The 55,819-nt window shown below is 69.0% G+C and carries 59 protein-coding genes and 2 pseudogenes (2 of these 61 running past the window's edge); 44 read left to right on the top strand and 17 right to left on the bottom strand.

Annotation, left to right across the window (positions count from 1 at the left end; genetic code table 11):
* Both uraD and H074_RS25340 read right to left on the bottom strand, forming a co-directional pair.
* Window positions 1-299 carry the 5' portion of a 2-oxo-4-hydroxy-4-carboxy-5-ureidoimidazoline decarboxylase gene (gene uraD, locus H074_RS25345; protein WP_039923353.1) on the bottom strand. Its footprint begins 193 nt before the window's first position, so 299 of the gene's 492 nt are visible here — the first part of the coding sequence; its start codon is at window positions 297-299; the stop codon falls past the left edge of the window.
* A gap of 58 nt (window positions 300-357) precedes the next feature.
* Window positions 358-834, bottom strand: a complete 477-nt coding sequence (locus H074_RS25340; protein ID WP_007032919.1) for a helix-turn-helix domain-containing protein — start codon at window positions 832-834, stop codon at window positions 358-360.
* Window positions 835-940: 106 nt separating this feature from the next.
* Here H074_RS25340 and allB point away from each other — a divergent pair, with 106 nt between their 5' ends.
* Window positions 941-2,269 (top strand): allantoinase AllB, encoded by a 1,329-nt coding sequence (allB, locus tag H074_RS25335; RefSeq protein ID WP_007032918.1) that lies wholly within the window; start codon window positions 941-943, stop codon window positions 2,267-2,269.
* A 1-nt stretch (window position 2,270) separates the two neighbouring features.
* The gene (alc, locus tag H074_RS25330) at window positions 2,271-3,287 is read left to right on the top strand and encodes an allantoicase (RefSeq protein WP_039923351.1); all 1,017 of its coding nucleotides are present in this window, start codon (window positions 2,271-2,273) and stop codon (window positions 3,285-3,287) included.
* Here the strand turns inward: alc and H074_RS41125 are convergent.
* From H074_RS41125 to H074_RS41305, 7 genes and pseudogenes are all read right to left on the bottom strand, one after another.
* The gene (locus H074_RS41125; RefSeq protein WP_007032916.1) at window positions 3,278-3,454 is read right to left on the bottom strand and encodes a hypothetical protein; all 177 of its coding nucleotides are present in this window, start codon (window positions 3,452-3,454) and stop codon (window positions 3,278-3,280) included. The genes alc and H074_RS41125 overlap by 10 nt on opposite strands.
* Window positions 3,455-3,531: 77 nt before the next feature.
* A pseudogene (locus H074_RS25325) lies at window positions 3,532-3,690 on the bottom strand (PLP-dependent transferase); the annotation flags it as partial.
* Between the two features lie 27 nt (window positions 3,691-3,717).
* Window positions 3,718-4,899: a hypothetical protein gene (locus tag H074_RS25320; RefSeq protein WP_007032914.1), complete on the bottom strand. Its 1,182-nt coding sequence runs from the start codon at window positions 4,897-4,899 to the stop codon at window positions 3,718-3,720.
* A gap of 24 nt (window positions 4,900-4,923) precedes the next feature.
* Complete coding sequence (locus tag H074_RS25315; protein WP_007032913.1) at window positions 4,924-6,294, bottom strand: hypothetical protein; 1,371 nt, start codon at window positions 6,292-6,294, stop codon at window positions 4,924-4,926.
* Window positions 6,291-6,755: a hypothetical protein gene (locus H074_RS25310; RefSeq protein WP_007032912.1), complete on the bottom strand. Its 465-nt coding sequence runs from the start codon at window positions 6,753-6,755 to the stop codon at window positions 6,291-6,293. Before H074_RS25310 ends, H074_RS25315 begins: the two co-directional genes overlap by 4 nt.
* Window positions 6,752-8,095, bottom strand: a complete 1,344-nt coding sequence (locus tag H074_RS25305; RefSeq protein ID WP_007032911.1) for a hypothetical protein — start codon at window positions 8,093-8,095, stop codon at window positions 6,752-6,754. The genes H074_RS25310 and H074_RS25305 overlap by 4 nt, the downstream gene beginning before the upstream one ends.
* Entirely contained in the window at window positions 8,079-8,888 is an 810-nt protein-coding gene (locus tag H074_RS41305) for a hypothetical protein (RefSeq protein ID WP_007032910.1), read from the bottom strand. The genes H074_RS25305 and H074_RS41305 overlap by 17 nt, the downstream gene beginning before the upstream one ends.
* 348 nt (window positions 8,889-9,236) lie before the next feature.
* On the opposite strand from H074_RS41305, the gene H074_RS25295 reads away from it, so the two are divergent.
* On the top strand, window positions 9,237-9,536 hold the full coding sequence (locus tag H074_RS25295; RefSeq protein WP_007032909.1) for a helix-turn-helix domain-containing protein: 300 nt from the start codon (window positions 9,237-9,239) through the stop codon (window positions 9,534-9,536).
* A 310-nt stretch (window positions 9,537-9,846) separates the two neighbouring features.
* Here H074_RS25295 and H074_RS25290 read toward each other — a convergent pair whose 3' ends face one another.
* Complete coding sequence (locus H074_RS25290) at window positions 9,847-10,464, bottom strand: (2Fe-2S)-binding protein (protein WP_007032908.1); 618 nt, start codon at window positions 10,462-10,464, stop codon at window positions 9,847-9,849.
* Window positions 10,464-11,324 carry a putative RNA methyltransferase gene (locus H074_RS25285; RefSeq protein ID WP_007032907.1) on the bottom strand — a complete coding sequence of 287 codons (861 nt, stop codon included), beginning with the start codon at window positions 11,322-11,324 and terminating at the stop codon, window positions 10,464-10,466. Before H074_RS25285 ends, H074_RS25290 begins: the two co-directional genes overlap by 1 nt.
* 175 nt (window positions 11,325-11,499) lie before the next feature.
* Between H074_RS25285 and H074_RS25280 the strand changes: the two genes are divergently transcribed.
* From H074_RS25280 to H074_RS25170, 23 genes are all read left to right on the top strand, one after another.
* A complete protein-coding gene (locus H074_RS25280; protein ID WP_051072000.1) occupies window positions 11,500-12,894 on the top strand; it encodes an ammonium transporter in 1,395 nt (464 codons plus the stop codon).
* Window positions 12,891-13,229, top strand: a complete 339-nt coding sequence (locus tag H074_RS25275; protein WP_007032905.1) for a P-II family nitrogen regulator — start codon at window positions 12,891-12,893, stop codon at window positions 13,227-13,229. Before H074_RS25280 ends, H074_RS25275 begins: the two co-directional genes overlap by 4 nt.
* A 9-nt stretch (window positions 13,230-13,238) precedes the next feature.
* Window positions 13,239-15,554 (top strand): [protein-PII] uridylyltransferase, encoded by a 2,316-nt coding sequence (locus tag H074_RS25270; protein WP_007032904.1) that lies wholly within the window; start codon window positions 13,239-13,241, stop codon window positions 15,552-15,554.
* A gap of 99 nt (window positions 15,555-15,653) precedes the next feature.
* A complete protein-coding gene (locus tag H074_RS25265; RefSeq protein WP_007032903.1) occupies window positions 15,654-16,046 on the top strand; it encodes a hypothetical protein in 393 nt (130 codons plus the stop codon).
* A 48-nt stretch (window positions 16,047-16,094) separates the two neighbouring features.
* Window positions 16,095-16,955, top strand: a complete 861-nt coding sequence (gene ku / locus H074_RS25260; RefSeq protein ID WP_007032902.1) for a non-homologous end joining protein Ku — start codon at window positions 16,095-16,097, stop codon at window positions 16,953-16,955.
* Window positions 16,956-17,218: 263 nt separating this feature from the next.
* The gene (locus tag H074_RS25255) at window positions 17,219-18,964 is read left to right on the top strand and encodes a pentapeptide repeat-containing protein (protein WP_007032901.1); all 1,746 of its coding nucleotides are present in this window, start codon (window positions 17,219-17,221) and stop codon (window positions 18,962-18,964) included.
* Window positions 18,965-19,042: 78 nt separating this feature from the next.
* On the top strand, window positions 19,043-20,578 hold the full coding sequence (ffh, locus tag H074_RS25250; protein ID WP_007032900.1) for a signal recognition particle protein: 1,536 nt from the start codon (window positions 19,043-19,045) through the stop codon (window positions 20,576-20,578).
* Between the two features lie 3 nt (window positions 20,579-20,581).
* The gene (locus H074_RS25245; protein ID WP_007032899.1) at window positions 20,582-21,655 is read left to right on the top strand and encodes an amidohydrolase family protein; all 1,074 of its coding nucleotides are present in this window, start codon (window positions 20,582-20,584) and stop codon (window positions 21,653-21,655) included.
* 50 nt (window positions 21,656-21,705) lie between these two features.
* Window positions 21,706-22,455 carry a CPBP family intramembrane glutamic endopeptidase gene (locus tag H074_RS25240; RefSeq protein ID WP_007032898.1) on the top strand — a complete coding sequence of 250 codons (750 nt, stop codon included), beginning with the start codon at window positions 21,706-21,708 and terminating at the stop codon, window positions 22,453-22,455.
* A gap of 57 nt (window positions 22,456-22,512) precedes the next feature.
* The gene (locus H074_RS25235; RefSeq protein ID WP_039923345.1) at window positions 22,513-23,319 is read left to right on the top strand and encodes a CPBP family intramembrane glutamic endopeptidase; all 807 of its coding nucleotides are present in this window, start codon (window positions 22,513-22,515) and stop codon (window positions 23,317-23,319) included.
* A gap of 157 nt (window positions 23,320-23,476) precedes the next feature.
* A complete protein-coding gene (gene rpsP / locus H074_RS25230; RefSeq protein ID WP_005154724.1) occupies window positions 23,477-23,923 on the top strand; it encodes a 30S ribosomal protein S16 in 447 nt (148 codons plus the stop codon).
* A complete protein-coding gene (locus tag H074_RS25225; RefSeq protein WP_003103110.1) occupies window positions 23,920-24,159 on the top strand; it encodes an RNA-binding protein in 240 nt (79 codons plus the stop codon). The genes rpsP and H074_RS25225 overlap by 4 nt, the downstream gene beginning before the upstream one ends.
* A gap of 24 nt (window positions 24,160-24,183) precedes the next feature.
* Entirely contained in the window at window positions 24,184-24,696 is a 513-nt protein-coding gene (gene rimM / locus H074_RS25220; protein ID WP_007032896.1) for a ribosome maturation factor RimM, read from the top strand.
* Window positions 24,696-25,460: a tRNA (guanosine(37)-N1)-methyltransferase TrmD gene (trmD, locus tag H074_RS25215; protein WP_007032895.1), complete on the top strand. Its 765-nt coding sequence runs from the start codon at window positions 24,696-24,698 to the stop codon at window positions 25,458-25,460. Before rimM ends, trmD begins: the two co-directional genes overlap by 1 nt.
* A 182-nt stretch (window positions 25,461-25,642) precedes the next feature.
* Complete coding sequence (gene rplS / locus H074_RS25210) at window positions 25,643-26,011, top strand: 50S ribosomal protein L19 (protein WP_005154717.1); 369 nt, start codon at window positions 25,643-25,645, stop codon at window positions 26,009-26,011.
* Window positions 26,012-26,042: 31 nt separating this feature from the next.
* Window positions 26,043-26,972 (top strand): signal peptidase I, encoded by a 930-nt coding sequence (gene lepB / locus H074_RS25205; RefSeq protein WP_007032894.1) that lies wholly within the window; start codon window positions 26,043-26,045, stop codon window positions 26,970-26,972.
* Between the two features lie 58 nt (window positions 26,973-27,030).
* A complete protein-coding gene (locus tag H074_RS25200; RefSeq protein ID WP_007032893.1) occupies window positions 27,031-27,810 on the top strand; it encodes a ribonuclease HII in 780 nt (259 codons plus the stop codon).
* Window positions 27,807-28,130, top strand: coding sequence for a DUF2469 domain-containing protein (locus H074_RS25195; RefSeq protein WP_003096226.1), 324 nt, complete (start codon window positions 27,807-27,809; stop codon window positions 28,128-28,130). The genes H074_RS25200 and H074_RS25195 overlap by 4 nt, the downstream gene beginning before the upstream one ends.
* 243 nt (window positions 28,131-28,373) lie before the next feature.
* Window positions 28,374-28,760, top strand: a complete 387-nt coding sequence (locus H074_RS25190) for a YraN family protein (RefSeq protein WP_007032892.1) — start codon at window positions 28,374-28,376, stop codon at window positions 28,758-28,760.
* A complete protein-coding gene (locus tag H074_RS25185) occupies window positions 28,761-30,272 on the top strand; it encodes a YifB family Mg chelatase-like AAA ATPase (protein ID WP_007032891.1) in 1,512 nt (503 codons plus the stop codon).
* The gene (dprA, locus tag H074_RS25180; RefSeq protein WP_007032890.1) at window positions 30,269-31,408 is read left to right on the top strand and encodes a DNA-processing protein DprA; all 1,140 of its coding nucleotides are present in this window, start codon (window positions 30,269-30,271) and stop codon (window positions 31,406-31,408) included. The genes H074_RS25185 and dprA overlap by 4 nt, the downstream gene beginning before the upstream one ends.
* A 105-nt stretch (window positions 31,409-31,513) precedes the next feature.
* Window positions 31,514-32,509 carry a tyrosine recombinase XerC gene (locus H074_RS25175; RefSeq protein ID WP_051072004.1) on the top strand — a complete coding sequence of 332 codons (996 nt, stop codon included), beginning with the start codon at window positions 31,514-31,516 and terminating at the stop codon, window positions 32,507-32,509.
* Window positions 32,510-32,616: 107 nt separating this feature from the next.
* Entirely contained in the window at window positions 32,617-33,465 is an 849-nt protein-coding gene (locus H074_RS25170; protein WP_085941013.1) for a FliA/WhiG family RNA polymerase sigma factor, read from the top strand.
* Between the two features lie 345 nt (window positions 33,466-33,810).
* On the opposite strand, the gene H074_RS25165 is transcribed toward H074_RS25170, so the two are convergent.
* The gene (locus tag H074_RS25165) at window positions 33,811-34,416 is read right to left on the bottom strand and encodes a M23 family metallopeptidase (protein ID WP_007032887.1); all 606 of its coding nucleotides are present in this window, start codon (window positions 34,414-34,416) and stop codon (window positions 33,811-33,813) included.
* Window positions 34,417-34,798: 382 nt separating this feature from the next.
* Between H074_RS25165 and rpsB the strand changes: the two genes are divergently transcribed.
* The 6 genes from rpsB (at window position 34,799) to H074_RS25135 (ending at window position 40,524) form a co-directional block, all read left to right on the top strand.
* Window positions 34,799-35,671, top strand: a complete 873-nt coding sequence (rpsB, locus tag H074_RS25160) for a 30S ribosomal protein S2 (RefSeq protein WP_007032886.1) — start codon at window positions 34,799-34,801, stop codon at window positions 35,669-35,671.
* Window positions 35,672-35,763: 92 nt separating this feature from the next.
* Window positions 35,764-36,588, top strand: a complete 825-nt coding sequence (tsf, locus tag H074_RS25155) for a translation elongation factor Ts (protein WP_007032885.1) — start codon at window positions 35,764-35,766, stop codon at window positions 36,586-36,588.
* Between the two features lie 93 nt (window positions 36,589-36,681).
* Window positions 36,682-37,425 carry a UMP kinase gene (gene pyrH / locus H074_RS25150; RefSeq protein ID WP_007032884.1) on the top strand — a complete coding sequence of 248 codons (744 nt, stop codon included), beginning with the start codon at window positions 36,682-36,684 and terminating at the stop codon, window positions 37,423-37,425.
* Between the two features lie 51 nt (window positions 37,426-37,476).
* Window positions 37,477-38,034: a ribosome recycling factor gene (gene frr / locus H074_RS25145; RefSeq protein ID WP_007032883.1), complete on the top strand. Its 558-nt coding sequence runs from the start codon at window positions 37,477-37,479 to the stop codon at window positions 38,032-38,034.
* A complete protein-coding gene (locus H074_RS25140) occupies window positions 38,034-38,930 on the top strand; it encodes a phosphatidate cytidylyltransferase (RefSeq protein WP_007032882.1) in 897 nt (298 codons plus the stop codon). The genes frr and H074_RS25140 overlap by 1 nt, the downstream gene beginning before the upstream one ends.
* An 82-nt stretch (window positions 38,931-39,012) precedes the next feature.
* A complete protein-coding gene (locus H074_RS25135; RefSeq protein WP_007032881.1) occupies window positions 39,013-40,524 on the top strand; it encodes a carboxylesterase/lipase family protein in 1,512 nt (503 codons plus the stop codon).
* Between the two features lie 40 nt (window positions 40,525-40,564).
* Here H074_RS25135 and H074_RS25130 read toward each other — a convergent pair whose 3' ends face one another.
* Window positions 40,565-41,410: a VOC family protein gene (locus tag H074_RS25130; protein ID WP_007032880.1), complete on the bottom strand. Its 846-nt coding sequence runs from the start codon at window positions 41,408-41,410 to the stop codon at window positions 40,565-40,567.
* Between the two features lie 116 nt (window positions 41,411-41,526).
* Here H074_RS25130 and H074_RS25125 point away from each other — a divergent pair, with 116 nt between their 5' ends.
* Window positions 41,527-42,378 (top strand): class I SAM-dependent methyltransferase, encoded by an 852-nt coding sequence (locus H074_RS25125; RefSeq protein WP_039923342.1) that lies wholly within the window; start codon window positions 41,527-41,529, stop codon window positions 42,376-42,378.
* On the opposite strand, the gene H074_RS25120 is transcribed toward H074_RS25125, so the two are convergent.
* Entirely contained in the window at window positions 42,312-42,935 is a 624-nt protein-coding gene (locus tag H074_RS25120) for a PadR family transcriptional regulator (protein WP_007032878.1), read from the bottom strand. The two genes, H074_RS25125 and H074_RS25120, sit on opposite strands and share 67 nt — an antisense overlap.
* A gap of 176 nt (window positions 42,936-43,111) precedes the next feature.
* Between H074_RS25120 and rlmN the strand changes: the two genes are divergently transcribed.
* Together rlmN and H074_RS25110 are read left to right on the top strand one after the other, a co-directional pair.
* Complete coding sequence (gene rlmN, locus H074_RS25115; RefSeq protein ID WP_007032877.1) at window positions 43,112-44,218, top strand: dual-specificity RNA methyltransferase RlmN; 1,107 nt, start codon at window positions 43,112-43,114, stop codon at window positions 44,216-44,218.
* Window positions 44,219-44,250: 32 nt separating this feature from the next.
* Window positions 44,251-44,556 carry a hypothetical protein gene (locus H074_RS25110; protein ID WP_007032876.1) on the top strand — a complete coding sequence of 102 codons (306 nt, stop codon included), beginning with the start codon at window positions 44,251-44,253 and terminating at the stop codon, window positions 44,554-44,556.
* A gap of 32 nt (window positions 44,557-44,588) precedes the next feature.
* On the opposite strand, the pseudogene H074_RS41670 reads toward H074_RS25110, so the two are convergent.
* Window positions 44,589-44,708 (bottom strand): annotated as a pseudogene (locus H074_RS41670) (dihydrofolate reductase family protein); the annotation flags it as partial.
* A gap of 129 nt (window positions 44,709-44,837) precedes the next feature.
* Here H074_RS41670 and H074_RS25105 point away from each other — a divergent pair.
* Together H074_RS25105 and H074_RS25100 are read left to right on the top strand one after the other, a co-directional pair.
* The gene (locus H074_RS25105) at window positions 44,838-45,248 is read left to right on the top strand and encodes a hypothetical protein (RefSeq protein WP_007032875.1); all 411 of its coding nucleotides are present in this window, start codon (window positions 44,838-44,840) and stop codon (window positions 45,246-45,248) included.
* A 116-nt stretch (window positions 45,249-45,364) separates the two neighbouring features.
* Window positions 45,365-46,180, top strand: coding sequence for a DUF1206 domain-containing protein (locus tag H074_RS25100; RefSeq protein WP_007032874.1), 816 nt, complete (start codon window positions 45,365-45,367; stop codon window positions 46,178-46,180).
* Window positions 46,181-46,367: 187 nt separating this feature from the next.
* Here H074_RS25100 and H074_RS25095 read toward each other — a convergent pair whose 3' ends face one another.
* Window positions 46,368-47,141 carry an AraC family transcriptional regulator gene (locus H074_RS25095; RefSeq protein ID WP_007032873.1) on the bottom strand — a complete coding sequence of 258 codons (774 nt, stop codon included), beginning with the start codon at window positions 47,139-47,141 and terminating at the stop codon, window positions 46,368-46,370.
* Window positions 47,142-47,231: 90 nt separating this feature from the next.
* On the opposite strand from H074_RS25095, the gene H074_RS25090 reads away from it, so the two are divergent.
* The 4 genes from H074_RS25090 to H074_RS25075 all read left to right on the top strand — a co-directional run bounded on the left by H074_RS25090 (window position 47,232) and on the right by H074_RS25075 (window position 52,280).
* On the top strand, window positions 47,232-48,035 hold the full coding sequence (locus tag H074_RS25090) for a sulfite exporter TauE/SafE family protein (protein WP_007032872.1): 804 nt from the start codon (window positions 47,232-47,234) through the stop codon (window positions 48,033-48,035).
* 128 nt (window positions 48,036-48,163) lie between these two features.
* On the top strand, window positions 48,164-50,149 hold the full coding sequence (locus H074_RS25085) for a WD40/YVTN/BNR-like repeat-containing protein (protein ID WP_007032871.1): 1,986 nt from the start codon (window positions 48,164-48,166) through the stop codon (window positions 50,147-50,149).
* An 81-nt stretch (window positions 50,150-50,230) separates the two neighbouring features.
* Entirely contained in the window at window positions 50,231-51,412 is a 1,182-nt protein-coding gene (locus H074_RS25080; protein ID WP_007032870.1) for a cysteine desulfurase-like protein, read from the top strand.
* 313 nt (window positions 51,413-51,725) lie between these two features.
* On the top strand, window positions 51,726-52,280 hold the full coding sequence (locus tag H074_RS25075) for a cysteine hydrolase family protein (RefSeq protein WP_007032869.1): 555 nt from the start codon (window positions 51,726-51,728) through the stop codon (window positions 52,278-52,280).
* A 6-nt stretch (window positions 52,281-52,286) separates the two neighbouring features.
* Here H074_RS25075 and H074_RS25070 read toward each other — a convergent pair whose 3' ends face one another.
* Entirely contained in the window at window positions 52,287-53,720 is a 1,434-nt protein-coding gene (locus tag H074_RS25070) for a PP2C family protein-serine/threonine phosphatase (protein ID WP_007032868.1), read from the bottom strand.
* A 131-nt stretch (window positions 53,721-53,851) separates the two neighbouring features.
* Between H074_RS25070 and H074_RS40775 the strand changes: the two genes are divergently transcribed.
* The 3 genes from H074_RS40775 to H074_RS25060 all read left to right on the top strand — a co-directional run.
* Window positions 53,852-54,001 (top strand): hypothetical protein, encoded by a 150-nt coding sequence (locus H074_RS40775; RefSeq protein WP_161630696.1) that lies wholly within the window; start codon window positions 53,852-53,854, stop codon window positions 53,999-54,001.
* Window positions 54,002-54,183: 182 nt separating this feature from the next.
* Entirely contained in the window at window positions 54,184-55,008 is an 825-nt protein-coding gene (locus H074_RS25065) for a GAF and ANTAR domain-containing protein (RefSeq protein WP_235096869.1), read from the top strand.
* A 28-nt stretch (window positions 55,009-55,036) separates the two neighbouring features.
* Window positions 55,037-55,819: the 5' portion of an alpha/beta fold hydrolase gene (locus H074_RS25060; protein WP_007032866.1), read on the top strand. Its footprint extends 81 nt past the window's final position; the window shows 783 of its 864 coding nt (coding positions 1-783); the start codon lies at window positions 55,037-55,039; its stop codon lies beyond the right edge, outside the window.

Genomic DNA, 55,819 nt, shown 5'->3' with positions numbered 1-55,819 from the left:
GCGAACTCACGCGCCGCGTCACCGTCCACACCGGACTGTTCCGAGCGCGACCAGCCCGCTTCGGTGCTCTCGCCACCGGCTTTCTCCCCGATCCGGGGATGGGCGGCCATGGCGCGCCGGACCTCTTCGGGGCGCAAGGGGGTGAGCGCCTCGGACGCGGCGAGCAGCGCGGCGAGGTCGGAGTACGGGCGCCTGGCCAGCAGGGTTTCCACCCAGCGCGGGACGTCGAGGCAGGCTGTCAGCGCCGGCCGGACATCGTGAGCGGGAGCCTGGTTGAACTCTCGAATGGTGAGTGGCACGGGAACCGACGGTACGGCGGCGCTTCCGCCGTCGTCAACATTTTGTTGAAATCACTCTTCAGTCTTGGTCGCGGTTGAGGTAGTTGTAGACCGTGAACCTCGTGACCCCCAGTGCCTCGGCGACGGTCGACACCGACTTGCGGAGGCCGAACGCGCCGCGTTCCTTGAGCAGCCGCACCGCGCGCTGCTTGGCGGCGCGGTCGAGGGTGTCGAGTTTGCCGCCGAGTTCGCGTTCGACGTCGCCGATGAGCCGGGCGAGGGCGCTGTGCAATTCGACGGCGGGTTCGGCGGTGTCGTCGCCGACCTGCCGGAGCTGGAGGGTCACGCGGGTCGCGCCGCCGTTAAGTGCCGCCCTGGCGATGGCGGGGAGCGCGTCGAGCAGGGCGTCGGCGTCGCCGCGGACGAGGGTGCCGAGCGGGCCGAAGTCGGCGGACAGGCCCGCGTCTTCCGCGGTGTCGCGGGCTTTGACGGCGTGTTCGGGTGGCGGACCCTCGCCGTGGAACGGTTCGCTGGTGAACTCGGCTTCTAACTGCACGAAGCGAAGGTAGCGCCGCCTGGGCTCGTTGACGAGCAGGGTGGCCGGAGTTAATGTCGGAGTGCGAAACCTCGATTCCACACAGTGGAAGTTGGAGGGCTTTTTGATGGACTTGGTGATCAAAGCCGCCCGAGCCGTGACGGCCGCCGGAGAGGTACCCGCGACCATCGGTGTCGACGGCGGCCGCATCGTCGCGGTGGAACCCGCCGGAGCCGATCTGGACGGCGATCGGGTACTCGAACTCGGCGAGGATGTCGTCCTGCTGCCGGGTCTGGTGGACACGCACGTGCACGTCAACGACCCCGGCCGCACCGAATGGGAGGGGTTCGCCTCGGCGACCCGCGCGGCCGCGGCGGGCGGGGTCACCACGATCGTGGACATGCCGCTGAACAGCCTGCCGCCGACGGTCGACGTCGCCGCACTGGAGGTGAAGCGCAAGACCGCCGAGGGGCGGGTGCACGTCGACGTCGGGTTCTGGGGCGGAGCGATTCCCGGCAATCTCGCCGACCTGCGCGGTCTGCACGAGGCCGGGGTGTTCGGCTTCAAGTCCTTCCTGCTGCATTCCGGTGTCGACGAGTTCCCGCCGCTGGACGCGCGCGGACTCGAAGAGGTGATGACCGAACTGCGGACCTTCGACGGCATGATCATCGTGCACGCGGAGGACTCCGACGCGATCGATCACGCGCCCGACCCGCACGGCGAGAAGTACGAAGACTTCCTGCGTTCACGGCCGCGCGGTGCGGAGAACGTGGCGATCGCGCAGGTCATCGAGCTGGCAAGGAAGACCGGTGTCCGCGCGCACATCCTGCACCTGTCCTCCGCGGACGCGCTGCCGATGGTCGAGAGCGCACGGCGCGACGGGGTCCGCCTGACCGCCGAGACCTGCCCGCACTACCTGAGTTTCACCGCGGAGGAGATCGGCGACGGCGCGACGCAGTTCAAGTGCTGCCCGCCGATCCGCGAGGCCGGGAACCGCGAACTGCTGTGGAAGGGCCTCTCGGACGGTGTCATCGACTGTGTGGTGACCGACCATTCTCCGTGCACGCCCGAGCTGAAACGCTTCGACAGCGGCGATTTCGGGCTCGCCTGGGGCGGGATCGCCGGCCTGCAGCTCGGCCTGCCCGCCGTCTGGACCCAGGCGCGGCAGCGCGGGTTCGCCCTCACCGACGTCGTCCGCTGGATGGCCGAACATCCGGCCGCGCAGGCGGGGATGCGCCGCAAGGGACGTCTGGCGCCGGGCTACGACGCCGACTTCAGCGTGTTCGCGCCCGACGAGGCTTTCGTCGTCGACGTAGCGAAATTGAAGCACCGCAATCCGGTCAGCGCCTACCACGGACGGCCGCTCGCCGGTGTCGTCCGGAGTACATGGTTGCGGGGCGAGGAGATCACCGGCGAAGACCCGGCAGGTGTTCTGCTGGCCCGGGGTGACTGCTGAGATGGAGGAGACCGTGAACGACCGTCCTGAGTGGACAGCCCTGCCCGATCTGGCCTCGCGCAAGTTCGGCGGGACCGTGATGTGGGCGACGGACGAGTTGTTCGCCGAGAAGGAGAACCTGGTCAACCCTTGGGTTCCCGCGCATCAGACGGAGACCTTCGGCCCCAAGGGCCAGGTCTACGACGGCTGGGAGACCCGCCGGCACCGGGAGCCCGGCGACGATCAGGCCGTCGTCCGGCTCGGCCTGGCGGGCGCGATCACCGGCGTCGTCGTGGACACCGCGTTCTTCAAGGGCAACTACCCGCCGTTCGTCTCGGTCGAGGCCTGCGCCGTCGACGGGTACCCGAACGCCGCGGAGCTGTCCGAAGCGGACTGGGACGTGCTGGTGAAACGCGGCGCGGCGGCGGGGCACACGGAGAACTTCTTCGAGATCGGCGGGAGCAAGCGCTACACGCACGTCCGCCTGACCATGCATCCGGACGGCGGCGTGGCCCGGCTGCGGGTGCACGGCACGCCGATCCCGGACCCGCGCCTGCTCGACCTGGGCGCGCTCGACCTCGCCGCGCTGGAGAACGGCGCGGTGGTCACCGGGTGCAGCAACATGTTCTATTCCTCGCCCAACAACCTCTTCTCGCCAGGGCTCGCCGCGCATCAGGCCGAGGGCTGGGAGACCGCGCGGCGCCGGGACGACGGGAACGACTGGGTCACCGTGCGGCTCGCCGGCGCGGGTGTCGTCCGGTTCGCCGAACTGGACAACAGCAACCTCAAGGGCAACGCGCCGGGCTGGGCGGCGCTGAGCGGCCGGGACGGCGACGGCGAATGGGCCGAGCTGCTGCCGAAGACGCGTCTGCAGCCGGATACGCGGCACCGGTTCGCCCTCGCCGCGGGGCCCGAGGTGACCGAAGTCCGCCTCGACATCTATCCCGACGGCGGGATGGCACGCCTACGTCTCTTCGGGGCGCTTTCGGAGCGAGGCCGCGCTGACGTCACTTCGCGTTTCGAGGGCGCTCAGGGCTGAGCGCCGGGCCGGTTCAGGTACGCGGAGAACAACGAGAGGACGATGCCGACCGAGAAGATCGCGGTGAGCCACCAAGCGCCGCTGATGGACAGGTTCCACACCAGGGCACCCGCCATGAGCACTGCCATGACGATGTTCCTGATCTGCAGCGGCGTCGGTTTGGCCATGCCGCCACCCTCTCACGGGCCGAGGCCGGCCCTGGTCAGGGGGCGACGCCCGGGAAGTCGTCGTGCTTGCGGAACACCGCCTGACCACTGCTGGTGGCGACCCCGCCGATCGCGCCTTCGAGGCTGGCCAACCGCTCCTCGAAGGCCGCGACCGTCGGGTTGCCGATGCGGCTGTGGATGTTGCCGTACTTCTGCGGCGCGAACAGGTTCGCGCCCGACGCTACTTCGCGTCCCACTCCGTGACCATCGTTCCCAGCACGTGGCTACTTGCGGTCCAGGGTGATCACGGTGCCGGGGCGGTGACCGTTCCGGCGCGGGGTGACCGGACGCGGCTCGCGGGACACCGCGACCCCGGCGGGCCGCTGCCGATCGACCGGCAGGACCTCTCGCGAGTTCGTCCGGTCGGCCAGCCGCAGGGACTGCGCCGAGGTCAGCCACTCTTCGGCGGGCTCCGCGATTTCGAGCAGCAGGGCCTCGAATTCGGACCGGGTTGTCTCGAGGATGTGCGGCGCCGCGAGCCAGCGCAGCACCTGACGTCCGGTGACCGCCATCCGCTGGCGCGGCGAGGACACCAGCCGCTGATCGAAGTAGCGGATCAGCACCTCGTCCACGGTGTCCCAGGCGTTGGCGGCGCCGAACAGATCCAGTACGTCCTCCGAACCGAGGATCTTGAACGCCTCGGTCAGCAGCTGCATGACCTCGACCCGCAGTACGTTCAGGTGACCGTACGAGGTGAACTTCAGGTTGTTCCGCAGGTCGAGCCCGCTGCGCCGGACGACCGCGACACTGCCGAAGCTCGGGTCGTACGCGCGTTCGCGGACGACGTCGGAGATCCGCTTGTCCCGCCAGAACAGCGCGACCTGGTTGCTGAACTGCGTAACCAGCTGGTGGAAATCCGTGTTCGGCCGCGAGTTCGCCGAACCGAGCCCCTTGCCGTAGCCGAGCACGCGCCGGTACGCGCTGACGCGATCCCGCCGGGTGTAGCGCAGGACGTCCCGCCGGTCGAACCGGTAGAGCCCGAACGCGCCGGGGCCGTCCGAAAGCCGGATGGCACCACCCTGGAACAGCTCCTGCAGCTTCTGCACCACGCGGAACACACCGATCCGTTCGTGCTGGTACAGGTAGTACAGGTCGCCGACGGCGATGACCCGCTCCGAGGCGACCGTCTCGTCGTAGGCGTCGACACCCGGCGGCATCGCCGTCGCGCCGAGGTCCGCGGCCGAACCGTCGCCGAGACCGACGAGCTGCGCGATCCCGCCGTCCGCGGGTCCGGGTTTGCCACGCTGTTCGGCCTCGACCGCGGTGAGCATGTCGTCCAGCTGCTTGAGCACCGCGTCGCCGAGCTTCGGATCGCTGCCCAGTTCGTTCGCGAGCTTCCCGGCGACCTGGCCGCGCAAGGCCGCGACCCGGTCGAAGAGTTCCCGGTATTCCTTTTCCGTGCCCATCGTCTTCCTCCCGTACGGGTCCGGCTACTGCCCGGTGCGCTTGCGCGGGGTCCGGGGTTTCGGCGGTTCCTCCGCCTCGGGTGGTGTCTGCCCTTCCTGGAAGCCGTGCCCTTCACGGAGCTCGGCGACCGACGGCACCGCCGGTGTCCGGCCGGGCGGCGGCGTGAGCTGCGGGGTGGGCGGCGCGGGCGGATTCGGATCGGACGACGACGGCGAGCCGCCCCGCCCGATCGGCTCGGCGATCCGGACGACCTCCTGAAGGTGGTCGTCGAGTTCGTCGATGGCCCGCTGCACACGGGAGCTGAAGAACCCCGGGGGAAGTGACGCGCGGAAGTTGCCCGGCACGTCCCCGTTGGGGCCGCCGGTGCTCTGCCGGGGAAGGTTCGTCACGATCCGCTGCAGCCGCTTCGCGATCTGGAGGAACGACGTGCCGACACCTTCCTTCCCCGCCGACTCGATCAGCTTGCCGCCCTCGAAGGTGGCGAACTCGCGGATCCAGCGCAGGAGCCCGCCGAGCGACATGGTCCCGCCCTGCGGGTCGGGGACACGGAGCACTTCGAGGTCCTCCTGCTGGACGAACACCGACCGCAGCATCGCGACGACCTCGTCGACCTGCGACGCCGTCGCGGACAGCAGCCGGGAAAGGGCGACCACGGCCGGACCGAAGAACGGCTGACCGCCCGCCGGCTGCGAGAACGGGTCGATCTTGTCGCGCGCGTCCTGCCAGCCCCTGAACAACGAGACCACCCAATCCGTCAGCGTGATGAAGGAGGTCTGGATCCGTTCCTCCTCGATCGTGTTGACCTTGCCCGAGACCAGGCCGAACTCGTCCCGCAGCTGGCCGAGGTGCCCTTGCGTACGGTCTCCGGCGCCGACCGCGAGACCGCCGTTCCCGAGCAGCAGCAGGAAGAGCTGATCGACCCGCGCCACGCGGATCAGCGGGCTCTCCAGCTCCTGCCGGATCTGTTCGAGATCGTGCCGGACGAGCGCGCGGAAGCCCTCGGCGTTCTCGGGATCCGCATCCGTCCTCAGTGGACGGAGCGAGTCGAGCAGCGCCAGCGAGTCCTTGACCGCGCTCCGGGCCCTGGCCGCGAGCGAGGCCTGGCCGCCGGTGACGGCGCCGAGGTCGGCTTGGATCGCGTACCCGCGCGGAGTCCATTTCGCCTCGGTACGCCCCTGGACCTCTTTCAGCTCGAAACTGCCGGTCAGCGCGGCCACGAACCCCTTGGTGTCGCCTTCTCGCCACTTCCAGCCGAGCATGTCGCTGATCGTCTGTTCGGCGAGTTTGCCGGGTGCCGCCGCCTGCGGTGGGTACTGCCCGGTCGACAGCGGATACGCGCTGTCGATGTCCTGTGCGCGCGGCAACGTCGCACCGCGGTCGTCGTTGATCGTCATCGGGTCGCCCCATATCCCTTGAATTCGGCCAGTTCCACTGCTTCACGCCAGCACCGCACCATCACGTCCTCCGCCGAGGACAAGGCGGCGGCGCAGTGGTCCACCCCGGCGTGGAAGCTCTTCGCCCAGCCCCGCCATTCCTGTTCCCGTCCGTGCACCGCGCGCAGCAGCCCGGAGACCGCGTGGTGCGATCGGCAGTGCCCGTCCACCCGCCGCCGCAGCTTCAGCAGCGACGACGCCGTGGTGTACAACGACTCGGCGCTCACCGGACTCTGTGTCGCGCGCGTGGCCGCCTCGATCTCTCCGGTGCCGTCCAGGACGACTTCGGCGAGGTGATCCGCCGCGGCGAGCCCGACACCGGCGGGCCGGTCCTCGGCGACGCTGATCTCCAAGGCTCGCCAGCACGCGGCCACTTGGTTCACTTCCTTGCCCAGCCGGGAGAACTCGGTGTGGAGCGTCATCTCGCCCTCCTGCCGAGTTCTTCCATGAAGAAGCCGAAAAGCCGTTTCGGCGGAGCCATCCGTTCGTCGAGCGCGAACCGGACCGCACCGATCAGGAATCGTTCCGGCACCACGCCCGGGGACACGCCATCGGCCAGTCTTCCCGCGGCTTCTTCGATCATCGCCTGTTCCTTGGCTTCGAACCGCAGCACCTCCGCCAGGGGACGGTGACCGAGCGAAGGGAACGAGGTGAAGCACATCGCGTCCACCACCGCGGGGATCGCCTTGTCCGCCGTCCGCAGCAGCGCCGGCGGCGCGTCGACCAGCTTCGCCCTCGGGTAGAGCTTGTGCCACATCGACGCGTAGGAATCCGCGTGCCGGGCGAAACCCATGCGGCGCAGCAACTCCACCGAGATCTTCGCGCGGAGGTACGGCACCGGGTGTACCGCGCGCGGGGAGAACCCCGTCGTTTCGAGTTCGGTGCGCCCGATGACGTCGAACAGCGAACCGACGACCGCCGGACCGCCCAGCAACAGCGCGGACAGGTCGGCGAACGTCTCCCGGTTCCACCTGACCCAGACGCCGGTCACCTCCCGCGGTACCCCCGCTTCGACGAGCCTCGCCGCCACCTGCAGCGGGATCGCCCTGGCGAGGCCGAGGTCGTTCTGCAGGTTGTGGCTCACCTCGTGCAGGACCGCGCCGAGCGTCCACGGGTTCACCAGCCGGTGGTACGGAAGCTGGATCAGCGGAAAGGGATTGAGCCGGTTCCCCAGGCGCCGCAACGGGATCCCGCGGCGCGAGGTGGCCGGGCCGGACCCGGTGCGCAGGTAGCAGAACGGCGGCGGGGTCGGGATCGACCGCCAGCGCCCGATCCCGAGGTAGGCGTACTGATAGCAGTCGAGGGCCACCCGGTCGCAGGCCACCAGCCACGGGGCGAACGCGCCCTGCCGCTGCTTGAACAGATCGAGGTAGAAGTCCCACACCCGTTCGGTGGTCCTGACCCAGCGCTGTGCCCGGGACTTCGCCCGCAGCAGCCGCGCGAGTTCGGCCTGTCCCCGCCGCGCCGCCGCCTCGTCCGCGGCACGGCGAACCGAACGGGTCGCGGAGTACAACGGCTTCCGCAAGGTCGCCATCGTCCGGTTGACCGCCGCGAGGTGGGCTCGGCTCGGACCGGTGGCCGGGTCACCGAACTCCGACCAGCGGAACGGCCGCAGCGCCTCCAGGTGCCGTTCGACGTTGGTGGCCTGGGACAGCAGCCAAGCGGTCAGCTCTTCGTCCCCGGACGGCCTCGCCCGCCGGAACCCGGTGGACGAGGCCGATTCACCGGATGCCGCGGGCAGCGCCTCAGCGGCGGCGCGCACGGCCGCGCGCCTTGCCTCGACGGGCGGCGCCCGCCCTGGCCCGGGACTGCGTCCTGCGCCCGCCACGGGCGGCGGGACGACGGCGGCGCTGCTGGGGACGGCCGCGACGGCGCTGCTGGTTCCGGCGGTTCGCGGGCGTGTTCTGCGCGCTGTTCACGGTGTGGCCGACCAGTCTGCGCGTGATGTACCGGGCGTTGATCGGGCGGCCGTCGGCGTACCGGCGCCCGACGTCGCGCGCGGTGCGCCCGATGATCTTCGGGATGTGCCGGACGGCGCGGCGTGTCGCGGGGTTCCGCCACAGTTTGCGCCCGAGGTTGACCGCGCCGCGGATCAGCTGCGGACCGTGTTTGATGATCTTCGGCGCCGCCCACTTCGCAGCCTGGAACGCCAACGGCGCGAGCGCGCCGAGAAAGGCCTCCGCCTCGTCCTCGGTTTCGGCGTTCTCGGCCTGGAAGGCCAGCTGCGCCATCATCTCGGCGTCGGGGTAGACGCGCCGTGCCGGATGCGTGAAGTCCTCGTCCTCGGATTCCAGTTCGAACTCGTCCTCGAGTTCGCGGACGACGGCCTCGAACTCCGACTCGAATTCGTCTTCGTCCTCGTACTCGCCGTAGACCTCGTCCTCCAGCTCGTCTTCGAGCTCCCGGGCCAGGCCGCCGAGCTCGTCTTCGAACTCGTCCTCGTCCTCGAATTCGTCTTCCAGTTCGTCTTCGAGTTCGTTTTCGAACTCGGCCTCGAGTTCACGGCTCAGCTCGTCTTCCAGCTCGCCGTCCACTGCCGCATAGCCACGGCTCATAACCGTTCTCCTCTGCTCCGGTGAAAATCCGCGATCGCCGGCGCGGTGCGTCGGTGAGCACTGACCCGACACTGCCCGCGCACCGGAGGACACCGGTAGTCACACGTTCCTGCGTGACATGAATCGACTAGTTCGTACTTGTCACACAAACCGACGATGCGCTTTTCCTGTCGGAGGGGTTTGCTAGAGAGGGAGGGAGACCTAGAGGGGGGAGGCCGGTCTATGTCCACGAGCCCGGTGATGGGATTTCCTGCGTCATCGCTACACGACCTCGCGCGGCAGCGGGCGACGGTCGTCACGGAGGACGAAGCCGTACGAAACCTGGCGAGATCACTCGTCAGACGTGTCATGGAACTGAACGACGGGGCCACCGTGCAGCGGAAGCCGCTGCTCGACGTCACCGAGCACGGCGTCAGATGCCTGCTCGTCCCGGTGGCACCGGAGCCGCACGACCTGCTCAGCCCGCGCGAGCACGAAGTGGCGCGCATGGTCGGCCGTGGCTATACGAACAAGCAGATCGCCGGCGTGCTGGAAATCAGCCTGAACACGGTTTCCGCGCATATGCGCCGGATCTTCACCAAACTGGGGGTCGGCACCCGGGCGGCGATGGTGGCCGCGTTGACCGGTGAGAATCTCGCCGCAGGGTGAGGCGGCGGTCGTGAGTGGCGATTCGGCTTGTATTGAGGGGTAAGGCAGGAGAGCGTTCCGGTCCCCGCTTGCGCGGGGTTCGCCTGGTCGTGAAGGCCTCCTTCCTTGCCTACCCTGACGGCAAGGAAGGAGGCCTTTCACTGCCCGCCGGCGTGATTTCCGGTGATACAGGGACTGCTGTGACACACCAGCGGCCGCCCCTGAAAGTCCGTGAAGGCTTCCCTGAACTCATTCATGTACTTCCGCCAGGCGAACGCGCGCCAGGGCCACGCAGGGCGAGACGCGTTTCGACCAAAGGAGAAACCACGCACTATCCGAGGGCGGCGCGAAGCCGCCGGTCCCGTTCTTCCGGGGTCTGCCGGGGGCAACTGGTGCACTTCGGATTGCCCGCCTCGTAGATCAGACAACAGGAGGCACGGCGCACCACGGTGTTCCGCCCGACCCGGGAGAACCGGGGCTCCGGCATCCCGAGCCCGATCGCGGCCACGAGCGGTGCCGCCAGCGCGATCGCTCGTTCGATGTCGCCGGTCCACAGCAGGCGATTGCCGATCGAATCCGTCGCGATCGCGCCCAGCGCGCGCGGATTCGCCCCTGTGACAGCCGAAATCGTGCCGATCGCCGTGCTCAGCGTCCCAGCGAACGCGTCGCCGAGTTCGGTCAGGCCGCCGGCGAGGATCCGTGACGAGCGGGCGCCGGTGAAGCGGCCGTCCGGGACGAGGTCGATCGTGACGGCGTCGAGTGACGGGTCCAGTGGTTCGCCGTCGCGCACGAGGGATTCCACCGAGGGCGCGACGAGGACGGAAGACAGCGAGTACCACCAGATCGTGCCGAGCACTTCGGGCCGGGAGCAGCCGTAGAGCTTCGCGGCGCCGCCGATGCGGGCGCTGACCCAGGCGGCGTCGGCGAGCAGGGTCGCGGGCGCCTCCATCAGGGCACCGGCCGGTACAGCGAGACGCTGAACGAAGTGGTGACGTCCACCGCCTCGGTGATCGCGTCGAGGCGTTCACGGCGTCCCTCACGGTGGAGGTGGTGCGCGCTCGGGCCCATCTCGACGACCTGGCGGATCCGGGCGGGCGCCAACGTCACCCGCTGGGTGACATCGTGCCGGTCCACCCTGGTGAAGCGTTCGCCGAGGCTGTCCTCCAGCCGCGCGTCCTTGCTGCCGTCGACGGAGATCACCAGGTCGCCGAGCTCCCGGAGGTGCCCCGGGTTCGGCGTCGCGACGACCAGCAGCCCGTCCGCCGCCAGGACGCGGTGGAACTGCGGGGCGTTGCGGGGCGCGAAGACGTTGAGGATCAGCGACGCGCTCGAGTCCGCCACCGGCCAGGGTTCCCATAGATTCCACACGGCCGCGCCCGCGCGCGCGTGCGCGCGAGCGGCGCGGCGCAGGGCGACGGCGGAGACGTCGAGAGCCAGTCCGTACGCGGCAGGGACGGCGTCGAGTACGTGCGCGAGGTAGTACCCCGTGCCCGCGCCGGCGTCGATGACCATCCCGTTCTCGACATGCTCCGAAGCCACCTTCGCGAGGGCGTTGGCGAGAGGCAGATAGGCACCGGAGGAAAGGAGATCGACGCGAGCCGCGACCATCGGCGCGGTATCCGCCGTGCCGGCCGGGATGCGCGCGTGCAGGAGGTTGACGTAACCCTGCTTCGCTACGTCGAACGAGTGGCCCCGGCCGCAACGCACCGTGCGCTCGGTTACCCCGACCGGGTCACCGCAGACCGAACACCGCAATGACCGGACGATCGCCGGTGGCAGGGGGTCATGGCCGGATACACGCGCGTTCATGGACATATTCGACCATGAGGTTTCTCAACCGGACAGAACGCACCAGGTCAACGGAAACCTGGACGTAACAACGCCGTACCGACAGTTCACGCGGGTGAAACCTGAATCGCCGCCCGAGGAAACACCGCGGTCCAAAGATTCCTGCGCAGTACACCCCAGGCACGGGAGGAAGATTGTGCTGAACGCAGGAGACACGGCATGGGTGTTGATCAGCGCCGCGCTGGTCATGCTCATGACACCGGGATTGGCGTTCTTCTACGGCGGCATGGTCCGCGCGAAGAGCGTTCTGAACATGTTGATGATGAACTTCATCGCGCTCGCCGTCGTCGGTGTCCTCTGGACGCTGTACGGCTTCACGATGGCGTTCGGCAACGATGTGGGCGGCGGGTTGCTCGGTAACTTCGACTTCGCGGGTCTCTCGACCATCTCCGGCAAACTCGCCGGTTTCGCGACCGCCGCGACCGGCACCACGCCCGAGGTCGCCTGGCCCGGCGCGGACGCGCTGCCGCTGTTCGCCTTCGTGATGTTCCAGCTGATGTTCGCGATCATCACGCCCGCGCTGATCTCCGGTGCCATCGCCGACCGCGCCAAGTTCTGGGGCTGGACGCTGTTCGTCGCGGTGTGGGTGACCATCGTGTACTTCCCGGTCGCGCACTGGGTGTTCTCGTTCAACGGCTTCATCAGCGCCGATTCGGTCGGCGGCTGGATCGCCAACCAGCTCAAGGCGCTCGACTTCGCCGGCGGTACCGCGGTCCACATCAACGCCGGCGCGGCGGGCCTGGCGCTCGCGATCGTGCTCGGCAAGCGCAAGGGCTGGCCGAAGGGCACCGGACGCCCGCACAACGTGCCGTTCGTGCTCCTGGGCGCCGCGCTGCTGTGGTTCGGCTGGTACGGCTTCAACGCCGGTTCGGCGCTGGCCGCCAACGACCTCGCCGCCGTCGCGTTCACCAACACCACCGTCGCGACCGCGGCCGCCGTGCTCGGCTGGCTGATCATCGAGCAGATCAAGGTCGGCAAACCGACCACCCTCGGCGCCGCCTCCGGCGCCGTCGCGGGTCTCGTCGCGATCACCCCGGCGGCCGGTTTCGTCAGCCCGCTGGGTGCCATCGCCATCGGCCTCATCGCCGGTGCCCTGTGCGCGCTGGCGATCAGCCTCAAGTTCCGCTTCGGTTTCGACGACTCCCTCGACGTCGTCGGCGTCCACCTCGTGGGTGGTCTCGTCGGTACGCTGCTCATCGGCTTCTTCGGCACCACCAGTGTCAACTCGCTCGGCGTCGACGGCCTGTTCTACGGCGGCGGTCTCGGCCAGCTGGGCAAGCAGGCGCTCGCGGCGGCCGTGGTCCTCGGCTACTCGTTCGTGCTGACCTTCGTCATCGGCTGGGTGATCAAGAAGCTCGGCGGGTTCCGCGTCAGCGCGGAGGACGAGGTCAGTGGTATCGATGAGGCCCAGCACGCGGAGAGCGCCTACGACTTCACCGGATCGGGCGGCGGCCTCGGCCAGCCGACCAGCATCCCGGTCAAGGCGCCCACCGGAAACGCGGCCACGAAACTCGAGGAGAGCAAGGCATGAAGCTGATCACCGCGATCGTCAAGCCGTTCACGCTCGACGACGTCCGCTCCGCGCTGGAGCAACTGGGCGTGCTCGGCATGACGGTCAGCGAGGTGCAGGGCTACGGCAGGCAGAAGGGCCACACCGAGGTCTACCGGGGCGCGGAGTACTCCGTGGACTTCGTGGCGAAGCTGAGGATCGAGGTCGTCACCGACGATGCAGGCGTCGAGAAGGCCCTCGACGCGATCACCACGGCCGCCCACACCGGCAAGATCGGTGACGGCAAGATCTGGGTGACGCCGGTGGAGACGGTCATCCGGGTACGCACCGGCGAGCGCGGCTCGGACGCCCTATAGGCGTCAGGGATGGCCGACGGGGGTGAACTGGTCAAGGCCACCGAGCGATTGCTCGAGGGCAGGCACGGGAGGCTAGGGGCGGCCGCGTTGCGGACGGCCCTGGTCGACCTCTACGAATTCTGGTTGGGCAGGGGCGCCGCGGCGGCCGGCGTCGACACCGCTGAACCCGGTGTCGCGCTGGCCGCCGTCGGGGGCCTCGGGCGCAGCGAGCTGGTGCCCTTCTCCGACCTCGATCTTTTGTTGCTGCACAACGGCAACTCGCGCGTCGGCGAGATCGCCGACGCGATCTGGTACCCGTTGTGGGACGCCAAGATCGGCCTCGACCACTCGGTCCGCACTCCGGGTGAGGCGCTGAAGGTGGCGTCCGAGGATCTTCGGACCGCGATGGGGCTGCTCGACATCCGCCACATCGCCGGGGACGCCGAGATCACCGCCAGGCTGGCGGCCGCGGCACGGGATCAGTGGCGGAGGACCGCCCGGAAACGGGTGGGCGAACTGTCGAACGCGGTGCGTCAGCGCTGGGCCCGCAGTGGTGAGATCGCGCAGTCCGCCGAGCCGGATCTCAAGCACGGCCGAGGCGGGCTTCGCGACTTCGCCGTCTTGGAGGCACTGGCGGCGGCACAGCTGACAGCGAGGCCCGGCGAGGAACTGCTGGCGGCCAAGGGCCTGCTGCTCGACGTCCGGACGGAACTGCGCCGGGAACTGCGCCGGGAGCGGGACATCCTCAGCGCACCGGAGGCCGGGACGGTCGCGGGTGAACTCGGGTTCGGTGATCGGTTCATCCTGGCGCGCAAGCTTTCCGGTGTCGGGCGGACGATTTCGTACGCGGTCGACGTGGCGCTCCGGTCCACTGTGGAACCACCCAAGGCGCGGTTCGGGCGACGGCCGGTGCGGACGCCGCTCGACGAGGGCGTCGTCCTGCACGGGAACGAGGTCGCGCTGGCACGGGACGCGGTGCCCGCCAAGGATCCGGCCCTGCTGCTGCGGGTCGCCGCGGCGTCGGCCCGGATCCGGAAGCCCATCGCGCACGGGACCCTGCGGGCCCTGGCCGAAACCGCGCCGGAACTGCGCGCGCCGTGGCCCGCCGACGCCCTCAAGGCGCTGGTGGAACTGCTCGGCGCGGGCGAGGGACTCGTCGACGCCGTGGAGGCACTGGACCGCACCGGTCTGTGGGCGCGGCTGTTCCCCGAATGGGGGGCGGTGCGGGATCTCCCGCCGAGGTCGCCGGTGCATTCGTGGACCGTCGACCGGCATCTCGTGCGTGCCGCTGTCGAGGCGTCGAAACTGACGACCACCGTTTCGCGGCCGGACCTGTTGCTGATCGGCGCGCTGCTGCACGACATCGGCAAGGGACGCGACGCGGACCATTCCGAGCTCGGCGCGAAGATCAGCGCCCAGGTGGCGGCCAGGCTCGGGCTGCCGGAGGCCGATTCGGCGCTGGTGGCGGCGATGGTCCGGCATCACCTGCTGCTGCCGCACACCGCCACGCGGCGGGACATCAGCGATCCCGCCACCATCCAGCGGGTGACGAAGACGCTCGACGAGAATCTCGTCCTGCTGGAACTGCTGCACGCCCTGACGACGGCGGATTCGCTGGCCACCGGGCCGGGCGTGTGGACCGACTGGAAGGCGCGCCTGCTCGCCGAACTCGTTTCGGGCTGCGAAGAAGCGTTGCACGGCAAGGGTTTCGTGCCGCCGGAGCCGATGGGCGCCGAACAACGGGAGCTGGTCGCCGAAGCCGTCGCGTCCGGCCGTGGCGAGGTGCGCATCACCGCCACGGGCAAGGTCGTGACCGTGGTGCTCGCGGTCCCGGCCCGCGCGGAACTGCTGGCTCCCGCGGCCGGGGTGCTCGCGCTGAACTCGCTCGAGGTCCACGCGGCGGTGCTGCGCGGGCACGACGGGGGACGGGCGGGCGTGTTCACGGCGTCACCGAAGTTCGGGTCCCTGCCCGACGTCACGCTGCTGCGTGAACAGTTCGCGCGGGCGGTGGCCGGAACGCTGCCGCTCACCCAGCGGCTCGCGGCGAAGGAACGGGACTACGGCGGAGGTGAGACGCCGTCTGCCGGTGCGAAGGTGATCTGGTTCGACGACGAGACCAGCGGGCACGACACGGTCGTGGTCGAATTGCGGGCCGCGAACCGGATCGGGTTGCTGTACCGGGTCGCGGGCGCGCTGCGCCGGTGCGAGGCAGAGGTGCGCTGGGCGAAGGTGGCCACACTCGGCGGTGCTGTCGTCGACTCGTTCGCCGTCGCGCCGCGGAGCGGGCGGGTCGACCAGGCGTGGCGGTCGAAGATCGAAGCCGCGTTGCTGGCCGCCGCTTCTTGAGCCCGGCGTCCCGGATCGGGGTGTCGCGCGAGTCGCGGAGAGTAGCGGTGGCAGGATGTGCGCGGTCGAGACCCGAAGGAGCCGGAGGGTGGTGAGCGCGTGCTGGGGCACGAGCACAACTCGCCCGGACCACAGCGGATCACGCTGCCGCCGACCGTCGTCGCCTCCCACCTCCGTGCGTGCGCGGACGACCTCGCCGTCTCCCTCACCGCGTCCGGTACCGCCGCGACCGTGCCCGAACTGCTCAAAGTGGTCCGGCACCTCGTCGCGGGCCAGCAGGCCCTCGCCATCGCGCTCGAAGGCATGGCGGGCCGGGTCGAAGTGGGAGGCGAAGGCGCGCTGGCCACCGCCCCGATGGTCGACGTCGAGGTCGTCGCCGAAGTGCTCCGTGCGGCGGCCACCGCTGTCGACTGTTCGGCCGAGGCGCTCGCCGAATCGCGTCCGTCATTCGAATGTGTGAGCGAATCAGTCGCCCCTGACACCCGTTTGTAGCTTCCCGCCGCTTTGGCGCGTGGATACGCTGGTCAGGGGGAGGCGGCCATGCGAGCGGTGTGGAAAGGCACGATCGGATTCGGGACCTACGCCATTCCGGTGAAGGCGTACAGCGCGACCGAAGAGCGCACCATCCCCCTCCACCAGGTGCACGAGCCGGACGGCGGCAGGGTGCGGGTGAAGTGGGTCTGCGAGGTCGACGGCGCCGAGGTGCCCGCGGCCGAGATCGTCAAGGGGCATCCCGTCCCCAACGGCGACGTCGTCCTGCTGACCGCACGGGATTTCGCGTCGCTGCTCGCGCCGACCATCCACTCGATGGACGTCGTCGGCTTCACCCCGGCCGAACAGGTCGACCCGATGTACTTCGTGCGCAGTTACCACCTCGAACCGGAGCCGGCGGGCACCAAGCCTTATGTGCTGTTGAGCGAGGCGCTGCAGCAGTCCCGGCGGATCGCGATCGTGAAGGTGACGCTGCGACAGCGCGAAACGCTGGGCGCGCTGCGCGTGCGGGACCAGGTGATCCTGCTCGAGACGATGCTGTGGCCGGACGAGATCCGGCGGCCCGACTTCCCGTTCCTGCACGAGGACGTCGACCTGCGGCGCGGGGAACTGCGGAACGCGATTTCGCTGATCGAGGACCTCACGCAGGATTTCGAACCCGGCCGGTACACCGATCGCTACCGTGAGTCGCTCGAAGCGCTCATCCAGGCCAAACTGGACGGCGACGACGTCCTGCAGCCGACCGCCGCCGAACAGGCGGAAGGCGTCACCCGGCTGCTGGCGGCATTGCGGCAGAGCGAGGTCGAAACCGATCGTGCGCCTGTCGAGAAGGCCAAGGAAGCGGCGGACAAGGCACGACAGGCGCGGACGCGGGCGAAGCGGGCTTCGTCGGCCAAGACAGTTGAGTAGTTCTACTCAGGGGGAGTTGGGGGTCTTCACGCTGTCGTGACCCCGCGGTGAACGGGCATTGTCATGCCATCGCGCGGAGAGAGCGCGGGCAGCGAATCGCCTGGTACTGGGGGTCCGGCGATACCGAGTCCCGCGAAACTCGCCAAGTGTGCTTACGGTCGGCTCGCGGGGAGGCGAGCCTTCCGTAGGGGCTCCGGTACCGGTCTGCGAGGGGCGACCGGTCCCGGAGCCCTGTTTTGCGTTCGTGCGCTATGAATGTCGGCATGGACATGCCCTGGCGGACCTGTGGTGTCGGACAGTGCCAGGGGGCTCACGTCAGCGACGATCGTTGCCTGGCGCACCTGGAGCAGGAGCAGCGGCGCGAGTACTTCGCCGGGCTCCGTCCTGGCGCGGACGTCGACCTCCGCCGCACCGAGATGAATCCGGACCTGGTGAAACAGCTCGTGAGGGCGGTGAGGAACGACGACGGTCATGCCGTCTTCGGCCGCGTCGACTTCGCTGAAGCCCGGTTTCGCGAGTTCGCGAACTTCGAGAAGGCCGGCTTCGCGAGCGCCGACTTCACGCGAGCGGAATTCGCAGGGCCGGTGAAGTTCGAAAAGGCCGTCCTTCGTGGCCGTACGTCGTTCGCCGATGCTCAGTTCGGCGGGAACGTGTCGTTCGCGGGTTCCACGGTGGAAGAGCTGGACTGCCGACGGGCGGTTTTCTCGGGCAACGTCAAGTTCGACCAAGCGATTTTCGTCGAGAACGGCTTCGCGCGGCTCGCCTTCAGGAACACCCGGTTCGGCAAGGCGGTGTGGTTCGACCATGTGGTGTTCAGGGGCGATATCCGCTTCCAGGAAACACAATTCCGCGGTGAGACCTTCTTTCGCCGAGCCGTCTTCGAAAAGAGCGCGCGCTTTTCGCCCGCCGGCGGGTTCTCGCACAACGTCTGGTTCGACGACGCGGAATTCCTCGGTCTCGCCGGTTTCGAAGGCCTGGAATTCCGCGGCTATACCAGCTTCGCGGACGCGAAGTTCGGTGAAGACGTCATCTTCGGTGGAAGCGAATTCCACGACGTGGCACGCTTCGACAAGGTTCGTTTCGGCGGCAGGGCCAGGTTCCAAGAGGTGCGGTTCGACGGCGACACGTGTTTCGACGGCGCCGAGTTCGAAACGGCGGAGCTCTTCGGCCCTGTCGAGGCAAGTCAGCTGAGCTTCCGGCACGCGAACTTCCGCAAGCGCGTGGTCGTCGACACCCGGACGGCGCGGGTCGACTGCGCGGAGGCCGTCTTCGAGGAAGGCGTCACGCTTCAGATCGAGTCCGCCTCGGTGGATCTGGAACGCGCTGTGTTCGGCAAGCCGTCGACGGTCGCCGGCACCACCGCGGAGGTGACCTCCCTGCGAGGCACCGACGTCGAGGATCTGGTGCTCACCGACGTGGACCTCTCGAAATGCCTGTTCGCCGGCGCGCATCACCTCGACAAGCTCCGCATCGAGGGCGACTGCACCTTCGGCTCGCCCCGGCGCCGGCAGACCCTCGCCGAAGAACGCGCCTGGCGGACCAAGAGCATGGACGCGATCCGCCCGCGCCGCGTCGCCGGTCTCTACCGCCAGCTCCGCAAGGCACAGGAAGACAGCAAGAACGAACCCGGCGCCGCCGACTTCTACTACGGCGAGATGGAGATGCGCCGCCACAGCCCGGCCACCCCGTGGTCCGAACGCGCCATCCTGCACCTCTACTGGCTCATCTCCGGCTACGGCCTCCGTGCTCTCAGAGCCCTCGCGACCCTGGCGGTCCTCATCGCGTTGGCGACCGTCGGCTTCCGGCTAGGCGGCTTCAAGACCACGCCCGCCTTCGGCGACACCTTGATCTACGTCGCCCAAAGCACCGTTTCGCTGGAAACGAAACTGGCGTCGCTGCCGAAGGACCTGACGCCGTTCGGCGAGGTCATGCGGCTGGTCATGCGCGTCCTCGGGCCGCTGCTGCTCGGCCTGACGCTGCTTGCCGTCCGCAACCGCGTCAAACGCTGACCCCGGACACCGACTACCCTGGGAAGCCGCCGGTCCGTACCGGCAAGCCACAACGACCCAGCTGGAGCGTGCACACCCGTGTTCGACACCCTCTCCGATCGGCTCACGTCCGCCCTGCAGACCCTGTCTCGCAAGGGCAGGCTCTCCGACGCCGACATCGACGCCACCGCGCGCGAGATCCGTATCGCGCTGCTCGAGGCGGATGTCGCGCTGTCTGTGGTCAAGGACTTCATCGCCCGGATCAAGGAGCGCGCCAAGGGCGCCGAGGTGCACGGCGCGCTGAACCCGGCGCAGCAGGTCATCAAGATCGTCAACGAGGAACTCGTCACCATCCTCGGCGGCGAGACCAGGCGGCTCACGTTCGCGAAGAACCCGCCGACGGTCATCATGCTCGCGGGTCTGCAGGGTGCCGGTAAGACGACGCTCGCGGGCAAGCTCGCGATGTGGCTGAAGAAGCAGGGCCACGCGCCGATGCTGGTCGCGTGTGACCTCCAGCGCCCCAACGCGGTCACGCAGCTGCAGGTCGTCGGCGAGCGGGCCGGGGTCGCGGTCTTCGCGCCCGAGCCCGGCAACGGCGTCGGCGATCCGGTCGACGTCGCCCGCCGCGCCATCGACGAGGCCAAGCGCGCCCAGCACGACATCGTCCTGGTCGACACCGCCGGCCGTCTCGGTGTCGACGAAGAGCTGATGAAGCAGGCCGCGGACATCCGCGACGCCGTTTCGCCGGACGAGACGCTGTTCGTCGTCGACGCGATGATCGGTCAGGACGCGGTCACCACGGCCGAGGCGTTCCGCGACGGCGTCGGCTTCACCGGTGTCGTGCTCACCAAGCTCGACGGTGACGCCCGCGGTGGTGCCGCGCTGTCGGTCCGCCAGGTCACCGGCCAGCCGATCCTGTTCGCCTCCAACGGCGAGAAGCTCGAGGACTTCGACCTCTTCCATCCGGACCGGATGGCCAGCCGGATCCTCGGCATGGGCGACGTGCTCAGCCTCATCGAGCAGGCAGAGCAGCACTTCGACCAGGAGAAGGCGGAGCAGACCGCGGCCAAGCTCGGCAGCGGCCAGCTCACCCTCGAGGACTTCCTCGAGCAGATGCTCGCGGTCCGCAAGATGGGCCCGATCGGCAACCTGCTCGGCATGCTGCCCGGCGCCGGCCAGATGAAGGACCAGCTCGCGCAGGTCGACGACAAGCAGCTCGACAAGCTGCAGGCGATCATCCGCGGCATGACCCCCGCCGAGCGGGCCGACCCGAAGATCATCAACGCCTCGCGCCGGGTCCGGATCTCGAAGGGCTCCGGTGTCGCCGTCCGCGACGTCAACGACCTGGTCAACCGGTTCTTCGAGGCGCGCAAGATGATGGCGCAGATGGCGGGCCGGTTCGGCTTCGGCGGCGGAGGCGGCGGCAGCAAGAACCGCAAGGGCAAGAAGGGGAAGAAGGGCAAGGGGCGCGGTCCGACGCAGCCCAAGGTCCGGGGTGGTTTCCCCGGTGGCATGCCGATGCTGCCCCCCGGCGGCGGGATGCCCGGCGGCATGCCCGACCTTTCCCAGCTCGGCGGCATGAACGACGTACCCGGGTTCGACCCGAAGAAGTTCAAGCTGCCGAAGGACAAGTAGCCCGTGGAGGCGCTGCACCTGGCCGGTGTCGTCCTGCCGGACGGCGAGCACCGTGAGCTGTGGGTCTCCGGCGGCCGGATCACGACAGAACCGGTCGCCGGAGCGGAAACCGTTGTCCGGGAAGGCTTTCTCGTGCCCGGGCTGGTCGACGCGCACTGTCATCCCGGTATCGGGGTCGGCGGCGCGACCACGCTCGAAGAGGCCGCCGAGCAGGCGATCACCGATCGCGACGCCGGGACGCTGCTGATCCGCGACTGCGGGTTGCCGATCGACGTCCGGCCCCTGCAGGAGCGGGCCGACCTGCCGCGGATCATCCGTGCCGGACGGCATCTCGCCCTGCACAAGCGCTACATCCCCGGCCTCGGCATCGAACTCGAAGACCCTTCCGAACTGCCGAAGGCGGCCGCCGAACAAGCCCGCGACGGCGACGGCTGGGTCAAACTCGTCGGCGACTGGATCGACCGCGGTGCCGGAGATCTCGCGCCGCTCTGGCCCGACGACGTCCTCGCCGAGGCCATCGCCGCCGCGCACGCCGAGGGCGCCAAGGTGACGGCGCACGTGTTCGGCCAGGCCGCGTTGCCGGGCCTGATCGACGCGGGGATCGACTGCCTCGAACACGGCACGGAACTCTCGCCGGACCAGCTGGGCGTCCTCGCCGAACGCGGGATAGCGCTCGTGCCGACCCTGATCAACATCGAGAACTTCCCTGGCATCGCGGACAAGGCGGGCAAATACCCGGTGTACGCAGACCACATGCGGGCACTGCACGCCGGCGTGGGGGAGATGGTCTCGACGGCTATCGAGGCGGGCGTCCAGGTGTACGCCGGAAGCGACGCCGGCGGCATGGTCGAGCACGGCAGGCTCGTCGACGAGATCGAGGCGCTGCACAAGGCGGGCATGTCCGCGGAACAGGCGCTGGCTTCGGCCTCATGGGCGGCCCGTGAATGGCTCGGCGTGCCGGGAATCGCCGACGGCGCTTCGGCCGATCTGCTCGTCTACCCGTCCGATCCGCGTCAGGATCTCGCGGTGCTCCGGCATCCGAGCCACATCGTCCTGCGTGGCAAGATCTACGCCTGATCCGACTCCATCCGTGACCGGAGCGGCACGGGGCTTAGCGTGGAGGCGTGGTGGACGACGGGCAGGCTCGCGAGCGTCTGGTGCTTGGAGCGCACTGGGGGTTCGTGGCGTTCTTCGCGGGCATCGCCGGGTACCACCTCGTCACGCTCGTCATGAGCTTCCTGATGTCAGGCCGTTTCGGCGGCTACGACCCGCTCGAACTCCGTGACGTCGGCCCGCTGCTGATCCTCGCGTTCCTGCCGACCCTCGTGCTCGGCCTCGGCCCCGCGGCCGGCTCTCACGTCTGGGGGCAAGGGCTTCGCGCCGACTTCGGGCTCAAGCCCACTTGGCGCGACGTCCGGATCGGGCTCGCCTGCGGAGCCGCCGCGCTCGCCGCCGGCTACCTCCTCAACCTGCTCTTGCTCGCCGTCTACGGGACCGACAGCGACGACAGGACCTTCTCCGACGTCTCGCCCGGCCCGATCACCGAACTGTCCGGCACCGCCGAGGGCGACACGGTCTGGCTGGTGCTGGCCGCGGTCATCGTCGTCCTCGCCGCCCCGGTCACCGAAGAACTGCTCTTCCGCGGCACGCTGTGGAACGCCATGGGCTTCCACCGCCTGCCCTCGTGGGTGATCCTGCTGGTCACCGCGCTGGTGTTCGCCCAGTTGCACGGGGAGGCCGCGCGCACGATCGCGTTGTTCGGCCAGGGCATCGCGATCGGTCTCGCCCGCTACTTGTCCGGCCGGGTGAGCGCGGCCGTGATCGCGCACGCGGCCAACAACCTCCCACCGGCTGTATTGCTCTTCGCGGCGAGGTGATCGCCGGTTCGGGCGGTTAGAGTCTTTGAGTAACCGAACGATCACCGGAGGATCGGCGTGACCGTATCTCAGCCCAGGGAGCCGATCCCCGAGGCCGCGCCGCCAGAGGAACTCACTGTCGGAGGTGAGGTGGCCGCGCCCGACACGCCACCGCCGCATCGCTGGGGATTCGGGGCCTTTCTCTTGGTGGAGGCCGTCCTGCTGGCGTCGGCGGCGTTCCTCAGCGTCCTGCTCGGCGATGTCCAGCCCGGTCAGCCCCTGCCGATGCGCATGGTGCTGCTGGGCACCATGGTGCCGACGATGATCGCCGCCGGGGTCGCGCTGCTGATCACCCGCCTGCGGGGCAACGGCCCGTTCACCGACCTGCGGATCGGGTGGAGCTGGGCCGACGTCAAGGTCGGGCTCAAACTCGGTGTGCTCGGGCTCGGGTTCACCTCGCTCGCCGCCTACGTCTGGACGCAGGCCGTCGGCGACGAGAACGCGACCTCGGCGATCAGCGCGCTGGTGGAGGACCGGCGGATGTCGGTCTCGGCGGCCGTCGTCATGTTCATCTACCTGTGGCTGGTCGGGCCGATCTGCGAGGAGATCATCTACCGCGGCCTCCTGTGGGGCGCGGTGGAGCGGTTGACGTGGCGCACCGAACGCTGGGGGAGGATCGCGGCGTTCCTGGTCTCCACGGCCGTTTTCGCGGCGAGCCACCTCGAGCCGCTGCGCACCACGTTGCTGCTGGTGATCGCGATCCCGATCGGGCTGGCCAGGGTGTTCACCGGGCGGCTGCTCGGCAGCGTGGTCGCTCATCAGGTGAACAACTTCCTCCCGGCCGTGACGATCCTTCTCGCCTCGCTCGGGATAGCCGCGTTCTGACAGCCAGTTGGCGTCTGGCAGAATGTTCGCTTGCCTGCTCTGGCCGGACCCTCTCACCGCGCCCGAGCTCACCCTTCGGGTGTGCGCAGCCGTGTCCCCACGCGGCAGGCGTGCGCCTTCCACATGCATCAGAGAGAACTGAGGAGTACCCACACCCGTGGCCGTCAAGATCAAGCTGCAGCGTCTCGGCAAGATCCGTGCGCCGTACTACCGCATCATCGTCGCCGACGCGCGCACCCGCCGTGATGGCAAGGCCATCGAGACGATCGGCAAGTACCACCCGAAGGAAGAGCCCAGCTTCATCGAGGTCGACACCGAGCGTGCCCAGCACTGGCTGTCGGTCGGCGCCCAGCCGACCGAGCCGGTCCAGCGCATCCTCGAGATCACCGGTGACTGGCAGAAGTTCAAGGGCCTGCCGGGCGCCGAGGGCACCCTGAAGGTCGCCGAGCCGAAGCCGTCGAAGCAGGACCTGTTCAACGCCGCGCTCGCCGCCGCCGGTGACTCGGCCTCCGCCGAGGCCACCACGCCGAAGAAGAAGTCCGCCCCGAAGAAGGCCGAAGCCGACAAGGCCGAAGCCGCCGAGGGTGACAAGGCCGAGGCGTGAGTTTCCTCGCTGACTCCCTCGAGCACCTGGTGCGCGGGATCGTCGACAACCCGGACGAGGTCCGGGTCGAGCTGCTGACCACGCGCCGTGGCCGCACGCTCGAGGTGCACGTGCACCCCGACGATCTCGGCAAGGTGATCGGCCGGGGCGGTCGCACCGCGACAGCCCTGCGCACCGTCATGGGCGGCATCGGTGGCCGCGGCGTCCGCGTGGACGTCGTCGACACCGATCGCTGACCAAGGACACAGGAACATTTCGGGATGGACGTCGTAGTCGGCCGGATCGCCAAGGCGCACGGAATCCGCGGGGAACTCGCGGTGGACGTGCGCACGGACTCGCCGGAACAGCGGTTCGCGGTCGGTTCGGCCGTCACGACGAAGCTGCGTGACGGCAGCAGCAGAGACCTCACCATCGCAGCCGCCCGCGAACACAGCGGGCGGCTGCTGGTGCGTTTCGAAGAGGTGCTGACCAGGGACGTCGCGGAGACCCTCCGCGGCGCGCTGCTGATCGCCGACACCTCGGCGCTGCCGCCGACCGAAGACCCGGACGAGTTCTACGACCACGAACTCGAAGGCCTGCGGGCCGAACTCGCCGACGGCACGGTCGTCGGCAAGGTGCTCGAAATCGTGCATTCGCCCGCCGGTGAACTGCTGTCGGTCGAGCACGACGGACGTGAGGTGCTGGTGCCGTTCGTGAAGGCGATCGTCCCGGCGGTCGACGTCGCGGGCGGCCGCGTGGTACTCGACCCGCCGGAAGGCCTGCTGGACGCCTGATGCGCCTCGACGTAGTCACGATCTTCCCCGAATACCTCGACCCGCTCCGCGCCGCGCTGCTCGGACGCGCGATCGACCGCGGCCTCATCGAGGTCGGCGTGCACGACCTGCGGAACTGGACGCACGACGTCCACCGCGCCGTCGACGACGCGCCGTACGGCGGCGGGCCCGGCATGGTGATGAAACCGCAGATCTGGGGCCCCGCCCTGGACGAAGTCTGCGGCGAGAACACCCGCCTCGTGGTCCCGACCCCCGCCGGACGGCCGTTCACCCAGGCCATGGCCCACCAGTACGCCGCGGAGGAGCACCTGGTGTTCGCGTGCGGCCGCTACGAGGGCATCGACCAGCGGGTGATCGACGACGCCGCCCGGCGGATGCCCGTCGACGAGGTCTCCATCGGCGACTACGTGCTGGTCGGCGGCGAGGCCGCGGTGCTGGTGATGGTCGAGGCCGTCGTCCGGCTGCTGCCCGGGGTCCTCGGCAACGCCCGCTCCGCCGAGGAGGACTCGTTCTCCGACGGCCTGCTCGAAGGCCCCAGCTACACGCGGCCGGAGGTCTGGCGCGAGCTGGCCGTGCCGGACGTCCTGCGCTCGGGAAACCACGCGCTGATCGACCGCTGGCGCCGCGACCAGGCGCTGGAACGCACCGTGCGGCGCAGGCCCGAACTGATCGGGCTCCTGCCGGAAGGTAGTCTCGACAAGCACGATCTCAAGGTCCTCGACCGCTTGAACGAGGACTCCGACCAGGCCGGGTCAACCACCTGAGTCCTGGTCTGCAATACTTGACAGGTTGGCGTGGATAGACGCGTGAACTTTTACTTCGGACAGTGGCTGAAGTTAAAGATTCGAGCTCATCCGGAACGCCATCAGCCCCCGGGTAGGTCGCAGTGCAGACACTGCGCGCCCAAGCTGTACGTAAGCCATACGAAGACGAGGACGGACCACCGATGAACACCCTGGACGCGCTGGACGCGCAGTCACTGCGTTCCGACATCCCGGACTTCCGACCGGGCGACACGCTCAAGGTTCACGTCCGCGTCATCGAGGGCAACCGCGAGCGCAACCAGATCTTCCAGGGCGTCGTGCTGCGTCGCCAGGGCGGCGGCATCCGCGAGACCTTCACGGTCCGCAAGGTGTCGTTCGGCATCGGCGTGGAGCGCACCTTCCCGGTGCACTCGCCGAACATCGCCGAGGTCGAGGTCTTCAAGCGCGGCGACGTCCGCCGGGCGAAGCTGTACTACCTCCGCGAGCTGCGCGGCAAGGCCGCCAAGATCAAGGAACGCCGCGAAAACCGCGAGACGACCTCCGCCAAGTAGGTAGCCACTCGGTTACAGGTAACCTGGCGTCGTGGTCGAACCCGTGTCCCAGAACACCTCCGAAGACGAGCCCGATCGCCCCGAAGAGGAGCGCCCCACTAGGGCCTCCCGACGGGGCCGGTCCGGAGCCAAGAAATTCGGCAAGGTCAACAAGAAGCGGTCGTTCTGGAAGGAACTGCCGATCCTGATCGTCGTCGCACTCGTGCTGACGATCTTGATCCAGCAGTTCCTCGCCAAGGTCTACATGATCCCCTCGGGATCGATGGAGACCACCTTGCACGGCTGCGCGGGGTGCACGGGCGACCGGATCCTGGTCGACCGGATCACGTACGACTTCACCGATCCCGGCCCGGGCGACGTGGTGGTCTTCAAGGGACCGCCCGCCTGGGTCGGCGAGATCGACACACCGGAGTCCAGCAACATCTTCGTCACCGGATTCCGCACGCTGGGTTCCCTGATCGGGTTCGCGCCGCCGGACGAGCGTGACTTCGTCAAGCGGATCATCGCGGTCGGTGGCCAGACGGTGCAGTGCTGCGACAACAATCGCGTCGTGGTCGACGGCAAGGCACTCGACGAGCCGTACGTCCACTGGGAAGAGGGCATGCCGCCCACCGAGAGGACGTTCGAGCCGGTCAAGGTGCCCGCCGGATACGTTTGGGTGATGGGCGACAACCGCAACAACTCGAGCGACTCCCGAATCCAAGGTGGCGGCGGGGTCAACGGCGCCGTGCCGGTCGACAACATCATCGGCAAGGCACGGGTCATCGTGCTCCCGCCCGGCCGCTGGGGTGGCGTTTCGGACCACAACCCGCAGGCGAACGCTCAGCCGCTGGCGCTCGGTGCGCCGGCCTGGCAGCAGGGACTTCCCCTGGGTGTCGGCGTCGCCGCGGCGTGGCCCGTGCTCTTCCTCGGCAGGCGGATGTCGGCCGGAGTGCGCAAGGTGGTCGACCGGAGGCGGTAAGGCCTTGAGAGTTCCTGTACCGCTCACACCGGCCGAGCCGCTTCGGCCGCCGCGGGCAGTGGTGCGTGGCGACCTCTTCTGGGGGTTGCAGGGTGCGCTGGACCGGCGGGGCCTCGGGCCCGTCGCCGGAGTCGACGAGGCAGGGCGTGGTGCTTGCGCCGGCCCTCTCGTCGTGGCCGCCTGTGTCCTGCGACCCGGCGACGCCGCGCGGCTGCCGGAGCTCACCGACTCGAAGGTGCTCACGGCCAAGGCCCGCGACCGGGTGTACGACCGGGTCGTCCAGCGTGCCGTCGACTACTCGGTCATCGTCATCCCGGCGGCCGAGGTCGACCTGTTCGGCATCCATGTCATGAACCTCGAAGGCATGCGACGCGCTGTCTCGGCGCTTCGGAACACGCCTGGCTACGTCCTGACCGACGGATTCCGTGTGTCCGGGCTGCCCGCCCCGAGCGTCCCGGTGATCAAAGGGGACAAGGCCGTCGCGTGCGTGGCGGCGGCGTCCGTGCTGGCGAAGGTCACCCGGGACCGGATCATGGGCGACCTGCACGACGTCCACCCGCATTACGGTTTCGACGTGCACAAGGGGTACAGCACCACCGACCACAGCGCGGCGCTGAACACTCACGGTCCGAGTCCGGTCCATCGCTGGTCGTACGCCAACGTGGCCACCGCGGCCGCCGCGCACCGGGTGCGGCCGCCTCACCCGGTCGTGCTGACCGTCGCGGCGCTGGAAAACCCGAGCGTGCCGATACGTGCCCTCGGCCCGTACGTGGGTAACAATGAACGCTCCGCCGCTGGAACAGCAGCAAAATCGCGAGGAGGGGCGCGGATTTCATGAGCGCAGAGGATCTCGAGAAGTACGAGACCGAGATGGAGCTCTCGCTTTACCGCGAGTATCGCGACATAGTCGGCCAGTTCTCGTACGTGGTGGAGACCGAGCGGCGGTTCTATCTGGCCAACGCCGTCGACGTGCAGGTGCGCGACGGCGGTGGCGAGGTGTACTTCGAGGTCCGCATGTCCGACGCGTGGGTCTGGGACATGTACCGGCCCGCGCGGTTCGTCAAGCACGTCCGGGTCATCACGTTCAAGGACGTCAACGTCGAGGAGCTCGACAAACCGGATCTCCGCCTGCCGGAAGACGGGCCGTTCTCCGGCTGATCTCCGTAGGTACGTGAAGGCCCCCTTCATCGCGTCCAGGTACGTGAGTGAAGGGGGCCTTCACGTACCTAAGGGCGTATAGCACAGCCCACCGACGATTCCGGCCGGTGAGCTTCCGCGACGGCCGAACCATCCACAACACCCCGGTTGTCCACAGGCGGCGGAATCGGGTCTGTCCGACGCCCGATCACCCTGGCAGCGTTGATCGCACACACACCGTGACGATCGCTGAGGGGGATCGAGATGACGAGCACGGCCGAACAGCCGTCTGCCGCGACACGACGTATCGAACTGGGCCGATGGGGAGAGGACCTCGCGGTCCGCCATCTGGAGAAGGCGGGCTACGTCGTCCTGAGCCGCAACTGGCGTTGCCGTGACGGCGAACTGGATCTCATAGCGACCGACACGAAGCGCCTCGTCTTCTGCGAGGTGAAGACGAGGACGGGGCTGGGCTTCGGTACTCCCGCCGAGGCGGTGACCCCGGACAAGGCGGACCGCATCCGCCGTCTCGCGTACCAGTGGCAGCACCAGTTCATGCTCCGCTGGTGCCCGGTCCGCTACGACATCATCGCGATCGTCGCCCGGCCCGATGCCCGGCCCCGGGTGCGGCACATCAAGGCGGCGTTCTGAATGGCGCTGGCGAAGGCCTGGTCCGTCGCGCTGCTCGGCGTCGACGGCAGGATGATCGAGATCGAGGCCGACATCGGTGGTGGATCGCCGAAGGTCACGATGGTCGGACTGCCCGACACCGGACTGAAAGAGGCCAAGGACAGGGTCCGCTCCGCCGTCCGCAACTCGGGGCGGACGTGGCCGGACGAAAGGGTGATCCTCGGCCTGTCACCGGCGAACCTGCCGAAGGTGGGATCCGGCTACGACCTGGGAATCGCGGCGGCGGTCCTGGCCGCCACCGGGTCGGTTCCCGCCACGAAGCTGCTGAACACCGTGCTGCTCGGCGAACTCGCCCTGGACGGCCGGGTGCGGGCGGTCCGCGGTGTCCTGCCGGGGCTGCTGGCGGCGCGCAATGCCGGGTACCGGCGGGCGGTCGTCCCCGCCGAGTCGCTGTTCGAAGCCGCTCTCGTGGACGGTCTGGAGGTCGGCGGGGTCGCGCGGCTGAGCGAATTCGTGGACTGGCTCAAGGACGAAGGGGAACTCACCCGGCCCGAGCCGTCCGTCGTCCAGGAGCCGCCGCGGGTACCCGACCTCGCCGACGTAGTGGGACAGCCGGAAGCGCGGTGGGCACTGGAGGTGTCCGCGGCCGGCGGGCATCACCTGCTCATGACCGGCCCTCCCGGGGTGGGCAAGACGATGCTCGCGAAACGCCTTCCCGGCCTGCTCCCGCGACTGACCGCCGAAGAGTCGTTGCAGGTGACAGCGGTTCATTCGATCGACGGTTCGCTTTCACGGTCCGAGCCGCTGGTCACCGTGCCGCCGTTCGTCGCGCCGCATCATTCGATCAGCGTGCCCGCCCTGATCGGCGGTGGAAGCGGCTTGGCCGTGCCCGGCGCGATCAGCCGTGCGCACCGGGGAATCCTGTTCCTCGACGAGGTGTGCGAATTCGGTCCGGAACGGCTGGAATCGCTGCGCACGGTGCTCGAAGAGGGCGAAGTGCGGATAGCGAGGGTCAAGGGCGCCGTGCGGTACCCGGCACGCTTCCAACTGGTGTTGGCGACCAATCCCTGTCCTTGTGCCCCGACGAAGGACGCAGACTGCACATGCTCGGCGACCGTCCGAAGGCGCTACTTGGGCCGCCTGTCCGGGCCGTTACTCGATCGGGTGGATTTGCGGGTTCGGCTGCGCCCGCTTTCCGCGCTCAGCGCGCACCTGAGCGAGCCGCCCGAATCGTCGGCGGCCGTCCGGGAACGGGTGCTGGAGGCACGCGAGCGGGCCGGAAAACGCTGGGCGGAGCAAGGCTGGCTCACGAACGCGGAGGTGCCCGGCCCGGCACTGCGCCGCGAGTTCGCCCTGCCGCCGCAGGTCACGGCGTTGCTGGACCGCGCGTTGGAGCGGGGCGCGATCACCGCGCGCGGCGCCGACCGGTGCCTTCGCATCGCTTGGACGCTCGCCGATTTGAAGGGCGCCGACAAGCCGGAGGCGGACGAGGTCGCGGCGGCCCTGAATTTCCGGGAGAGGTCATCCGGATGAGTGAACTCGAAGCCGAACGCATCGCGCGGTCGTACCTTCTGCGCGTGGCCGAGCCCCCGGCGCCCGCCCTGGCTGACTTCGTCGGCGAATTCGGTCCTGTCATCGCCGCGGAACGAGTGCGGTGCGCCGAGTGTCCGCCGAAGGTGCGCGACGAGACCGCCGCGCGGCGAGCACACGACTACGCCGAGCGGGATCTGGAGCGGGCCGCCGCGGGCGAGACCCGGCTCGTCATCCCGGAAGACGACGAATGGCCGGCCTGGCCGCTGCTTTCACTGGCCGTGGCCCAGAGCAGGGGCGTTTCCGGTGTGGCACCTCCGCTGGCGTTGTGGGTTCGCGGTCCGGCCAGACTCGACGAGGCCGTGGACCAGGCAATCGCGATCGTCGGCGCCCGCGCGGCGACCGAGTACGGCGAGCACAACGCGGCCGAGGTGGGCTATCACCTCGCGAGCCGGGGGATCCCGGTGTTCTCGGGGGCGGCGTACGGCATCGACGGAGCGGCCCATCGGGGCGCGTTGAGCGCGGACGGTACGACGGTCGCCCTGCTCGGCTGCGGGATCGACGCCGGCTACCCGGCCCAGCACGCGACGTTGCTGCGCACTATCGGGAAGACCGGCGCGGTGGTCAGCGAGTACCCGCCGGGCACATCGCCCGCGAGGCATCGCTTCCTCGTCCGGAACAGGCTCATCGCGGCGCTCACGGAAGGCACCGTCGTGGTCGAGGCGGGCAGGCGCAGCGGCGCGCGGAACACCGCGGGTACGGCCGGGGTCCTCGGCAAGGTCGTGATGGCCATGCCGGGACCGGTGTCGTCGGGGATGTCCGCCGGCTGCCACGCGCTGATCCGCGAAGGCGAGGCCACGCTGGTGTCCTCGGTCGACGAGATCCTCGCGACAGCCGGACGGCTGGGGGCGCCGGGCGCGGATCCGTCGAAACCGCGCCGCCGCACCGATCGGCTCGGCCCGGAGGCGCTGAGAGTGCACGACGCGCTGTCCGAACGGTCGGCGAGACCCGAGGAACGGATCGCGGCCGAGTCCGGCATCCCGGTCGAGCGTGTCCGCTCGCTGCTCCCCGAACTGGAACTCGACGGCTTCGCGGAAAGGAGTGACACAGGGTGGCGAAGACGGGCCACCAAGACCTGACTGGCCTACCAGTGAGACGCCATCCCGGCACGATCCGACCACGGACACCACAACAGGGTGCGGCGATACTTGACCATCCGCCGCACATCGCGCAGCGTGATCGGCATGCCGTCGACCGAAGGTCCCCACGGCACGGGGAAACGCGCCCGCAGACCCGATCTGCGCGCCGCCCGTGCGGCGCTGCCGGAGTCCGTCCGGAAGCTGATCGACGACTACGAGCGGCACCTTTCCCTGGAACGCGGGCTGTCCGCGCATACGGTGCGTGCCTACCTCGGCGACGTGGTGTCGCTGATGGGTTTCGTGGACGGGAACGGCGGCCGGTTCGAGGATCTCGACATCGGGACGCTGCGCGGTTGGCTCGCCCGGCAACGCGAGGAAGGGGCCAGCCGGACGACATTGGCGAGGCGAGCGGCGGGGGCCCGCACCTTCACCGCGTGGGCTCACCGCGGCGGGGCGCTCGCGTCGGATCCGGGCGGACGACTGGTGGCGCCACGCGCGCATCGCAAACTCCCCGGGGTCCTCCGCGCGGAGCAGGCGAGTGACGTCATGCGATTCTCAGCCGCCGGTGCCGAACAGCGCGACCCGGTGGCCTTGAGGGACAGTGCCATCGTGGAACTGCTCTACGCGACCGGTGTGCGGGTCTCGGAACTGTGCGGGCTGGATGTGGGCGACGTCGACTTCTCCCGCCGGGTCGTGCTCGTGCTGGGCAAAGGCGGCAAGGAACGTGTCGTGCCGTTCGGTGTCCCCGCCGAAGCGGCTTTGCGTGTGTGGCTGGACGAGGGCAGGGGAAAGCTCGCCGTCGAATCGGAGGGGCCGGGGAAAGCGGCGCTCTTCCTGGGGGCGCGGGGAGGCAGGCTCGATCCGCGGGCGGCGCGGCGGGTCGTCCATGACGCCGTCGGCTCGGTGCCGGGGGCGAACGACATGGGGCCGCACGGCCTGAGGCATTCAGCGGCCACCCATCTCCTCGAAGGCGGTGCTGATCTTCGGAGCGTTCAGGAACTGCTTGGTCACGCTACGCTGGCCACAACGCAGCTCTACACTCATGTGACCGTCGATCGGCTGAAGGCGATCCACGACCGCGCGCACCCCCGGGCCCGATGATGCCGGGGAGGACTCGGCAGGTGACCCGGCGGCCCGAACCGGCGGCGCACGCGCATCCGCACGAGCACGGAGACCACGCTGAGTCGCATGCTGAGAACGGTGGCTCGATGACCGCCGACCCACATGTCACCGAAGCCGCCGGGAAACACCGCCCCGGCGGGGACGGTCCTGCCGTCGCGCCCGAAGCGCGGACCAGCTACGAAGTGGACGCCGGGATCCAGGCGCTGTGGCAGGAGTTCACGGAGTCGCCGGACCAGGTCGTGCGCGACAGGCTCGTGCTGCACTACGCCCCGCTCGTCAAGTACGTCGCGGGCCGGGTCGGCACCGGGCTGCCGACCCATGTCGACGTCGGCGACCTGATCCAGTCCGGGATCTTCGGCCTGGTCGACGCGATCGAGAAGTTCGAACCAGCCAGGGGCCTGCGATTCGAGACCTACGCCATGCAGCGCATCCGGGGCGCGATCCTCGACGACCTCCGCTCCCAGGACTGGGTTCCCAGGGCGGTGCGCAGCAAGGCCCGCGAGGCCGAGCGCGCCCTGGAGCGCCTCGGTGCCCGCTTGAACCGCACACCGACCGACGCCGAACTGGCGGCCGAGCTCGAAATCAGTGTCGACGACCTGCGTGAGTTCTACGGCCAGCTGCAGCTGACCAGCGTCATCGCGCTGGAAGACCTGGTCGCCGCGGGCAAGGACAGCGGCTCGCTGGTCGACACCCTGCCCGACGACGGGGCCGTCGACCCGGTGGCCGTCCTGGTCGACCAGGACAACCGCCGCCAGCTGGCGCAGGCGATCGCCCAGCTGACCGAACGCGACCGGATCGTGGTCGGTCTCTACTACTTCGAGAGCCTGACGCTCGCCGAGATCGGCAAGGTCCTCGGCGTCACCGAGTCGCGGGTCAGCCAGCTGCACACCCGCGCCGTCATGCGGCTGCGCGCCAAGCTGGTCGAGCAGGCCTAGCCGGTCGGTTCGCGACTGCCAGCCGAGTCTCCGCCCGGTCCACGGTGGACCGGGGGCGCTCAGCATCCGATCTCCACACCTCTTTCGCATCCAGGCGGCCTGGACGAGCCGGCGAACCCGCCTATGTGGCTTGCGGATCATTCAACGCATCCAAATCCACGCACTGGAGGCGCATCCGACATCCGCGAGGCCTTGCCGAAGCGCTCGTCCGCTCCCGGTCATCGGCAATCCGGTCCGATGAACTTCACGGACGTCCTGGCGATGGGCGGATGGTGTCGCGGACTCGGCGTGTCCGCGTGTGCGGTCAGGGCACGCCCTGACGCCCATGAACGCCCGAGCAGTCACTCAGTCTCCTTCCCACGGTTTGAGGCGGATCTCCGACGGTTCGCCGATCAACGCGAGCGGATCGACGTACTCCTCGCCCCGCCGGACGCCGAAATGCAGGCACGCCGGCTCAGGGCAACCCGGATGGCCCGCCGCGAGCGTTCCGAGCACCTGACCCCGGTAGACCTGATCACCCGCGGTGACCATCGGGGCGAGCGGTTGGTAGGTGGTGCGCAGTCCTCCTTCGTGGTCTATCGACACCACTCCGCGGCCGACCACCTGCCCGGCGAACATCACCACTCCTTCGGCCGCCGCGAGCACGTTCGTGCCCGGCGCCGCGGCGAGGTCGACGCCACGATGACCGGGGCCGTACGGCGTCGACGGCGGCTCGAAGTACCTGGTGACGCTCGGTGCCGGTGAAAGCGGCCAAGAGAGGCGCCCTTGCGGGGAGGGCGCGCCTCTGGCCGTCCCCGGCATCGCCGCCGAGGTGAGGATCGCGAGCACGGTCGCGAAGATCGCGAGGCGGGGAAGGAGTCGAGAGCGCTCCGGGCGGCGGTGCCGGCCGCCGGTGCGGTCGATCGCGAAGGAATGCCTGGTGACAGGGCGGGAACAGGTCGTCATCGTCATGTGTTCCAGGTTGGGGGACCGGCGTGGCGTGCGGGGCGCGCCGGTGGAATCTGTGGATAACCGAGGCGATTGTGGACAACCCCTCTCATCAGGGGCTGCCGGTGCGGTACCCGGTGACGACAGGGAGTAGACTCTTTTGCGCGGTCCGCGGCAGCGGACTGACTTCGCGTGCACGTGCGCGCTCCCGATGGCCGATCTCCTCACGGAGGGTCAGGACAGACGGGGGCACACGGCCCGGCGGTCCCTGGGGTCACTTCACTCCCGGGTCCGGGCCCGAGCATCTGCACCAGGGCGATCGGCCACCCGGCCGAGAGCGACGAACCGAGCAAGCGCGTTCCGGCGGAGCCGGGCGCGCACGACACAGAAGAGGTTGATTCCGGCAATGGCCGTCGTCACCATGAAGCAGCTGCTCGACAGCGGCGTGCACTTCGGGCACCAGACCCGTCGGTGGAACCCGAAGATGAAGCGCTACATCTTCACCGAGCGCAACGGCATCTACATCATCGACCTGCAGCAGACGCTGACGTACATCGACCGTGCGTACGAGTTCATCAAGGAAACCGTCGCGCACGGCGGCACCATCATGTTCGTCGGCACGAAGAAGCAGGCTCAGGAAGCCATCGCCTCCGAGGCCTCGCGCGTGGGCATGCCCTACGTGAACCAGCGCTGGCTGGGCGGCATGCTGACCAACTTCCAGACGGTGCACAAGCGTCTTCTCCGCCTGAAGGAGCTCGAGTCGCAGGAGCAGACCGGCGGCTTCGCCGGCCTGACCAAGCGCGAGATCCTCACGCTCACCCGTGAGAAGGACAAGCTCGAGAAGACCCTCGGCGGTATCCGCGACATGGCCAAGGTGCCGAGCATCGTGTGGATCGTCGACACGAAGAAGGAGCACATCGCCGTCGGCGAGGCTCGCAAGCTGAACATCCCGGTCGTCGCGATCCTGGACACCAACTGCGACCCGGACGAGGTCGACTACCCGATCCCGGGTAACGACGACGCGATCCGTTCGGCCGCGCTGCTGACCAAGGTCGTGGCCGAGGCCGCCGCCGCCGGTCTGATGGCCCGCTCCAGCCGCAACGGTTCCTCCGCCGACGCCAAGCCCGAGGCCGGCGTCGCCACGGACGAGCCGCTGGCCGAGTGGGAGAAGGAGCTGCTCGCCGGCTCCGAGACCGCCGCCGCGGACGCCAAGGAAGCCGCCGCCGCGACCGACGCGCCCACCGAGGCCCCGGCCGAGCAGGCCACCGCCTCCTCCTGATCCACCCGCTCGTAGGGCCGCCTCCGGGCGGCCCTACGGGTGACTTCCCCAAAAGACTTTCTCGTACCTGAAAAAGGACGGACACACCCACGATGGCGAACTACACCGCCGCAGACGTGAAGCGTCTCCGGGAGCTGACCGGCTCCGGCATGATGAACTGCAAGAAGGCGCTGGAGGAGAACGACGGCGACTTCGACAAGGCCGTCGAGTTCCTGCGCATCAAGGGCGCCAAGGACGTCGGCAAGCGCGCCGAGCGTGCCACCGCCGAGGGCCTCGTCGCCGGTGACGGCGGCGTGCTGATCGAGCTCGACTCCGAGACCGACTTCGTCGCGAAGAACGAGGACTTCCAGGCCCTCGCCGCGAAGATCGTCGAGGTCGCGAAGGCCGAGAAGACCAGCGACGTCGAGAAGCTGAAGGCCGCCTCGCTCGACGGCAAGACCGTCGACGAGCAGGTCCAGGAGCTGGCCGCCCGTATCGGTGAGAAGCTCGAGCTGCGCCGTGTCGCCGCTTACGAGGGCACGACCACCACGTACCTGCACCGTCGCGGTGCGGACCTCCCGCCCGCCGTCGGCGTGCTCATCGAGTACACCGGTGAGGGCGAGGCCGCCGCCGAGGCCGCTCGTGGCGCCGCCATGCAGGTCGCCGCGCTCAAGGCGAAGTACCTCACCCGTGAAGAGGTCCCGGCCGAGGTCGTCGAGAACGAGCGCCGCGTCGCCGAGGCGACCGCCCGCGAAGAGGGCAAGCCGGAGCAGGCCATGCCCAAGATCATCGAGGGCAAGGTCAACGCGTACTACAAGGACAACGTCCTGCTCGAGCAGCCGTCGGTCAAGGACAACAAGAAGACCGTCAAGGCCCTGCTCGACGAGGCCGGCGTGTCCGTGAGCCGGTTCGCCCGGTTCGAGGTCGGCCAGGCCTGATCCAGGCGCGGAACACAAAGAATCACCACTGTGCCCCGTCTCCGTCCATCGGGGACGGGGCACAGTCGGGTTCAGAGCATTAGGGAGGGCGACATGGGTGTCCGGGTCGAAGGCGGATACCGGCGAGTGCTGCTGAAGCTGGGCGGCGAGATGTTCGGCGGCGGTTCCATCGGGGTTGATCCGGATGTGGTGCACTCGGTCGCTCAGCAGATCGCCGACGTCGCGCGGACGGGCGTGCAGATCGCCGTAGTGATCGGCGGTGGCAACTACTTCCGCGGCGCGGAACTGTCGCAGCGCGGCATGGACCGTGACCGCGCGGACTACATGGCGATGCTCGGCACCGTCATGAACTGCCTGGCGCTGCAGGACTTCCTGGAGAAGGAGGGCCTGCCCACCCGCGTGCAGACCGCCATCACCATGGGACAGGTCGCCGAGCCGTACATCCCGCGCCGTGCCGAGCGTCATCTGGAGAAGGGCCGCGTCGTCATCTTCGGCGCCGGGGTCGGCATGCCGTACTTCTCCACGGACACCGCCGCCGCGCAGCGCGCGCTCGAACTCGGCTGCGAAGCCGTCTTGATGGCGAAGGCCGTCGACGGCGTCTACACCGCGGACCCGAAGAGCGACCCGGCCGCCGAGATGTTCCACGAGATCAGCCACCGCGAGGTGCTGGAACGGGATCTCAAGGTCGCCGACGCCACCGCGTTCAGCCTGTGCATGGACAACAACATGCCGATCATCGTGTTCAATCTGCTCACCGAGGGGAACATCGCCCGCGCGGTCAGCGGTGAGAGGATCGGCACCCTGGTCGACACCCCCGCCGACGGGGTGCCCGCGTAGGCCTGCTCTGATCTTCGCAATCGGTACGAATACACAACTACGGGAGTTGCCGTGATCGACGAGACCCTCCTCGACGCCGAGGAGAAGATGGAAAAAGCGGTGTCCGTCGCCAAGGAGGACCTGTCGTCGGTACGCACCGGCCGGGCCCACCCTGGGATGTTCTCGCGCATTGTCGTCGAGTACTACGGCGCGCCGACCCCGCTGAACCAGATGGCGAGTGTCAACGTGCCGGAAGCCCGCATGGCGTTGATCAAGCCCTACGACCAGACCCAGCTGAACGCCATCGAGAAGGCGATCCGCGAGTCGGACCTCGGCGTCAACCCGAGCAACGACGGCAACGTGATCCGCATCGTCATCCCGCAGCTCACCGAAGAGCGCCGCAAGGAGATGGTGAAGGTCGCCAAGGCCAAGGGTGAGGACGCCCGCGTCTCGATCCGCAGCGTCCGCCGCAAGGCCAAGGAAGAACTCGACCGGATCAAGAAGGACGGCGAGGCGGGCGAGGACGAGGTCGTCCACGCCGAGAAGGAACTCCAGAACCTCACCGACACCTACACCCACAAAGTCGACGAGCTGGTGAAACACAAGGAAGCCGAGCTACTCGAGGTCTGATGAGCCAGGTGAGCGAGGAACGCGAGGACCGGGTGGACGCCCCGGAACCGGTTCCGGCCGAGAAGCCGGAACCGGCGAAGAAGGTTTCCCGCGCCGGCCGCAACCTGCCCGCCGCGATCGGGGTCGGGCTGCTGCTGGGGGCGGCGATCATCACGTCCCTGCTCACCGTGCGCTTTCTGTTCATCGGCATCATCGCGATCGCGATCGCGGTCGGCACGATCGAGCTGGCCGGGGCATTGAAGCGCGCGGCGGGCATCCGGATCGCGCTGGTCCCGGTGCTCGTCGGCGGTCAGGCGATGATCTGGCTGGCGTGGCCGTACGGCCGCGAAGGCGCGCTGACGGCGTTCGTGCTGACAGTGCTCGTCTGCCTGCTGTGGCGGTTGCCGGGCGGCGCGGACGGCTACCTGCGTGACATCAGCGCGTCGGTCTTCGCCGCCGCGTACATTCCGCTTTTCGGTGCTTTCGCCGCCATGCTCGTCCCGCCGGAGGACGGCGTCGGCCGGGTGCTGGCGTTCATGATCGGGGTCGTCGCCTCGGACACCGGTGGTTACATCGCCGGTGTACTGGGCGGCAAGCATCCGATGGCGCCCAGCATCAGCCCGAAAAAGACTTGGGAAGGTTTCGCCGGTTCGGTCGTGGCGGGTGTGGTCGCCGGCGCGCTGACCCTGAGCCTCCTGCTCGACGGCCACGCCTGGCAGGGTGTGCTGTTCGGCGCGGCGATCGTCTGCACGGCGACGCTGGGCGATCTCGTCGAGTCGCTGATCAAGCGCGACCTCGGGGTCAAGGACATGGGGAACATGCTGCCGGGGCACGGCGGGCTGATGGACCGGCTCGACTCGTTGCTCCCTTCGGCCGTCGTCTCCTGGTTGCTGCTCTCGGCGTTCGTCCCCGTTTAAGCGAAACCCATGTGACAAGCCCGGGGCGCTGGGCCAAGGTCGGGGTATGCGAACTCAACGGATGAGTAAGCGACTTCTGGCCATGGCGCTGAGCGTGGTGACGCTCGGCGCCCTGACGACGACCGTGGCGGAGGCGGGCGAAAGCCCGGTCGTCCGCACGGATTCCGGTCCCGTTCGCGGCGTGGATACCGGCGAATACCGGAGTTTCCAAGGCATTCCGTTCGCCGCGCCACCGGTCGGCGACCTGCGCTGGGCCCCGCCACGGAGACCCGAGCCGTGGACCGCGGTGCGGGACGCGAGCAAACCGGGGCCTCGATGCGCGCAAGGTGCGGGGCTCGGTTCCGCGCCGAGCGACGACGAGGATTGCCTGTATCTCAACGTGATCAGCCCGGCCAAGCCGACGCGCAAGCCGCGTCCGGTGATGGTCTGGGTGCACGGTGGCAGCTTCACCTCCGGGGCGGGCGGCGACTACGACTTCAAGCGCATGGCCCTCGGCGGGGACGTCGTCGTGGTGACCGTGAACTACCGTCTGGGTGTGTTCGGCTTCTTCGGGCATCCGGAACTCGGCCGCGACTCCGGCGTCTTCGGCCTCCAAGACCAGCAGGCCGCGCTTCGCTGGGTGCAGCGCAATGCGCGTGCCTTCGGGGGAGATCCCCGGAACGTCACGCTGTTCGGCGAATCCGCCGGCGCGATGAGCATCTGCGCTCAGCTGGCCTCCCCCTCGGCGGCGGGGCTGTTCCACCGCGCGATCATCCAGAGCGGTCCGTGCACCCTGACCTGGCCCGACGGCGGGTTCTTCCCCGGAGTACCCGCGGGTTCGCCGTACCTGCCCCGTGCGGACGTCGAAGCGATGGGTGCCGACGCGGCCGGGAAACTCGGCTGCGCCGACGTCGCCTGTCTCCGGCGACTTCCGGTCAAGGACCTGGTGAACCAGCCGCTCGCGACTCCCGCGTTCGGCACCGGCCTGCTGCCCGAGCATCCGGCCGAGACTCTGAAGGCCGGCCACTTCGCCCGCGTGCCGGTGCTGACGGGTGTCACCAGGGACGAGGCGAGGCTGTTCGTCGCCCTGTTCCCCGGGCATCCGTTCACCGAAGAGCATTACCGGGAACTGCTGCGGACCGCGTTCGGGGAGAAGGCGCCGCTCGTCGCCGCCCGGTACCCGTCTGCGAAGCACGGCGGTCCGGCGATGGCGTTCGCGGACGCGATGACCGACCGGATCTGGGGTTGCCCGCAGGTGGGAACCGAGCGGTTGCTGCGCGAGCGCACGCGAACCTTCGGTTACGAGTTCGCCGATCGGGACGCTCCGCCACTTGTCCCCGCTCCGCCGGGAATGAGTCTCGGTGCCGCCCATGGAACCGAACTGGCTTATTTGTCTGATTCAACCGCGTTTCCGGCGAAATTGACGCCCGCGCAGCAGGACCTCGCGGCGCGCATGATCCGGTACTGGACCGCGTTCGCGCGCACCGGTGATCCGAACGGCGAAGAACTGCCGAAGTGGCGTCCCTCGCCGCGGACGCAGTCGCTGGCGCCGGGCGAGATCGGTCCGGTCGACCTCGCGGCCGTGCACGACTGCGGATTCTGGGCGGGTCTCTGACGAAAGAGCCGGGGCGACGTCGTCGCTCCGGCTCTTCGGCTCAGTCGTCGTAAGGATCGTCGACTTCGGCGGTTCCCCAGCCCTCGACGACCCGGGAGTGGTCGATCACGGCGAACACCGAACCGTCCGGATCGGCGAGGATCGCCATCCGGCCGTACGGGGTGTCGTAGGGCTGGACCACGACAGCACCGCCGAGCATCAAGGCCTGCCCCGCCGCGGCGTCCGCGCCGCGAGCCGGGTCGAGTTCGAAGTAGACCATCCAGTGCGGGGGAGTGTCCGGCCGGTATTCCGAGCCCATCACGTACCGGTACAGCACCGGTTCGTGCTCGATGAGCCATTCGGCGTAGTCGAGCGACGCGCCGTCGCCGATCTGGTGGCTGGTGTAGTTGAAAAGGCGGCAGTAGAAGTGATCCGCCGCCGCGCCGTCGTGGGTGTTGAGATCAGCGCCGCTGAAGGTGTTAGGCATCCCTGTCGCGAACTCCCAGGTGGCGGGCGGTTCCCAGAAGACGACGTGCGCGCCGCACGCGTCGACGGCGTGGACGATGTTGCCGCGATGGGGGATCGCCATCGGCCCGAGCGTGACCCGGCCACCGAGACTGTCCACCCATTCGGCGGCGGCCGCCACCTGGGGCACCGAGATGTGCACACTCCAGCCGGACGGCCCTTCCGCGCCCGCGCGGTACAGACCACCGGCCGGGACGCCGTTCAGCGTCGCGATCGAGTACCGGCCGGTCGGCGTCGCCGGATCACGCCGAACGGTCCACTCCCAGTCGAAAAGCCCGCTGTAGAAGGCTTGTGCGGCCGCTTCGTCTCTGCACGCGAGCTCGATCCAGCACGGGATTCCCGAAGGTATGACGGAAGTGTGGGCGGCCGAGCCGAGCGACATGCGGTTCTCCCTTACCGGTGGGAGTAAAGTCTAGTCGCTGATCGCATTGTTTCTGTCAAAGATTTCGACCCGGACGACCCCGGAACCCGGCCTGGCGTCCCTTCGTTGGAGCTTCCGTGCGCTGGTTTCCCCGAGCCGTCTCCTCCTTCCGCCGCGGCGGCGAGGAGGTGCTGCCGAGTCCGAACATCTGGTACTACCAAAAGGCCTACGAGGTCGAGAACCGCGCGCAGGACGTCGATGACGACATCTGGCGCGTACTCGCCGGATATCGCGAGTGGTCCGGTGCGGATGTCCTCGACATCGGCTGTGGCGACGGTTTCCACCTGCCGCGGTTCGCCGCGACGGCGCGGTCGGTGGTCGGGATCGAACCCCATGAGCCGCTCGTGCGAGACGCGCGGGACCGGGTGGCGGAACTGAGGAACGTCGAAGTGCGGCAAGGGCGTGCGCAGCGGCTTCCCCTGCCGGACGCGGCTTTCGACGTCGTCCACGCGCGCACCGCGTACTTCTTCGGCCCCGGCTGTGAACCTGGTCTTCGCGAAGCGGAGCGGGTGCTGCGTCCGGGTGGGCTGATGATGATCGTGGATCTCGATGTGGCGAGCGAGCCCTACGGACGCTGGATGCGGCTGGATCTGCCGCACTACGACCCGCCTGGGGTCGAGAAGTTCTTCGCCCGTCAGGGATTCGACTGCCGCAAGGTGATGACGCGGTGGCTGTTCGAGGACGCCGCCGCGATGGAAGCGGTGCTGAAGATCGAGTTCAGCGCACCGGTCGCGGCCAAGGCGATCGCGGAGGTCCGGCGCCTCAACGAGGTTTCGTCAGCTTCGGGGGAGAAGCAGGTGACGCTGCCGGTGGGCTATCGCGTGCATACGCGTACCAAGCCCACCGGCCTCGTCGTGCCAGGTCACTCCGTGTCCTCGGCGGATGCCGCGTCCGGGGTGGCGTCTTCCGCCTCGCCGAGGATGCCGTAGATCGTCCGCCGTGCCTCGTTGAGCACGTCGACGGTGCGGGCCTGCTGGCTTTCGCTGCCGGCGTGCATGACCTGCGCGACCGCCGCGGCCAGGGTCGCGCCCGCCTTGCGCAGGTTCACCTCGACCGGGTCGACGTCGTGGGCGATCTGCTCCCACGGCGGGACGGCGTCCTGCTGTTCGGCCGCGGCGCGGCCGGCTTCGGTGAGCTCGAACAGCTTCTTGCCGTTCTCGTCCTTGCTGATCACCAGGCCTTCGTCGGCCAGCATCTGCAGGGTCGGGTAGACCGAGCCGGGGCTCGGCTTCCAGAAGCCGCCGCTGCGCTCGCCGATCTCGCGGATGATCTCGTACCCGTGCCTCGGCTGCTCGGAAAGCAGCGCCAGGATCGCGGCGCGGACGTCACCGCGCTTGCCGCGCCGTCCGCCTGGGCCACCGCGACGGCCGTGCCGGTGCCGGTGGCCCGGTCCGGCCGGCCCCGGGGGGAAATCGCCGAAGCCGCCGCGAGCCCAAGGCCCGAAGGCGGGTCGGCCGTGTTCTGGAGGGAAAGGTCGTCGTCGCATGATGTGAATCCTCTCTACGTAATGTTCCGACTCGTTCACGATATATCGGAAACAGTCGGACGACAACCTCCTTCTTGTGAGTTGGGTCTCAACGGCTTGTGGTCAGGTGACCTGGGGAACAGCGATCCGGGGCGGCCCAGGGCTGTCAGAGGTGGACATGGGACACTGGCGTAGCTATGACTGCCCTCCCTCTCGTCTTCGACGCGCCCAAGCGCGGCCTTCCGCCGCGCCACCTCGCCGACCTCACCGCCGCCGAGCGGGCCGCGGCCGTCGCCGAGCTGGGTGAGAAGCCGTTCCGCGCGAAGCAGCTTTCGAACCACTACTTCTCGCGGCTCACGGTGAACCCGGAGGAGATGACCGACATCCCGGCGGCGTCGCGGGAGAAGCTCGTCGGTGACCTGATGCCGACGCTGCTCACCGAGATCAAGGCGCTGGCCTGTGACGACGGGACCACCCGCAAGACCCTGTGGCGCGCGCACGACGGGACGCTGCTGGAGAGCGTGCTGATGCGCTATCCGGACCGCGCGACCCTGTGCATCTCCAGCCAGGCGGGCTGCGGCATGGCGTGCCCGTTCTGCGCGACCGGACAGGGCGGCCTCGACCGGAACCTGTCGACCGCGGAGATCGTCGACCAGGTCCGCGCCGCCGCCGCCGTGATGCGCGACGGACTGATGCCCGGCGGTCCCGGCCGTCTGTCGAACATCGTCTTCATGGGCATGGGCGAGCCGCTGGCGAACTACAAGCGTGTGGTGGCGGCGGTCCGGCGGATCACGGATCCCTCGCCGGAGGGGCTCGGTATCGGTCAGCGTTCGGTGACCGTGTCGACGGTGGGTCTCGCGCCGGCGATCCGCAAGCTGGCGGACGAGAAGATGCAGGTGCGGCTGGCGGTTTCGCTGCACACGCCGGACGACGAGTTGCGGGACACGCTGGTGCCGGTGAACGAGCGCTGGTCGGTGGACGAGGTCCTGTCCGCGGCGCGGTACTACGCGGACACTTCCGGTCGCCGGGTGTCGATCGAGTACGCGCTGATCCGGGACGTCAACGATCAGCCTTGGCGTGCCGAGCTGCTGGCGAAGCGGCTTCGTCAGCACCTGGGCCAGTTGGTGCACGTGAACGTGATCCCGCTGAACCCGACGCCGGGAAGCAAGTGGGACGCCTCACCGAAGCCGGTGGAGCGGGAGTTCGTCCGGCTGGTGAACGCGGGCGGAGTGGCGTGCACGGTGCGTGACACGCGTGGTCAGGAGATCGCGGCGGCGTGCGGTCAGCTCGCCGCCGAGAACTGATTTTTCCTTTCAGTGATGGAGATTTTGTCGTGATGTATGCCCCCAGCCTGCTGGACCCGGCTGCGGAGGAGCTGAAGCTCGCGGACGTGATCGGCCATGGCGCGACAGGTGTCGCGCGCGAGGCCCGGACGTTGCTCGGTGAGCGGTTCAGCTCGGTGACCTTCATGTACGTCCTGATGCGGGCGTTCGAGGTGGAGTACACGGCGGCGCGGGACGCTTCGCGGTGGCACGAGTTCCACGGTGGGCCGTATGCGCTGTCGGACGCCGACCTCGAGGCCCTGCTGGCGCCCTGGCTCGGCTCTCACCGCCGTCCGGCGGACGCGTCCATCACCTCGTAGGCCCGATCGACCCGACCGTCCTTTGTGGATGGTCAGCTCGACCTGTGCGGGCTGGGCCGGTAGACGAGCTCCTGGATGCGCCCGTCGAACGTCCGGCTCTCGAGCAGTTCGAGGTCGAAGTCGGCCGCGCCCTGGAAGATCGAGCCGGCTCCCGCAGCGTGGTCGACACCACCGTCGCCGGCAGATGCCGCCCCAATCGCCGGTGTGGGAGCCGTAGCCGGCGCCGATCGACATCGCCCGGGGAAATTCTTCGCAGGACGGCGAAGTGGCAGGATGCGGGCATGTATTGCCTGAAAGCCGTCATTGTCACCGAGTCCGCACGGAGCCGATTGCTCGATTCGGTCGAAGGCGCGCGGTTCGTGTCGCTCGGACAGAACCTGTCACTGATGCCGGTGACCGAGACGCGGTTCGACACCGGGCTGCTCGCCAAGTGCTCCGAGCACGGGGCCGTGGCGTACGTCGAAGCCGAGTACTTCGGCGGTGTTGGGACGCAGGCCGCACAGGTGTGGGAGAGCGGCGAGACGGTCCTCGGTCCGCTGCACCTCGCCGAAGACGAACCCACCCCGGCCTACGGCAGTCCGATCTCCCGGGCACTTCGGCGGCTGAGCGTGCGCAAGGGCGCCCACTTCGACGAGTTCGACGCCGTCGGACTGGGCAGGCACCGCGGCACCGGCGACTGGCTCTCCGCTTAGTCGATCTCGGCGCACTACGAGAGTTCCCGCCTCGCGCTGGGCCGGACGGACCAGTCACGCGGCGGTCATCGCCGTCGGCCGCGACACTCGATGAAGACTCGAAGGAGGTGGGCCGGATGTCCGTGACGAAGGCGAGACAGGTGCGCCACAACAAGGCCGTCCAGGTGCTCGGACGGGTCGGGATGGGTTGCTACGGCCTGGTGTACCTGCTCATCGGGTACCTGGCGGTGCGTATCGCCGTCGGCGGTGGCGGCCAGGAGGCCGACGGACGTGGCGCGATCACCGAGGTCGGTTCGACCCCGGTGGGCGGTGTGCTGTTGTGGGTTCTGGCGGTGGGGCTGGTCGCGTACGGCCTGTGGCAGGCACTGCTGGCCGCCGTCGGCTACACGTGGATCGACGAGCAGAAGAAGCGCACCGTCAAGCGGATGACGTCCGGAGTGCGCTGCGTGGTGGGGATCTCGCTCGGTGTCTACGCCGCCAAAGTCGCCGTGGGCGCGGGCGAGCAGGGCAGCGGCGACCAGAAGCAGCAGGAGTTCACCGCGTGGCTGCTCGGGTTGCCCGCCGGGCCGTTCCTGGTGATCGTGGTGGCCGTCATCGTGTTCGGCGTCGCGGTGGGTTCGGTGGTGAAGGGGATACGCCGGACCTTCGTGCAGGATCTCGACCTCGCGAAGCTCCCGTCGGGGACCCGGCGGTGGGTGGAGCGGCTCGGCAGGATCGGTTACGTGGCAAGGGGTGTCGTGTTCGGCGTGGTCGCGGTGCTCGTCGGATACGCGGCGCTGACGCACGACCCGTCCCGCTCCGGCGGGCTCGACGCCGCCCTGCGAACCCTGGCCGCTCAGCCGTTCGGCACGGTGCTGCTCATCGTGGTGGCCGTCGGGGTCGTGGCCTTCGGTGTGTACTGCGTCGGGGCGGCACGAGCCCAGCGTGCGTGAAAACCCTGTCCGAAGTGGACGATGGATCCCGCCACGTCCTCGGGAACGGAGACCCGGCCGAGGTGGATCAGGTTCGAGTACTTCTCGATCGCCTGTCCCTTCCGGATTCCTTCCGATTCCTCGTGCCGCACCGGTGACGAGTACGTTCTTGCTCATGCGATGAACTCTCACTTCGAGACACCGGCGTTCAGAGTGACGACGCGGCGCGGTAGTCCCTCGGCGAGGCGCCGAGAAGCCGGGTGAACATGGTGGAGAACGCGGCAGGGCTCTCGTAGCCGAGCGAGGCGGCGATCCCGGCGATGGGACGGCCGTCCGACAGCAGTGACAGGGAATGCAGGACACAGGCCCGCTGCCGCCAGCGGGCGAAACCCATCCCGGTCTCCGCGGTGAAGATCCGGTTCAGTGTCCGCTCGCTCACGTGCAGCCGGGCCGCCCAGGCGCTCACCGGATCGTGGATGTCCGGAGCGTCCAAAAAGGACTCGCACAGGGCGCGCAGCCGTTCGTGCTTCGGCAGCGGGAGGTCGAGCCGGACCGGGGCGGATCGGCGGATCTCGTGCAGGGTCAGGCCGATGACCGCGGCGTCCCGCCCGCGCGGGGTGTACAGGCCCGGCACGCCGACGGCCTCGTTCAGCAGTTCCCGGAGCAACGCGGAGACCTCGACGACCTGGCAGCGGTGCGGGAACCACGGCACCGCCTTCGGCTCGATGTACAGGCTCCGGGTGCTCACGGTCGTGGTGAAGACCTGATGGACGGTCTCCGGCGGGACGAGCACCGCCCGTCGCGTCGGGATGGTCCACGTGCCGTCGGCCGTTTCGACGCGCATCGATCCGGTCGCGCTGTAGAGGAACTGCGCCCGCCGGTGCCGATGCGGGGGAATCCGGTGCCCCGGTGGGTAATCGGTGCGGATCGCCACCACCGCCCGGTCGAGGTGGTCGACCTCGTCGATGGGGATGTCACGCACCCCACCAGGCTACGCTGTGTGTCTGATCGGCGAAAGAAACTGGCGCACTTTCGAATGCCCGCCGTGCCGGGAACGCCTACCGTCGAGGGAGTGCTGATCGAGATCTCGGTGCTCCTCGGGTTCGGTTGCCTGAGCGGCGTCACCACCGTCCTTTTCGGATTCGGCGGCGGATTCATCACCGTGCCCGTCGTTTACGCCTTCGCGCTCGCCGATCCGGAACACGCCCTGGGCGCGATGCACGTGGCGGTGGCCACGTCGACCGCGGTGATGGTGGTCAACGCCGGGAGCGCGACCCTCGCCCAACGGCGGACGGGGCGGCTTCGCCGCGACTACCTGTGGCCGCTCATCGCCTTCATCGGTCTGGGGGCCGTGCTCGGGTCCTCGGCCGCCACCGTGGCCGACGAGAGTGTCCTGCGCTGGCTCTTCGTCGCCTATCTCGCACTGACCATCGCCGACAGCGTGGCCCGGAAGGGGTTCGTGAGCAGGCGGGACGACAGCCGGCCGCGTGCGCTCGGGGGGATCACCACCACCGCGGGCGGGACCGGGATCGGTGCCGTGGCGAGCTTCCTCGGGGTCGGGGGCAGCGTGCTCACCGTCCCGCTCATGCGGCGCAAGGGCCTGCCGATGGCCGACGCGACCGCGCTGGCGAATCCGCTGAGCCTGCCGGTGGCGATGATCGGCACGGCCGTCTACGCCTTCGCGGCGACGGGCACGGCTTCGGGTACCGCTCACCTCGGCTACATCGACCTGGTGGCCGCGGGCGCGCTGCTGTGCGGGTCGCTGCCGACCATCGCCGTGACGCGCCGGGTGGTCGGCCGGATCCCGGATCACGCCCACGCCATCGCGTATCTCACCCTGCTCGCCGCGGCGCTGGTCGCGATCGTCGTCCGCTAGTGATCCGATGAGTACCGGCGATGTCAAGCACTTGACAGGGAGTTCGCGGCATGGCAAGGGGTTATCGCCAGGCAAAGATCCGACGAATCCTCTATACCTTTTGGGGATCTTGCGCCAAGATCTCCCGCATGAAACTGAGATCGATCACCAAACGCATGTTCGTTCTCGGGCTGCTGACGGTTCTCGGGACCACCGGGGCGACGTCGGTGGCCACCGCCGAACCCCAGTCGCCGCCCGCGGACGTCAACGCGACCGGCCTGCCGCGCGGCGGGTGGGAACCGGTCGGCCCGAACAGCGTCGGCGGTCTGCTGGCCGTGTCGGCGGCCGGGCTCGCGATGATGCAGCCCAGCCCGCCCGCCCTGTGGCTCTCCGGCGATCGCGGCGCCTCGTGGACCGCGCGCCGGGGACTACCGGCGGAAACCGCCATCCAGGGATTCTTCGTCGATCCGGTCGACCCGGACCGGATGCTCGCGGTGGGCAACAAACCGGCGGGCCTGCTCGGCGAGTGGCGCGGTCTGCTGCTGAGGACCACCGACCGCGGCCAGACCTGGGAGACCCTGCGCGAGTGGTACCCCGACGGCGCGTTCGGCATGGCCACGGATCCGACGGGCCGGGTCGTCGTGGTGCAGAACCTCGATTCGCTGAGCGTCAGCACCGACGGCGGCGAGTACTGGAACGACGTGCCGAGGACCTGGCCGCGCGAGGGGATCGCCGCGCCGGTCGGCGCGCTCAAACTCACGATGGCCGGCGACGACGCCTACTTCACGACGGTCTACCCCGAGTACGCGCTGTGGGTTGTCCGCGGGGTCAGCGGCAAGGAGCCGCGGGCCGAACTCGTCTACCGGACCAACGGCGAGATCAATCAGGTCGCTTCGGACGGCAAGCGGTTCGTGGTCACGGTCGGCCCCGAACTGCACGGCTCCACCGACGGAGGCAAGACCTGGACGGTGCTGCGGCGCGATCCCGGCGGGCAGACCCTGCGCGAACCGCATTTTGTCGGCGGACGCCTGTACGTCTCGACGTATAACGACATAGACGTCAGCTCGGACTTCGGCCGCACCTGGACCCGCAAACCGGTGCCCGCGCCGGGCGAGGGCGTCAGCGACATGATCGACCTCCCCGCCGTACCTGGCAAACCCGCCACCACACTGATCTCCTCCCTCTACCGCGGTGTCTACGCGGACGGCGGCAAGAGCGGGTATCAGCAGATCGGCGTACCCGGCGAATCCATCCGTGACCTCGTGGCCACCGGGAACCTCCTGCGCGAGAGCGTCGTCGCGGCGGGCGTGCAGGAGATCTACAACACCCCGCTCCCGCGCGGCAAGGTCTCCGCGACGGACAGGGTCTGGCAGTCGCACCCCACCGACCGGCTGCACGAGGACGCGCGCCTGTCCGTCTCGCCGAGCCGCCCGGACGTGGTCTGGCAGGTCACCCGGAACGGATTCGCGCTCGACGTGCTCCGCAGCGGTGACGGCGGCCGCACCTGGCAGTTCGCGGCGAAGGCCAAGGAAGGCATTCCCAGGACGATCTTCGCGCATCCTGCCGACCCGGACAGGCTCTTCGTCTCGGCCTTCGCTCCCAGCGGCTACGTGCTCTACCGCAGCGACAACGCCGGGAAGACCTGGGAAAAGCTCACCACCGACATCGGGTTCATCGCGTTCGCCGGTGACCCGTGGAACGCGAACCGGGTCTGGGGCGGGGACTCCGGCGGCCTGTCCCGGTCGGATGACGGCGGCAAGACCTGGACCCACGTCTCCGACGAACCGGTCAGTTCGATCTCGGTCAGCCGATGGGGCGGCGGCCGAGTCCTCGTCGGTGGCGCGGGCATCCTGCTCAGCGAGGACGACGGCCGGACGTTCCGCCGGGTTCGCGACGGCGAGAACCCTCGTGAGATCAGCCGGATCCTGCCGCATCCGTTCGACTTCCGGGTGTGGTTCGCGAGCAGTACGACCGGGGAAGGCGTGCTGCGCAGCACGGACTTCGGCCGCACCTGGTCGCCCCTGCCCGGCGCGCTGCCCGATCCCAGGGTGCTCTCCCTGACGATCAGCGCGGACGGCCGGTACCTGTTCGCCGGTACCACGCAGTCCGGCGCGTACCGGCTGACGTTGTACTGAGTCCGAAGCGCTTCGTAGCCGGAGAAAGTTCCGGCCACGAAGCGTTTACTTCGGTCCCCCGCCGGTGTCAGAGTCGAGGGCATGGCCATCGACGTCGCCGCCCTCCGGCTCCACTTCCCCTCCCTCGCCGACGGAACCGCCTTCTTCGACGGGCCCGCCGGTACCCAGACACCCCGGCCCGTGGCGGAAGCCATCGCCGGGACACTCACGGGTCCACTGTCGAACCGGGGCAAGGTCAGCCCGTCCGAACTCAACGCGGAGAACGCCGTCGCGGCCTTCCGCGCCGCCTACGCCGACTTCCTCGGCGTGCCGGCCGAAGGCGTCGTCCACGGCCGCAGCGCCACCCAGCTGACGTACGACTTTTCCCGGCACCTGGCCAAAAGCTGGCGTGAGGGCGACGAGATCGTCGTCAGTCGTCTCGATCACGACGCCAACGTCCGGCCGTGGGTCCAGACCGCCGAACGAGCCGGGATGACCGTCCGCTGGCTCGACATCGACCCCGAAACCACCGAACTCGACCTCGCTTCCCTCGTCCTCACCGAAAGGACGAGGCTGGTCGCGGTCACGGCGGCTTCGAACGTCCTCGGCACCAAGCCGCCGATCCGCCGGATCGCCGATCTCGCCCACGACGCCGGGGCACTGGTGTTCGTGGACGGAGTGCATTACGCCGCCCACGATCTGGTGGACGTTCCCGCGCTGGGAGCGGATTTCTTCGTCTGCTCGCCGTACAAGTTCCTCGGCCCGCACTGCGGGGTTCTCGGTGCGTCGCCCGCCCTCCTCGAAACCGTCGAGCCGGACAAGCTCATGCCGTCGCCCGACACCGTGCCCGAACGGTTCGAATTCGGCACGCTGCCCTACGAAATCCTCGCGGGCGCGGCGGCGGCGGTGGACTTCCTCGCCGCTCTCGACCCCGGACCGGCCGGAACACGGCGGGAACGGCTGGCGAACTCGATGAACTCGTTGCACGAGCACGAAAGCACGTTGCGCACCAGACTGGAAAAGGGACTGGGCGACGCCGTCACCGTCCACTGCAAGGCGGCCGACCGGACACCGACCGTCCTGATGGGCCTCGGCGGCCGCGAGCGCGAGGCGCAACGGCATCTCGCCGAAAGGAAGGTCGTCGCCCCAGCGGGTTCGTTCTACGCCTATGAAGTCTTCGCGGCCTTGAAACTGGAGGATCCGGCCCTCCGGGTCGGACTGGCGCCGTACACCAGCACCGAGGACGTCGACAGGTTGCTGGACGGGCTTTCGACGTTCGGGTGAAGACCACAGTGGACAGTCGAGCGTAACTCGAACAGGGCGGATTTCCGTGCCGTCGCCGAGGGCCGTACTACCGCTCGCTCATGATCGACCACGGGAGGTTCGCAATGCGTTTCCGGTCGGTCGCTCGCGATCCAGCCCTGCCCCGAAGTCAACGATCCGCCCGACTACGAGATCTCGAACGGCGCCAAAGCCTGGATGAAGACGTCCGGCGCAACGCGAAGGCGCCGGCCGTTCCGGGAGCTTGATCGCCGGTTCTTGTCGGTGGTCCGGGTTAGGGTCTGCCGCAGCAGCCTGACCAGGAGGGACATCCGTCATGACCACTCTCGACAACCGGCCGAACACCGCGCTCCTCGTCGTCGACGTCCAGAACGGCGTCGTGGACGAGGGCTACGAGCGCGACGCCGTGGTCGCGAACATCGCCGGTCTCGTCGGCAGGGCGCGACGGGAAGGTGTCCCGGTCGTCTGGGTGCAGCATTCCGACGATGAACTCGTGCGAGGGAGCGAAGAATGGCGCATCGTCGGCGAGTTGGACCGCGACGACGACGAGCCCCTCGTCGAAAAGTCCTACGGGGACTCGTTCGAGGACACCGATCTGGAGAAGGTGCTGGCCGAACGCGGTGTCGGACGGCTCGTGGTCGTCGGGGCCGAGACCGACGCCTGCATCCGTTCGACGCTTCACGGCGCCATCGTCCGCGGGTACGACGCGACGCTGGTCGGCGACGCGCACACGACCGTGGACAAGACGGCGTGGGGAGGGCTCGCGCCGGAACTGGTCATCGCACACACGAATCGGTACTGGCGGTTTCAGACCGCGCCGGGCCGGAAGGGAGGGACGGTCAAGACCGGAGACGTCGATTTCAGCGGCTGAACCGCTTCACGGCCTGTTCTGCCACCGAGTGATCAGCAGGCTGGCGTCACCCGTGAAAGTGTTGTGGCAGTGGGACTTCGCCGCCTGGAGCACGCGACGGGCGATTTCGGGCGGTACGTGCCCGGCGTTGGCGTCCAGGGATCCGGCGAGCGCGAACCGTTCGCCGTCGGCGGCACGCGCGTCCGAGAGGCCTTCGGTGTACAGGACGAGGAGATCTCCGGGCCGGAGCCGGGCGGTCTCGATACGCCCGGGCGCTCCGGCGCCGAACGGCGATCGCCGTGCACTGTCCACTGTGGCCGGCTCGTGTCCGGCGCCGAGCACGAGCGGTGCTTCCCCTCCCGCTTCGAGATGGCGCAGGCCGCCGTGGGTGAGGTCCACTTCGGCCAGGGTGCCGCGGACTGTGGCGCCGTCGCCGAACTGCGTTGAAAGCGCTTTGTCGACAGAGCTCTCCTGGCCGCGCAGGTCCTGTCCGTCGCGACGGGCGGACCGGTAGGCCGCGAGCGCCGCCAAGACCATCACGCCCGCGGACTCGGTGTCCCGGCCCGCGTCGAAGATCGCCAACCACGCCGTCGTTTCGGAAAGGGCGTAGTCGAAAGCGACGCCGCGAACGTCGTAGGCCGGCTCGACGCCACCCGCCACCATGACGTCGCGTGTCGCCGCCGTCAACGGGGGCAGGTTTTGCCAGAGCAGCTCCGCGGTGGGGCCGCGCCGTCGACGCCGCCGCGGCAGGTCGAGGCCGTCGCCGTAGCGCATCGCGGCGGCGATGAGGTGGCCGGACAGCGACGCGAGCCATTGGCACTGGGTGCGCAGTACGGGGTCGTTGAGGTCGATGTCCGCGCCGGCTGCGACCTCGAGCACGCCCATGCGCTCGTCGCCGTCCAGCAGCGTCGCCCACAACCGCGGTCCGCCCGATTCCTCGGCCAGCATGATGCCGGCGTGCCGGTACGCCTGGCCGGCGGTACTGGTCTCGATGGCCAGCGGTACGCGGCCGGGCGCCGACTCGGGAAGCGGGATGAGCTGCCGCTGGTCGTAGTCGGCGAGATAGACGCCTATCTCGAGGTCCAGCGCCCGGCCCGCGGCGACGATGATCCCGGGCAGCCGCTCGGGTGAGACGCGGTGGGCGCCGTCGAGGAGCCCCACCAGCGCGGCCAAGAGACCGCGAGGGCGGCCGTCGGCACCGGCCTCCCGGCTGTACGGTGCCCGGCGGACGCCGGAGAGTTCGTCGAGCCGCTCGTTGACCGCGTGGGCCACCATGTCCCGCTGGATCCTGGGCAGGGGAAGCAGTCCCTGCAGGTACGCCTCCAACCCGCCTTCGCTGACATCACCGCCCAGCGCGAAATACCTCAACCACAGTTGTTCCATCGTGAGTCCGGTCCGCGCGAAGCAGGCCGCGACGATCCGTCGCTGCTCCTCGGCCTGGAACGAGGACACAGTGATCACCCCCGGGGTCTCGATGACACCTGACCCTGGATACCAACCAGAACCCCGTGTGAAACATGAGGCGCCGCGCGATCGAGTACCTCGTCGGAGAGGACGGGAGGCGCGCCATGGAGTGACAGGAGCCGGTGGGCATGACACTGCCACGACGTCAGAGTGACGATCGGTCGACTCCGGTCCGGTTCCGGCGGGAGAACGTCGAATTACGCCAGGTGGCCGAACGGTTCATCGCCGGCGTGACCGGTGGAGGCGATCCGGGACGGGCCGAACGTGGGTCGCGGTAGGTGGGGTGATCGCATTCGGCTAAAGTCGGCTTCCGAAAGCGGTTCTGAGCGTTGAGAAGTTAGCGCCGATCCGCCGATAACCGGGTTGGTTGCGGCGGTTGATGGTGCGCGCTCGGCGCCGGTTCCCGCCGGTGACTCCCGTGGTGCATCACGCCGATGTGCAGAAGTGGGAGAGGCGGGCTTTGGCCGATGAAATCGACTGGCAGCAGGACAAGAACCGATTCGTCGAGGATGCCGGCGACGGCGAACTGCCGGTGACCTCCGAGAACGGCGCCCGGCTCCTCGCCGGGCCACTGGTCAACCAGTTCGTGTCCCTGACCAGGGCTTTGCTGGATTCCGGTTCGATCGCGGCGGTCCTCGAACGGGTGGTCTTCGCGACGCGTGATCTGGTTCCCGGCGCGGATCTGGTCAGCGTCACCCTCCTCGATCCCGACGGACGGTTCCACACGCCGGTGCGGACCGACGAGATCGCCGGCGAACTGGACCAGCTGCAATATCAGTACGGCGAGGGGGCTTGCGTCGAAGCGGCGCGGATTTCGGGACCGGCGGCGGCCTTCAGCGACAACCTCGCCGAAGACGCTCGCTGGCCCCGTTTCGGCCCCGCCGCCGCGGCGCTCGGGTTCCACTCGCTGGTCTCGACGGCCTTGCTGCCGGAGGCGTCGAGTTCGCAGCTTTCCGGGGCGCTGAACGTCTACTCGCGACGTCCGCACGGCATCGCCAGGGCGGACCGCGACGTGCTGCTGCTTCTGGCGACGCACGCGTCCCTGGCCTTGGCGACCACGCACGCGGTCACACGCGGTCAGCTCCAGGAGGAGCAGCTCCAGCAGGCGCTGGACAGCAGGGACGCGATCGGGCAGGCCAAGGGCATCCTGATGGCGCGGCGCGGGATCGACGCCGCGGAGGCGTTCGAGGTGCTGCGGCACACGTCGCAGAACATGAACGTCAAACTCCGGGAACTGGCGGAGATGCTCTCCAAGCGGCATACGGAACTGCAACTACCCGACTGAGCGGGCGGACGCCACTACGATCGCGATCATGGGTTTCGGCGAGCTGGAGTTGTCGCGGACGTTCGAGTGGCGTGGCCGTTCGGTGGCGTGGGAACGCCTCGGCGAAGGCGCCCCGGTGGTGCTGTGTCACGGAACACCGTGGTCGGCGCAACTGTGGGCGCCTTTCGCGCGAGCGCTCAGTGAGGAGTTCGCCGTCCACGTCTGGGACATGCCCGGGTACGGCCGTTCCTCGAAGGAACCCGGCCACGCCGTCGACCTCGGTGTCCAAGGCGAGCTTTTCGCCGATCTGCTCGGGTATTGGGGGCTGACGGCCCCGCACGTGATCGCCCACGACTACGGCGGGGCCGTTTCGCTGCGCGCGAAGCTGCTGCATGGCGCGGAGTACGCCTCGCTCGCCCTGGTGGACGTCGTCGCGCTGCGGCCATGGGGTTCGGAATTCTTCCGGCTCGTCGCGGAGAACGCCGAAGTCTTCCAGGCGCAGCCCCCGGTGGTGCACAGAGGTGCCTTGGAGTCCTACATCGGGACGGCCTCCCATCGTGGTCTCTCCGGCGCGCAATTGGCCACACTGACCAGGCCTTGGCTGGACGCGGAGGGGCAACGCGCCTTCTACCGGCAGATCGCCGAGGCGGACGTCCGGTACACCGACGAGGTCCAGGACCGTTATCCCGAACTGGCGTTGCCGGTGAAGGTGATCTGGGGTGCCGACGACACGTGGATCCCGGTGGACCGGGCGGAGCGGCTGGCCGACGCGATTCCCGGTGCCCTCCTGGACGTCATTCCCGATGCCGGGCACCTGATCCAGTACGACGCG

The organism is Amycolatopsis decaplanina DSM 44594, from assembly GCF_000342005.1.
In the GTDB taxonomy this organism is placed as follows: domain Bacteria; phylum Actinomycetota; class Actinomycetes; order Mycobacteriales; family Pseudonocardiaceae; genus Amycolatopsis; species Amycolatopsis decaplanina.
The sequence above is the reverse complement of the archived record's forward strand: the minus strand, read 5'-3'. Positions and strand labels throughout refer to the sequence as shown.

Bases quoted from the DNA above. Each gene is read 5' to 3' on its own strand.
- allB (WP_007032918.1), top strand. From the start codon at position 941: ATGGACTTGGTGATCAAAGCCGCCCGAGCCGTGACGGCCGCCGGAGAG.
- H074_RS25295 (WP_007032909.1), top strand. From the start codon at position 9,237: ATGGAACTGAACGACGGGGCCACCGTGCAGCGGAAGCCGCTGCTCGAC.
- H074_RS25100 (WP_007032874.1), top strand. From the start codon at position 45,365: ATGTCCGTGACGAAGGCGAGACAGGTGCGCCACAACAAGGCCGTCCAG.
- H074_RS25255 (WP_007032901.1), top strand. From the start codon at position 17,219: ATGGACATGCCCTGGCGGACCTGTGGTGTCGGACAGTGCCAGGGGGCT.
- H074_RS25170 (WP_085941013.1), top strand. From the start codon at position 32,617: ATGACCGCCGACCCACATGTCACCGAAGCCGCCGGGAAACACCGCCCC.
- H074_RS25135 (WP_007032881.1), top strand. From the start codon at position 39,013: ATGGCGCTGAGCGTGGTGACGCTCGGCGCCCTGACGACGACCGTGGCG.
- H074_RS25275 (WP_007032905.1), top strand. From the start codon at position 12,891: ATGAAGCTGATCACCGCGATCGTCAAGCCGTTCACGCTCGACGACGTC.
- tsf (WP_007032885.1), top strand. From the start codon at position 35,764: ATGGCGAACTACACCGCCGCAGACGTGAAGCGTCTCCGGGAGCTGACC.
- H074_RS25315 (WP_007032913.1), bottom strand. From the start codon at position 6,294: ATGACGATCAACGACGACCGCGGTGCGACGTTGCCGCGCGCACAGGAC.
- rlmN (WP_007032877.1), top strand. From the start codon at position 43,112: ATGACTGCCCTCCCTCTCGTCTTCGACGCGCCCAAGCGCGGCCTTCCG.
- rpsB (WP_007032886.1), top strand. From the start codon at position 34,799: ATGGCCGTCGTCACCATGAAGCAGCTGCTCGACAGCGGCGTGCACTTC.
- H074_RS25290 (WP_007032908.1), bottom strand. From the start codon at position 10,464: ATGGAGGCGCCCGCGACCCTGCTCGCCGACGCCGCCTGGGTCAGCGCC.
- H074_RS25285 (WP_007032907.1), bottom strand. From the start codon at position 11,324: ATGAACGCGCGTGTATCCGGCCATGACCCCCTGCCACCGGCGATCGTC.
- H074_RS25310 (WP_007032912.1), bottom strand. From the start codon at position 6,755: ATGACGCTCCACACCGAGTTCTCCCGGCTGGGCAAGGAAGTGAACCAA.
- rimM (WP_007032896.1), top strand. From the start codon at position 24,184: ATGGACGTCGTAGTCGGCCGGATCGCCAAGGCGCACGGAATCCGCGGG.
- H074_RS25270 (WP_007032904.1), top strand. From the start codon at position 13,239: ATGGCCGACGGGGGTGAACTGGTCAAGGCCACCGAGCGATTGCTCGAG.
- alc (WP_039923351.1), top strand. From the start codon at position 2,271: ATGGAGGAGACCGTGAACGACCGTCCTGAGTGGACAGCCCTGCCCGAT.
- H074_RS25075 (WP_007032869.1), top strand. From the start codon at position 51,726: ATGACCACTCTCGACAACCGGCCGAACACCGCGCTCCTCGTCGTCGAC.
- dprA (WP_007032890.1), top strand. From the start codon at position 30,269: ATGAGTGAACTCGAAGCCGAACGCATCGCGCGGTCGTACCTTCTGCGC.
- H074_RS25120 (WP_007032878.1), bottom strand. From the start codon at position 42,935: ATGCGACGACGACCTTTCCCTCCAGAACACGGCCGACCCGCCTTCGGG.
- H074_RS41305 (WP_007032910.1), bottom strand. From the start codon at position 8,888: ATGAGCCGTGGCTATGCGGCAGTGGACGGCGAGCTGGAAGACGAGCTG.
- H074_RS40775 (WP_161630696.1), top strand. From the start codon at position 53,852: ATGACACTGCCACGACGTCAGAGTGACGATCGGTCGACTCCGGTCCGG.
- H074_RS25175 (WP_051072004.1), top strand. From the start codon at position 31,514: ATGCCGTCGACCGAAGGTCCCCACGGCACGGGGAAACGCGCCCGCAGA.
- H074_RS25190 (WP_007032892.1), top strand. From the start codon at position 28,374: ATGACGAGCACGGCCGAACAGCCGTCTGCCGCGACACGACGTATCGAA.
- H074_RS25105 (WP_007032875.1), top strand. From the start codon at position 44,838: ATGTATTGCCTGAAAGCCGTCATTGTCACCGAGTCCGCACGGAGCCGA.
- H074_RS25085 (WP_007032871.1), top strand. From the start codon at position 48,164: ATGAAACTGAGATCGATCACCAAACGCATGTTCGTTCTCGGGCTGCTG.
- trmD (WP_007032895.1), top strand. From the start codon at position 24,696: ATGCGCCTCGACGTAGTCACGATCTTCCCCGAATACCTCGACCCGCTC.
- ku (WP_007032902.1), top strand. From the start codon at position 16,095: ATGCGAGCGGTGTGGAAAGGCACGATCGGATTCGGGACCTACGCCATT.
- H074_RS25195 (WP_003096226.1), top strand. From the start codon at position 27,807: ATGAGCGCAGAGGATCTCGAGAAGTACGAGACCGAGATGGAGCTCTCG.
- H074_RS25165 (WP_007032887.1), bottom strand. From the start codon at position 34,416: ATGACGATGACGACCTGTTCCCGCCCTGTCACCAGGCATTCCTTCGCG.
- H074_RS25080 (WP_007032870.1), top strand. From the start codon at position 50,231: ATGGCCATCGACGTCGCCGCCCTCCGGCTCCACTTCCCCTCCCTCGCC.
- H074_RS25140 (WP_007032882.1), top strand. From the start codon at position 38,034: ATGAGCCAGGTGAGCGAGGAACGCGAGGACCGGGTGGACGCCCCGGAA.
- rplS (WP_005154717.1), top strand. From the start codon at position 25,643: ATGAACACCCTGGACGCGCTGGACGCGCAGTCACTGCGTTCCGACATC.
- pyrH (WP_007032884.1), top strand. From the start codon at position 36,682: ATGGGTGTCCGGGTCGAAGGCGGATACCGGCGAGTGCTGCTGAAGCTG.
- H074_RS41125 (WP_007032916.1), bottom strand. From the start codon at position 3,454: ATGGCCAAACCGACGCCGCTGCAGATCAGGAACATCGTCATGGCAGTG.
- H074_RS25185 (WP_007032891.1), top strand. From the start codon at position 28,761: ATGGCGCTGGCGAAGGCCTGGTCCGTCGCGCTGCTCGGCGTCGACGGC.
- H074_RS25130 (WP_007032880.1), bottom strand. From the start codon at position 41,410: ATGTCGCTCGGCTCGGCCGCCCACACTTCCGTCATACCTTCGGGAATC.
- H074_RS25320 (WP_007032914.1), bottom strand. From the start codon at position 4,899: ATGGGCACGGAAAAGGAATACCGGGAACTCTTCGACCGGGTCGCGGCC.
- H074_RS25110 (WP_007032876.1), top strand. From the start codon at position 44,251: ATGTATGCCCCCAGCCTGCTGGACCCGGCTGCGGAGGAGCTGAAGCTC.